The organism is Streptomyces radicis (genome assembly GCF_003626575.1).
In the GTDB taxonomy this organism is placed as follows: Bacteria; Actinomycetota; Actinomycetes; order Streptomycetales; family Streptomycetaceae; genus Streptomyces; species Streptomyces radicis.
Genome location: NZ_RBDY01000046.1, coordinates 1 through 45,366 on the forward strand (window position 1 = coordinate 1; position 45,366 = coordinate 45,366).

A 45,366-nucleotide genomic window follows, 5' to 3' on the forward strand; every position below is an offset into this window, starting at 1 on the left:
CCTGGCGGGAGGGCTCGCCCGGCTTGGCGCCGAGGCCGGTGAGGGTGTCCTTGAGCGGCTGGACGGGGCCGGTGAGCCGGTACTTCTGCTCGACCTCGGTGTACTCCACGGTGTGATCCTCAAGGGGCTCGATGGACTGCGGTGTCGTGTGCGTTCATCCTCTCGCGCGCGGGTGTCATGACCGCGCGCGCGAAGGCGATGTCGTCGTTGTCGAGGGGTTCGTCGACGCGGGCGAGGGTCGCGTTGAGCTGCGATGCGTCGCGGAACCCGACCAGCGCGGCGGCGTGGGGGTGATCGTGCAGCGCGTAGTGGACGGCGACGCGCGCGAGGTCGCCGCGCCGGTCGCCGAATCGGTGGGCGAGCCGGTGCAGGGCGGCCTCGACCGCGTTGAGCAGGTCCGGGTCGACGCTCTTGCGTGAGCGGTGGTCGGCGGGGCTGAAGCCCGCTGCCTGGCGGGCGCGCTGGGTGCCGAGCAGGAGCCCTTGGCCGAGCACCTGCTTCATCAGGACGCCGACGCCCTCGGCGCGGGCGAAGGCGAAGATGTCCGTCTCCCCGGCCGGGTGGAGCGGGGACAGCAGGTTGTACCGCACGGTGATCACGTCGGGCCGTATCGCCCGGAACAGCGTGAGGAAGCGGCGCGCTTGGCGGCCGAGCGGATGCGCGGGGTCGTTCGCCCACTCGGCGGCCAACCGGTGCGGCGCGCGCATGCCGATGGCGCGGACGATCCCCCGCGCGCGGAGGCCGTGCATCGTCGCGATCGCCGGGCCCAGATGGGTGTCCCGTGGTCCGAAGTCGTCGCTGTGCAGGTGGTACAGGTCGAGGTGGTCGGTGCCGAGGTTGTCGAGTGTGGTCGCGAGCTGGCTCTCCATTTGCTGCGGCAGATAGGGGTGTCGCGCGGTGCCGGAGAAGTGGCCGACCTTGCTGGAGATCACCAGCTCCTGGCGGTGTGTCTCGCGCAGCAGGCGGCCGAGGAGGCGTTCGGACCGGCCGAGCCCGTACACGTCGGCGGTGTCGTACAGGGTGACCCCCAACGCGTGGGCCCGGAGCAGCCCCTTGAACGCGGCCCGCTCGCACACGCCGCCCCAGCCGATGGGTCTGCCGTCGTTGATCGCGGGTCCCCCGATGGTCCAGCAGCCCGCGCCGACCGAGGAGACCTCGCGGCCGAGGCCGGGGATCGTGCGGTATTGCATGGCGGGGCTCCTAGGTTCCGCAGGGGTCGGAGGCGTTGATCAGCCGCCAGCCATCGGCGGACTCCCAGCGGCTGTGCTCGCGGCCGAGTGTCGTGGAGTGCGCCGGGTCGAGCTGGCGGGCCAGCGCGGTGACCGTGGTGGCCATGCGGTCGCGTAACCGGTGCACGCGGTGTTCGAGCATGTCGCCGATCCGGCCGGTCAGTTCGCGGTGGATGTCCTGGTCGGCGCCCTTCAGGGGATGGGCCTCGATGGCGCTGATCATGTCGCCGAGCACGTCGTACGCCGCGTCCTTGAGGACGACGCGGGCGTCGCGCACCGCGCCGCGTTGTTCGCCGTCGAGGACCTTCTCCAACGACTTCAACGTGTAGTCCAGGGCGAAGTGGCGGTCGACCCAGCGCTGTGCCCAGCCGCTCGCGACGCCGATGCGCCAGTCCACGAAGCGCGCGTCGACCCGGCCCATGGACGGCAGGGTCCGTCCGGCCAGCCCGGCCGCCTGCACCCTGCGGGTGTAGGCCGCGCCGATCAGGCACTCCATCGAGACGAGCATGTAGGAGATCGCGGTGTGCAGCGGGCGCCCTGTGGTCGTCGCGTCCACGAATGCCTTGTTGCGCACCCCGGCCACGATGTCGGCCGACCGAGCGCCGGGTTGGGGGTGAAGCAGGAGGTCGGTGCGGCCTTGGAAGGCGTGCGTGGCCTTGAGCTCGTCCAGGGTCATCAGGTGGTCGAAGGTGATGTAGGTGAACCGGGTCGGCACGCCGAGCGCGGACAACGTACGGATGGCCAGGGCGTTCTGCTCGCCCGTGGTCTCCTTGTTGAAGCGGGCGAGCACGGAGTCGACGCCGGATTCCACGCCGAACAGCATCCGGCGCAGGCCGTGCCGTTCGACGAGCGCGCGCCACATCTCGGCGCGTTCCCTGTGCCAGTCGGTGTCGCGGCCCGGATGCGCCACCTGGTCGATCCGGCAGCTGGACTCCCAGGCGAATCCGGCCCGGTGGATCATGTCGGCGACCTCGACCGCCCGCCGCGCGGCGTTGTCGAATGCGACGCGCTGATCGAGGACCGCTGGCTATCGCCAGGTGGCCGCCGGGAGGGCGCGGCCCCGGAAGTCGAAGAGGGCCTGGTTCTCCCACGCGTTGCCCGAGGCGGGGTCGTACGGGTCCCAGCCGTTGCCGGGGGTGGCGATCCAGGCGGGCTCCCAGTAGTAGAGGCCGCGGCCCCGCCCGTCGGGCACCTCGGACAGCACCTGGGAGACGGCGCGCACCCAGTCGGCCTGCCCCTCCCAACTGGCACCGAAGTTCGGCACGAGCTGCGAGGGGTCGGCGATGATGTTGGGGTGCCCGTCGGAGTCGGCGAGGACGAACGGGTAGGCGGTCTCGGCGACCACGATGTCCCGCTCGTAACGGGCCGCGCAGTCGATGGCGTTGATCCGCAGATCGTCCAACGTGCCGTGCCAGTACCCGTAGAAGGACAGGGCGATCACGTCGAACGGGACGCCCCGGCTGACCGCGTTGTCGAACCACCAGACGGTCGCGGGGTTGTCGCCGCCCTCGGCGAGGTGGAGGGCGACCTCGATGCCGGGGGTGGCGTCGGTGGCGGCGCGGGAGCCCGCGGTCAGCAGCCGGGCGAGGGCGTCGAAGTCGCCGCTCGCGCCGTCGGGCCAGAGCAGGCCGCCGTTGATCTCGTTGCCGATCTGGGCCATGGTCGCGGGGGTGCCCTGCTGTGCCAGGCCGCCCAGGATCTCGTGGGTGTGGTTGTAGACGGCCTGTTCGAGGTCGGGGAGGGAGAGGCCCGCCCAGGCGGCGGGCTTGTTCTGCTGGCCCGGGTCGGCCCAGCTGTCGGAGTAGTGGAAGTCGATCAGCAGCCGCAGGCCGTGGGCGTGGGCCCGCTGGCCCATCGCGAGGATGTGGGGCAGCCCGTGGTAGCCGTCGGGCGAGTTCACCCAGACCTTCAGGCGCACATGGTTGGCGCCGCCCGCCGCGAGGATCGCCACGGGGTCGCCCGGCGTGCCGTCGGCGTGGCGGAAGACGGCGCCCAGGTCCTCGGCCTTGGGGACCGAGGAAAGGTCGACGCCCTGGACGGGGAGGGGCACGGCCCTGGCGGTGCCACCGGCCAGGGCGGTGAACGCGGCGGGCGCGGCCAGCGCGGCGGTCCCGGCGCGCAGGAGCGTTCGTCTGTGCATCGTGGCGGTCCCTTCATGGCGGGTCAGCGGGTGGGTGGAGCGAGGTGCACGACGCGCACGGCGCCCGCGGGAACGGCCAGGTGGCCGGTGGCGCGGTCGCCGGTGAGGAGCTCGGTACCCGCCGCTGCCAGGGGGACCTTGGCCTCGGCGGCGGTGTGGTTGATCGCGAAGAGATAGGTGTCGCCCTCCGCCCCGGTGCGCGCGACGACCTCGACGTCGCGCGGCAGGTCGTCGCGCGGCGCGAGCCCGGCGTCGGCGGTGGCGGCGGCCAGGACGGCGGCGAGACCATCGTGGCCCAGGCGCGCCGAGACATACCAGGCCGCGCCGTCGCCCAGCGCGTGCCGGGTGACGGCGGGGCCGCCGACGGCGGGCCCGTCGGCGTAGCGCCACACGGCATCGGCGCCCCGGGTGACCACGGTCTCGGCCCAGACGTCGGCGGTCAGCGCGGGCCCGTCGGGCCCGGTGAGGGTGACGGTCTCGCCCGCGCGCAGCGGCTGGAACTCCTCGACGGTCAGGCCGAGTACGTCGCGCAGCGGGCCCGGGTGGGGGCCGGGGTGGACGGCGTCGTGGGCGTCGACGATGCCGGAGAAGCACGAGACGACGAGGGTGCCGCCGCCGCGGACATAGCGCGTGAGGCCCTCGCCCGCGGCCGCGGTGGTGAGGTAGAGGGAGGGGACGACGACCAGGGGGTGGTCCGCGAGCCCCGGGGCCTCCGGCTCGACGAAGTCCACGGTGAGGTGACGGTCGTAGAGGGCGCGGTACCAGGACTCGGCGCGCTCCCTGGTGTCGAGGTCGTCGCTGGGCCGCCACTCCAGGGACTGCGCCCACCAGGACTGCCAGTCCCACACGACGGCGGCGTCCGCGGTGGTGCGGCTGCCCAGGATCGGCGTCAACGCGCCGAGGTCGGCGCCGAGTTGGACGACCTCGCGCCAGATGCGGCTGTCGGTGCCCGCGTGCGGGACCATCGCCGAGTGGAACTTCTCTGCGCCCGCGCGTGAGGCCCGCCACTGGAAGAACATCGCGCCGTCGGAGCCGCGGGCGACATGGGCCAGGCTGTTGCGTGCCATCTCGCCGGGGCGCTTGGCGATGCCGCGGGGTTGCCAGTTGACGGCGCTCGTGGAGTGTTCGAGCAGCAGCCAGGGGCGGCCGCCCGCGACGGAGCGGGTCAGGTCGGCGGCCATGGCGAGGTTGACATGGTTCCGGTCCTCCTCGGCGACCAGGTAGTGGTCGTTGGTGACCACGTCGACCTCGCGGCCCCAGGCCCAGTAGTCGATGGAGTCGCACTGGGTGGGCGACACCATGAAGTTGGTGGTGACCGGGACGCCGGGGGACAGCTCGTGCAGCAGGTCGCGCTCGCGGCGGAAGTTGGCGAGTGCGGCGTCGTTGGCGAAACGGGCGTGGTCGAGGCGCTGGGCCGGGTTGCCCACGGTGGGGGTGAGCCTGGGCGGCTCGACCTCGGCGAAGTCGCCGTAGCGCTGCCCCCAGAACTCGGTGCCCCAGGCGGAGTTGAGCGCGTCGACCGTGCCGTGGCGGTCGGCGAGCCAGCGGCGGAAGTGCTCGGCCGAGGGCGGGCAGTAGCAGGCGAGGACGGGCACGCCGTACTCGTTGTGAACGTGCCACAGGGCGAGCGCGGGGTGGTCGCCGTAGCGCTCGCCCAGGGCACGGGTGATGCGGGCGGCGGCCTCGTGGTAGGCGGGCGAGCTGTGGCAGATCGCGCCGCGTGAGCCGAACTCGTAGCGCCTGCCGTCCCGTTCGACCGGCAGCGCCTCGGGGTGCGCGCGGTAGAACCAGGCGGGCGGCACGACCGTCGGGGTGCCGAGCGCGACGCGGACGCCGCCCTCGTGCAGCAGGTCGATGACGCGGTCGAGCCAGCCGAAGTCGAAGCGGCCCTCGCTCGGTTCGAGCCTGGCCCAGGAGAAGATCCCGACGCTCACCAGGGTGACCCCGGCCTCGCGCATGAGCGCGACATCCTCGGGCCAGATCTCCTCGGGCCACTGCTCGGGGTTGTAGTCCCCGCCGAAGGCGAGCCGGTCGAGCCGGTCCATCCGCATCTGCTGAGCCTTTCTGTGAACGTGCACAGTCCACATAACCGCACAGTCCCAACCATTGACAAGACGAAGACCCCTTTCTCTACTGTGAACGCTCACAGATCCCGCCCTGTCTCCCGGAGGCACCCATGCATCAGCGCACCACCGTCGCGGCGCTCACGGCCGCCCTCACCACCGCCGCCCTCGCGGGCTGCGGCTCGTCCGACGGCGGCGGCTCCGACGGGCCGGTCGACCTGACGTACTGGGCCTGGGCGCCGGGCATGGAGCAGGTGGTCGAGCTGTGGAACGAGGCCAACCCCGACATCCAGGTGACCGTCAAGGAGCAGGCGGCGGGCGACGACCTCGTCACCAGGACGATCACCGCGGCCCAGGCGGGCGAGGCCCCCGACCTGGTGCAGGCGGAGTACCAGGCGCTGCCCACCCTGGTGAGCAACGACGTGCTCGCCGACATCTCCGGCGAACTCGACGGCGCCGAGGAGCAGTTCGCGCCCGGGCTGTGGCAGCAGGTCACCCTGGGCACCGACGCGGTCTACGCGCTGCCGCAGGACTCGGGGCCGATGATGTTCTACTACCGCGAGGACCTGTTCGCCGAGTACGGCCTCGAAGTCCCCACCACCTGGGAGGAGTTCGCCGACACCGCCCGCGCCGTGCGGGACGCGGACCCCGACACGTACCTGACGACGTTCTCCGCCAACGACGCGGGCCTCTTCGCCGGTCTCGCCCAGCAGGCGGGCGCCCGCTGGTGGACCGCGGACGGCGAGACGTGGCGCGTCGCCATCGACGACGAGGCCACCCGCCGCGTCGCGGAGTTCTGGGGCGGCCTCGTCGCCGAGGACGCCGTCCTCAACGAGCCGATGTACACGCCCGCGTGGAACCAGGCCATCAACACCGGCGAGCAGCTCGCCTGGGTCAGCGCCGTGTGGGCCCCCGGCACCCTGTCCACCGCCGCGCCCGACACCGCGGGCTCATGGGCCATGGCGCCGCTGCCGCAGTGGGAGGAGGGCGGCAACGCCACGGGCAGCTGGGGAGGTTCGACCACGGCCGTCACCAACGACGGCCAACACCGCGAGGCCGCCGTGGAGTTCGCGACCTGGCTCAACACCGACCCCGAGGCGCTTGCCGCCCTGGTCACCGAGGGCGGCATCTACCCCGCGGCCACCGCCGCGCAGACGGGCGACGCGCTGGCCGGGCCGCCCGCGTTCTTCGAGAACCAGCCCGATTTCTACGCCCGCGCCGCCGAGATAGCCCAGGGGACCGCGCCCGCCTCCTGGGGACCCAATGTCAATGTCGCGTATGGCGCGTTCAACGACGCCTTCGCCGCCGCCGCCGAGAGCCGGGGCGACTTCGCCGAGGCGCTGGCCACCGTGCACCGCGCCACCGTCGACGACATGGAGTCGCACGGCTTCCAGGTCGCCGAATGACCCCCCGAATGACCCGCCGAATGACCCGCCACACCAAGGACGTTGCCGAGGACGTCCCCCGCCCCACCCGGCGCGGGCCGCGGCGGGGCGCGCCGTACGCGTTCCTGGCCCCCGCGATCGTGCTGTTCCTGCTGTTCTTCGCGCTGCCCATCGGCTACGCGATCCAGCTGAGCCTGCGCACCGTCGAGGTCCAGGGCCTCGGCCTCGGCAGCGGCGCCCGCCGGGAGGTGTGGGCCGGGCTCGCCAACTACACCGACGCCCTCGCCGATCCCGAACTCCTCGACGGCGCCCTGCGGGTGGCGGTCTACGGCCTCATCGTCGTGCCCGTCATGCTGGGCCTCGCGCTCGTGTTCGCGCTGCTGCTCGACGCCGAGCGCGTCCGAGGCCGCCGCGCGGGCCGCCTGCTGATCTTCCTGCCCTACGCCATCCCCGGCGTCATCGCCGCGCTGCTGTGGGGGTTCCTCTATCTGCCGTCGGTCTCCCCGCTGCACCGCACGCTCGACGCGCTCGGCCTGCCCGAGCCCGACCTGCTCGGCGGCAACGCCCTCTATCTCGCGCTCGCCAACATCGCGGTGTGGGGCGGCACCGGATTCAACATGATCGTCATCCACACCTCGCTGCGCGCCATCCCCGCCGAGCTGTACGAGGCCGCGCGCCTCGACGGCTGCTCCCAGCTCCAGATCGCGCTGCGCGTCAAGATCCCCCTGGTGACGCCCTCGCTCGTGCTCACCTTCTTCTTCTCGATCATCGCCACGCTCCAGGTCTTCAGCGAGCCCACCACGCTGCGCCCCCTGACCAACAGCGTCCCGACCACGTGGAGTCCGCTGATGAAGGTCTACCAGGACGCGTTCGGCACCGGCGACATCCACTCCGCCGCCGCCACCGCCGTCATCATCGCCCTGGTCACCCTCGCCCTGTCGTTCGGCTTCCTGCGCGCCGCCGGCGCCCGCGCCCGGCAGGGGGAGGCCCGATGACCACGGCCCGCGTCACCCCACAAGCCCCACAAGCCCCACCAGCCCCGCGCGCCCCGCGGCGCGTCGCGCTCCTGCCCACCGCCGCCCTGCTGCTGGGCGCGCTGTACTGCCTCGTCCCCGTCGTCTGGGTCGTGATGGCCGCGACCAAGGCGGGCGACGAGCTGTTCTCGACGTTCACCCTGGCCCCCGGCACCGGCCTCCTCACGAACATCGCCGACCTCAACGCCTACCGCGACGGCGTCTACTGGCGCTGGATGGCCAACTCCGCGCTCTACGCGGGCGTCGGCGCCGCCCTGTCCTGCGCGGTCTCCGCGCTGGGCGGCTACGCGTTGGCCGTCTACCGCTTCGCCGGGCGCGAGGCGATCTTCGGCGTGCTGCTCACCGGCGTGCTGATGCCGCCCGTCATCCTCGCCGTCCCGCAGTACCTGCTGCTCGCCGAGGTCGACCTCACCGACCACTACCTGTCCGTCCTGCTCCCGGTGCTGCTCTCCCCCTACGGCATCTATCTGGCCCGGATCTACGCGGCGGCGGCCGTGCCGTCCGACGTCGTGGAGGCGGCGCGCATGGACGGGGCGGGCGAGTGGCGGATCTTCAGGGCCGTCGCCCTGCCGATGATGCTGCCGGGCCTGGTGACGATCTTCCTCTTCCAGTTCGTCGCCATCTGGAACAACTTTCTCCTGCCGTTCATCATGCTCAGCGACGACGAGAAGTTCCCGATGACGCTGGGCCTCTACACCCTGCTCAACCAGGGGTCCAACAGCCCCGCCCTCTACACCCTGGTGATCACGGGATCGCTGCTCGCCATCGTTCCGCTGGTCGCCCTGTTCCTGCTCATCCAGCGCTTCTGGAGCCTCGACCTCCTCTCGGGCGCCGTAAAGTCGTGAGCGTGACCTCGAACAACGCGGCCTCGGACAAGGCGGCCTCGGACAAGGCGGCAGGGAAGGGCCCTGGCCGGCGCCGTCGGCCGACCATCCACGACGTGGCACGGGAGGCGGGCGTCTCCCGCGGCACCGTCTCCCGGGTGCTCAACGGCGGCCACTACGTCAGCCCCGCGGCCGCCGACGCCGTCAACGCCGCCATCCGCAAGACCGGTTACGTCCTCAACCGGCACGCCCGCTCGCTCATCACCGGGCGCTCGGGCTCGGCGGCGTTCCTGCTGACCGAGCCGCAGGAGAAGTTCTTCGAGGACCCCAACTTCAACGTCCTGCTGCGCGGTTGCACCCAGGCCCTGGCCGCGCACGACATCCCGCTGCTGCTGATGATCGCCGGGAGCCACGAGGAGCAGCGGCGCCTCGTCCGCTATGTGTCGGCCGGGCACGTGGACGGCGTGCTGCTCGTCTCGAGCCACACCGGGGACCCGGTGGCCGAGCGTCTTGTCACCTCGGGGATCCCCGTGGTGATGTGCGGCAAGCCCATGGGGCACACCACCCGCCTCGCGCATGTGGCGGCCGACGACCGGGACGGGGCACGGCAGATGGTGCGCCACCTGCTGGCCACGGGCCGCCGCCGCGTCGCCACCGTCACCGGGCCGCTGGACACCCCTGGCGGCGTCGAACGCCTCGCCGGATACCGCGAGGTGCTGGCCGAGGCGGGCCTGCCCGCCGACGAGACGCTGATCGCCGCGGGCGACTACAGCCGCGCGGGCGGCGCCGCCGCGACCGCCGAGCTGCTGGCCGGGCGCCCCGACCTGGACGCGCTGTTCGTCGCCTCCGACCTGATGGCACAGGGCGCGCTGGCCGAGCTCGCACGCTCGGGGCGCGGCGTTCCCGCGGACGTGGCCGTCGGCGGCTTCGACGACTCGGCCGCCGCCCTGGACTCGCGCCCGCAGCTCACCACGATCCGCCAGCCCTGGGACCGGATCAGCGCCGAGATGGTGCGCTTGCTGCTCGACCAGGTGGGCGGCGCGGACACGTCGGCGGTCATCCTCCCCACGGATCTGGTGGTCCGCGACTCGGCCTGAACGCCACGGGGTTCCGGGAACGGCCGTCAGGCGGGCCGCTGTTCACGCCGTTGTCGACCGTGCTTCTCCCGCGTCCTGTGGTGCGGCCATCCCCACTTCCTAGGGTCCCGGTGCACACTGATGTACCGACCCCCACAGGAGACGCCGTGCCCCGCGCCAGGTCGACCTCCCTCGCCGCTCTCGTCCTCGCCACCCTCGCGCTCACCACCACCCCCGCCGCCGCGTCGCCCGCCGCCGTCTCCCCCACCTCGGGGCCCGCCGCGCTGCGCGCCGCGGACGCCGCCGCGCCCGAGGCCAGGCCGCGCCATGGCACCGAGCACCGGCTGCCCGCGTACATCCACGGCGGCGCGTGGCCGACCAGCCATGTCCAGGGCGTCACCGTGGACCTGGAGAACGGCTTTGTCTACTGGTCGTTCACCCAGGCCCTGGTCAAGACCGACCTGGCGGGCAACCTGATCGGCACCGTCGAGGGCCTGACCGGCCACCTCGGGGACATCGACCTCGACCTCCGCGACGGGCGCGTCTACGGCTCGCTCGAGTACAAAGCGGAAGAGGCGTTCTACATCGCGGTGTTCGATGTCGAGGAGATCGACCGCGTCGGCATGGACGCCGAGACCGACGGCGTGATGACGGCCGTCCATCTCCAGGAGGTCGTCGACGACTTCACCGCCGACATGGACGGCGACGGCGTCTTCGACGGCGACACGGCCGACACCGCCGACCACCGCTACGGGTGCAGCGGCATCGACGGCGTCTCGTTCGGCCCGTCGTTCGGCTCGCGGCACGGCGCGCCCCGGCTGATGGTCGCCTATGGCGTGTACGCGCACACCGGCCGAGCCGACAACGACCACCAGGTGATCCTGGAGTACGACACGCGGGACTGGCGCCGCCTCGAACGCCCGCTCAGCCAGGCCGACCCGCACCGCAGCGGCCCGCGCCGCCCCGAGGGCACGTACTTCGTCCGCACCGGCAACACCACGTACGGCGTGCAGAACCTGGAGTACGACGCGTACACGGGCCACTGGATGATGGCCGTCTACACCGGCACCAAGGCCGCGTTCCCCAACTACTCCTTCTTCATGGTCGACGGCTCGGTCCGCCCCAGGCGCGGCCCGGTCACCGGGCAGCCGGAGCCCGAGCGCGGCGACCTGCTCACCCTGGTGCGCCGTGGGCTGCGTGACCCGGGAACGGGCATCAGGGGCTGGGAGTTCCACGGCAGCTACGGCTTCGCCGCGCTCGGCGACGGCACCTACTACGTCGCCGATGGCGGGCCCGTCGACGACGGCGGCGCCACCCTCCAGGAGGGTTTCGCCCACCGCTACCGCTGGACCGGCGCCACCCCGGCGCCGTTCGAGCGGGTCAACGCGCCCGAGGAACGCTGACCCTGCCGCCGACCTCGCCGCCGCCCGTGCGCGGCGCCACCCGGACGGCCAGGGCGAGGGTGTCGTCCGGGTGGAGGATCAGCGTGTGCATGTCGGCCGCGACGGCCCCGGGGACCTCGGCCGTGGGCCGCCGCACGTGCCGCAGCGCCGCGCGCACCAGGCGGGCCTCGCCCTCCAGCGGGTCCTTGCGGCTCTCGGTCAGCCCGTCCGTGTAGAGGACCAGCAGGTCGCCGGGGCCGAGCCGGTCGCGCAGCAGCCCGTCGCTGCCCGCCATCGGGAAGCCGATCCCCCGGCCCCTGGCCTCCAGGTACGCGTGCGCGCCACCGGCCCGCACCACCAGGGCGGGCGGGTGGCTGCCGTTGGCCAGCATCAGCTCGCCCGTGCCGGGGATCAGCCGCGCCAGCTGCACGGTCGCCATCAGCTCGCGGTCGAACGGCAGCAGGATCTCGTCCGTGCGCGCGATGATCGACTCGAGGCGGTGTCCCTCGAGGGCCAGGGTCCGGACCGCGTGGGTGACGTTGAGCGCGGAACGCGTGCTGGTCACGCCGTGTCCGAGCGCGTCAACCACCGTGATGTGCACCGAGCCGTCGGGCAGCGTGAACCAGTCGTACAGGTCGCCGCCCGTGGGCGCGTCGGTGCCCGCGGGGGCGTAGTGGACGGCGAGCTCGAGCCCGTCGATCGCGAGGGGCGGCGGGCGCAGCGCGTCCTCGAGCTCGCGCAGCGTCTTGCCGTGCGCGCGCCGCAGCTTCTCGTCGCGCTCCTCGAGCTGCACATAGAGCGCGAGGACGCCGCTGTTGGTCTCGGCCAGCTCGTGCTTGAGCCTGCGGTGGTCGGCGGCCAGCGCGTCGGCGCGGGCCATGGCGTAGCGCAACTCCCGTTCCAGCGCCTCGTCCTCGGGCCCCGGCTCCGCGGCGTCGCTCCCGGGCGTGGGCGGCGGCAGCGGAACGCGCCACATCGCCGCGCCGTCCTCGCCGACCTCGGCGGGCAGCGGCAGCTCCGCGGGCGCGGGCTGCTCGCCCCCGCCGAGCGGGCGGCAGACGACGGCGAGCAGCCCGGGGCGCCCCGGCTCGGCGGCCCGCCGCACGGTGGTCTCCAGGTCGACGGCCCCGCCCGCGTCGAACACGACGCTCGCGACGGCGGTCACCGCGACCACCAGGCGGCCCCTGGCGTCGACGGGCAGGCGGTGGGCGCGGGCCAGTCGGCGCACGGCGGCCCGCAGATCGGCCCCCGTGCTGAACCGGTGTCGGTCGGTCGCGGTCACGGCATCGGCGCGGTCCACGGTCTCGGGGTTCACGGCTTCGGGGTCCACGGCCTCGGGGTTCACAGGGCGCGCACGCGGGCCGCCGTCACGGGAGGCGGTCCGAGCGCGGGCACGGCGCGCGTCACCCGCTGGTCCAGCGCGTGGCGCACACCGTGGTGCCACCGCCGGGGCGGGTGTCGATCCAGAACTCGTGCATCAACCGCCGCGCCCCGCCCAGGCCGTGGCCGAGGCCCGCGCCGGTGCTGTAGCCGTCGGTGAGGGCCACGTCCACGTTGGCGATGCCGGGCCCCGCGTCGGCCACGGTGAGCCGCACGCCCTTGGCCGAGGGGCGGGCGAGGCGTTCGATGGTCAACGTGCCCCCGCCGCCGTGGATGTAGGCGTTGCGCACCAGCTCGCTGGCCGCGGTGACGACGCGTGTCTGGTCAACAAGGCCGAAACCCACCGTGAGGCACACGGCCCGCACGGCGTGCCGGGCTTCGAGGAGGTCCTCCTCGCTGCGCACCGGATACTCGGCGCGCCCGTCCTCGACGCTGGTGGCCACGCCCCCCGCGGGGGGCCGGGCGTGACCGGGCGCCGGTTCATCGGGCGTCATCACGACGAGCAGCCTCCCGTGACGGCGTGGTGCGGAACCAGCCCAGGGCGGCCATGCCCTGCTCCGCGTTCAAGGCCGTTTCCACGCCACGCGGTTTCAAACCGAGCGCCACCGGGGTGATGGCCACCGGGGGGCGCATGCAGGCCACGATGCCGCGGGCGCCCAAGGGGCGGGCGGTGGTGGTCGGTTCACCGAGAGTGCGGGCCACGGCCGACTCGATGGCGCTCACAACCTCACCCTCTCAGCACGGCATCATCGTTGCTGCCCGGCAAATGTTAGCGTTCCTCCGAGCGGGGCAGGAAGGAGCCCGTGACATGCCGTGCGCGGGGTGTGCCGAGCGGGCCGAGCGCTCAGGGCCGCCGGGGTGATGCCATGTCCTCGCCCGAACGACCGTCCGCCACAAGGGCGTTGCCCTCCAACGCCGGAAGCTCGAGCGCCGTCCTGAACCCGGCCAGGCCCTCCACCAGGGCGCCGCGGGCCGCGGGGGACATGGCGGCGATGGCGGCGGTCAACGCCTCCTCCCTGCGCGCGCGCAGCTCGGCCAGGAAGCGGCGGCCGCCCGGGGTGAGGCGCAGCTCCAGCTCGCGGCGGCTGGCCCTGCTGGTCCCGCGCTCGACGAAGCCGACCGCCTGGAGCCGGTCGCACAGCCTGCTCACCGAGGACGGCGCCGCGCCCATGAGGGCGCCGAGGCCCCTGAGGTTGATGCCCTCGTCCCTTTCGATGATGTAGAGGACCCGCAGCTGGGCTGAGGAGACCGGCGCGGGAGAGGCCGCGTCCCTGCCGCGCTCCCACAGGACTTCGAGCAGCTCGACGACCTCGGAGAGCTCGGACGCCGCCCTGGCCGAGGTGGCGGCGCGGCGGCGCGGGGCGGGCGAAGTCACGGATCTCACTGTCGCACTCGCGCACGGCCTTGTCATCCTGGCCGCCCGTGGCGGGGTGGAACGGCTCCGGCCGGGGCGCCGACTGCGCGCCCCGGCCGGTCCTCGCGCCTGATTCGGACAGCGTGCCCGGGTCAGGCGGCGCCGATCACGCCGCCGTCGGTGCGGCGGACGACGACGGTGGCCGAGCGGGGGCGCCCGGTCGGGTCGAAGTCGGGCCAGTTGCTCACCGCGCGGGGGTTCTCCGGGGTGGGGGTGCCCCACGCGCCGGTGGACTCGCCGGGGTGCTGGACGTTGACGAACATCGTCTTGTGGTCAGGGGTGAACGTGATGCCGCTGATCTCGGCGCCGCGCGGCCCGGTCAGGAAGCGGCGGACCTCGCCGGTGCGCGGGTCACCGGCCAGCATCTGGTTGTTGCCGATGTTGTCGTACCCGGCGGAGGGGGAGTTCTGCACGGAGTTGGAGACGTCCGTCTGGATCCACAGGCGGCCCTCGCGGTCGAAGCCGAGGCCGTCGGGGGAGCCGAAGATGTTGGCGCCGAGGTCCACGCGGTCGTCGTACTCCTGGTCACCGGCGAGCAGGAAGATGTCCCACTCGAAGGTGAGCGCGGCGTTGTCGCGGCCCGTCTCGGTCCAGCGGACGATGTGGCCGTAGGGGTTGGGCTTGCGGGGGTTGACGGCGTTGTCCCAGCCCGAGCCGTTGGTCAACGTGCAGTAGACGTCCTGGTTCTTGGGGTTGACCGCGATCCACTCGGGGCGGTCCATCTTGGTGGCGCCCACCGCGTCGGCGGCCTCGCGCGTGCGCAGCAGGACATCGGCCTGGTCGGCCCAGCCGTTGGCGGTGGTCAGCGCGCCGGTGCCGTGGGTCAGCGGCAGCCACGAGCCCGAGCCGTCGTCCTCGAAGCGCGCCACGTAGAGCGTGCCGTGGTCAAGAGGGCTGCGGCCCAGGGCGCGGTGCACGCGCCAGCTGCCCTCGCCGACGAACTTGTAGATGTAGTCGCCGTCCTGGTCGTCGCCGGAGTAGGCGACGACCTTGCCGCGGGACTCGGTGACGGTGCAGCCCTCGTGCTTGAAGCGGCCGAGCGCGGTGCGCTTGACCGGCGCGCCGCGGGGCTTCTCGGGGTCGATCTCGACGATCCAGCCGAAGCGGTTGACCTCGTTGGGGTTGGCCGCGATGTCGAAGCGCGGCTCGGCCTCGTGCCAGCGGTAGCCGCCGCCGGTGGCGGAGACGCCGTAGCGGGCCTGCGAGGGGGTCGGCTCCCAGGACTCGTCCTCGGTGCCGAAGTAGTTGTTCCAGTTCTCCTCGCACGTGAGGTAGGTGCCCCACGGGGTGGCGCCGGACGAGCAGTTGTTGAGCGTGCCCATCGGGTCGTTGTGGGACGCCAGGCTCGGGTGGTCGAGCTGGACCGGGCCTGAGAACTCCACGGGGGTGGTGCCGGTGACGCGGCGGGCGCGGCGGGAGTCCACCACGCGCCACTCGCCGTCGCGGCGCTTCTCGATCTCCACGATGCTCACGCCGTGCGCGGCGAGGGCCTTGCCGACCTTCTCGGCCGTGATCTCGTCGGCGCCGTCGGGGAAGAGCAGCGACTGGTCGACGTACTCGTGGTTGAGGACCAGCAGGCCGCGGCGGCTGGACTCGCGGCCCGCGCCGAGCGGGAAGAAGTGCATGCCGTCGTGGTTCATGCCGATCTGCTCGGCCTGCTCCTCGGCGGAGTTGGAGCCGTCCTCGCGCCAGCGGGGGCCGCCGGGGCGGATCGGGGTGCCCCACGGGATGAGGACCTGGATCCGGTAGCCGTCGGGGACCGTGAAGTCGTCGTCGGTGCTGGTCGGGACGCCGGTGAAGCCGAGCAGCCGGGTGGGCCTGTGGCCGCTCTCCCAGCCGCCGTCGCCGCCGCCGTTGACGGGGGTCCTGGCGGCGGCCGGACTCGCGGCCGAGGCCGCGACGAGGAAGCCCGCCGCCGCGGCGGTGCCACCCTTGAGGGCGGCGCGGCGGGACATCCTCGTCCCGACCACCTCACCGAAGGTCCGGTTCGCCGACGAGTTGGAGCTGACGTCGTCCGGGTCGAACTCGGGGAAAACCGGGCGCTGAGCTGACATCCTGGGTCCTCGCTAGCAGATGTGACGGCAGTGGAGTTCCCGTGAGGCTAGGGAGCGTCAGTGGCGCTCAGTGGCCACCAAGGTGAACACGAAACCACCTGCGCACATACGGACGATTCACCGTAACAGTTCACTTGGCGGCGAGCACGGAACGTCAGCCCCGCGCGTGCCAGCGCCCCAACGCGTCGGCGTCAGACCTCCCTGCGTCCGTCGACGCGTCGCGGCAGGCCGAGGGGGTTGTCGTCGCGCAGCTCGGGCGGGAGCAGCGGGGCGGGCGCGTTCTGGTAGGTGACGGGGCGCAGCCAGCGTTCGATCGCGGTGGTGCCGACCGACGTGGACGTGGACGTGGTGGCGGGGTAGGGGCCGCCGTGGTGCTGGGCGTGGGTGACGGCGACGCCGGTGGGCCAGCCGTTGACGAGAACGCGCCCGGCGAGCGGGGTCAGCTCGGCGAGCAGCGCGGCGCCCTCCCCTTCGCCCTCGGCCTCGGCGGCGCCCAGGTGGACGGTGGCCGTCAGGTTCCCGGGCAGGCGGGAGAGCACGGCGGAGACCTGCTCGGCGGTGGCGTAGCGGACCACGACGGTGAGCGGGCCGAAGCACTCCTCGATCAGCAGGTCGTGGGGGCCTTCGGCGGCGAGCTTGTCGGCGTCCACGGTGAGGAACCCGGCGGCGACCGTGCCGCCTTCGGCGCCCTCGGCGGCGGCGACGGGGCTGCTCACGCCGTCGAGCGCGGCGCGTTCGGCGACACCGGCGAGGAACGCCTCCCGCATGCGCGCGTCCAGCATCACGCCGGGCGCGGCCTGGGCGACCTCGCCCGCGAGCGCGCCGAGCAGCGCGTCGCCGACCTCGCCCGCGGGGGCGAGGACGAAGCCGGGCTTGGTGCAGAACTGCCCGGTGCCCAGCGTCATCGACCCGGCGAGGCCCGCGCCGATCTCCTCCGCGCGCTCGGTCGCGGCGGCCTCGGTGATCACCACGGGGTTGAGGCTGCCCAGCTCGCCGTAGAACGGGATCGGCACGGGCCTGGCCGCCGCCGCGTCGAACAGCGCGCGCCCGCCGCGCACCGAGCCGGTGAACCCGGCGGCGGCCACCAGCGGGTGCTCGACCAGCGCGACCCCGGCCTCGAAGCCGTGCAGCACGGTGACGACGGCCTCGGGCAGCCCGGCCTTGACGGCGGCCCTGCGCAGCGCGGCGCCCGCGAGCTCGGAGGTGGCCGGGTGGTCGGGGTGCGCCTTGACGACGACGGGGCAGCCCGCGGCCAGGGCGCTCGCGGTGTCGCCGCCGGGCACGGAGAAGGCCAGCGGGAAGTTGGACGCGGAGTAGACGGCGGCGACGCCCAGCGGGATCTTGTAACGCCGCAGGTCGGGGCGGGGCGGTGCGGTGGACGGGTCGGCGTGGTCGATGATCACGTCCAGGTGGCCGCCCTCCGCGACCTCGTCGGCGAACGCGCGCAACTGGCCTGTGGTGCGGGCCAGTTCGCCGGTGAGCCGGGCCTGGCCCAGCGCGGTCTCGGCGTCGGCGGTGGCGATGATCCGCTCGCCCTCGGACTCCAACTCGTCGGCCGCGGCGCGCAGCAGGGCGATCCTCGTGTCACGATCGGAGAGCGCCCCACGCGTGGCGTGGGCGGCGCGCACCGCCGCGTCGACGTCCTCGGCCGTCGCCTCAGCGGCCACCGCCTCGCGCTGGTTTCCGGTCCGCGGATCCACGCTCCACACTGGTACTGCCACCGGGATCGCTCCTCCTGCCGAATTCGCTATAGTCGACGTTCGAGATACTGAACATCGTCCCTGTATGTGAATTTTGTGGGACTCTATAGCGGCGCGAACAAGGGGGTCAAGGCGATGTCAGCGGGTGAGACGGGCGCTTCCCAGGTCAAGTCGGCGGTCCGCACGGTGGAGCTGCTCGAGTTCTTCGCCGGACGGCCGGGGATGCACTCGCTCGCGGATGTCCAGACGGCCCTCGGGTACCCCAAGTCCAGCCTCTACATGCTCCTTCGGACCCTGGTCGACCTGGACTGGGTGGAGACGGACGCCACCGGCACCCGGTACGGCATCGGCGTCCGGGCGCTCCTGGTGGGCACGTCCTACATCGACGGCGACGAGGTCGTCGCCGCGGCCAGGCCCACGCTCGACCGGCTCTCGGACGACACCACCGAGACGATCCACCTCGCCAGGCTCGACGGCACCAACGTGGTCTATCTCGCCACCCGCCAGTCCGAGCACTATCTGCGCCCCTTCACCCGCGTCGGGCGCCGCCTCCCCGCGCACTCGACGTCGCTCGGCAAGGCGCTGCTCGCCACCCACAGCGACGAGCGGGTGCGCGCGATGCTGCCCGAGAGGCTGGATCGGCTGACCGAGCACACCATCACCGAACGAGAGCGGCTGATCGAGGAGTTGGCGCTGGTCCGCGAGCGCGGGTACGCCATCGACCGCGAGGAGAACACGCTGGGGCTCAGCTGCTTCGGCATCGCCATCCCCTACCGCACCCCGGCCAGGGACGCCGTCAGCTGCTCGGTGCCCGTGGCCCGGCTGACCCCCGCGCACGAACAGCTCATCAAGGAGGCGCTGTTCGACGCCCGCGACCGCCTCGCCCTGGCGGCCCGCCACCTCTGAACGCCTCGCGGAGCTGCTGGTCGCGGCCGGTGGGTCGGCGCCCCGCGTGATCGTGGTCGAGCGGGGGCGGCTACGGGCTGGACGTCCTCCCGTTCGCCGTCCGCCGGGTGTCGGGTGTGGGGCGGTGCGGGTCAGGGCTGGCACCTACGGGGGAGGGGGCGCCGGGTGTGCGGCCGTCCCGGTAAACGGTCGGTCTCGTCGCTGGCCGGGACCGTTCGCCAAACGGGCGCAGGCGGATACCGGTTTGCGGGTGGCCGACTTCCGCGTGGTCGGCCGGGGTAGCGCGCACCCTTCGGGCCTGCCCTGGCCGCCGCTCTCGTCGTTCACCGCGCGCACGTTGAGCTTATGGAGCGGGCCGGTTCTTTATCCGCCGCTTACCCGGGGGCGGGGTCTCTTCTGAAACAGGGCACGTTCTGTTCAACACAAAGTGTGCGCCGTTTGAAAAGAGCATCCGCCCCGGCATAAGCCGCAGATAAGCACCGGCGCGCTACATCAGCTCGTCGGACATCAAGAATGAAAACGCCACGTGCGGCCAGGGCAGGCCCGAAGGGTGCGCGCCACCTCAGCAGACCACCGGGATAACGGCCGCCAACTACCGTTCGCGGCCGCGCCCGTTCGGCGAACGGTCCCCGCCCACGACGAGACCGACCGTTGACCGAGACGGCCGCACACCTCACGCCCCCTCCCCCGTAGGTGCCAGCCCTGACCCGCACCCACCACGAAAGACGAGGACGGCGGACGGCGAACGGGAGGACGTCCAGCCCGTAGCCGCTCCGCCTTGTCGACGGCCGTCGACCGTCGGCCGACCTGCACGCGCGCGGCCGGTCTCGACGTGCCGCCGATGGTGACGCCGAGAAAGGCGCGCCACTCCACACGAGCTGGCGCCCCAGGCGGCCACAGGACAATCCACCCGGCCCTTCATTGATCGCCGAGAAAGATGTCTTCGATCTTCAAGTCGAACAACCTGGCAAGGCGGAAGGCGAGCGGGAGACTTGGGTCGAACTTCCCCTTCTCGATCGCGTTGACCGTCTGTCGTGACACGCTGACGCGTTGGGCCAGGTCTGCCTGGGTCCAGTTGTGTTCAGCCCGAAGGTCCTTGAGGCGGTTCTTCATCGGTACCTCAGGTTGCCGACGACGATGGCCATCATGTAGATGACTCCCAGGAGCACGGGGAAGACTCCGGTGCTGGCGGCGTAGGCGATGAGGTCGGCGCCGTCAGCGACGACATAGGCGAATCCGCCGACCCACCCCACTCCGAGGGTGACCGCCAACGCATCCTGCATGATCTTTCGCTGCAACTCGTCGATTCCTCGAAGATAGCGGGCGTGCGCGACGATCCATCCGACGCCAACGGCGAGGTTGGCGGCAACCGCGACCCAGCTCGCCACCGGCTGCGATTCCCACAGGACGCTGGGGCCGAAGCGGGCCAGGGCAAGGGTCGCCGCCCACGCGAGCGTCCAGAGGGCGAGGTGAACGGATCTCTTGATCGAGTCCTGATGGCCGCCCCAGGTCGGGTTCTCCGCTTGCATGATCCGTCCTTCCCGCAGCGAGAGGTCAAGCTTCCTTGACACTGCCTGTCGTGTCAAAGCTACTTGACCTCACCGAGATGTCAAGCACCTTTGACAGTGGAAGGCTCCTCCCGTAGCCGCCCCCGCCCAAGTCGCCCGGAGGGCAGCTCAGTTCACGCCGAGCACCTGCTCGATCGGGTCGATCGCGAAGTAGATCGTGAACAGCGCCGCCGTGATCCACAGGAGCCACGGGATCTCGCGGACGCGGCCCGTGACCAGCTTGAGCAGGACGAACATGACGAAGCCCGCGCCGATGCCGTTGGTGATCGAGTAGGTGAACGGCATGACCACGATCGTTGCGAACGCCGGGATCGCCACCGTGGGATCCGTCCAGTCGACGCCCGCCACCTGCGCCATCATCAGGAAGCCGACCGCCACCAGGGCCGGGGCCGCGGCCTGGGCGGGGACGACCGCGGCCAGCGGGGAGAAGAAGAGCGCGAGGGCGAAGAGGCCACCGGTCACAAGGTTCGCGAACCCGGTGCGGGCGCCCTCACCGACGCCCGCGGCCGACTCGATGTAGGACGTGTTGGACGAGGCGGAGGCCGCGCCGCCCGCCGCCGCGGCCAGGCCGTCGACGAACAGCAGCCTGCCCAGACGCGGCACGCGCCCTCGCTCGTCGAGCAGGCCCGCCTCGCTCGTGACCGCGACGGCCGTGCCCATGGTGTCGAAGAAGTCGGTCAGGAACAGCGTGAAGATCAGCAACACCACGGTCAGGAAGCTGAGTTCGGCGAAGGCGCCGAAGAGGCTGAAGTTCCCGAGCAGCCCGAAGTCGGGGGTGGCCACCACCTCGTCGGGCGCCTCGGGCACGGCGTTGCCGCCCCACGCCTCGTCGGCGATGTCGGCCACCGCGTTGACGACGATCGCCAGCACCGTGGTCGCGACGATGGAGATCAGGATCGCGCCCTTGACGCGCCGGGCCAGCAGGGCGAACGTCAGCAGCAGCCCCACGCAGAACACCGCGATCGGCCAGCCGTGCAGCTCACCCGTGCCCGCCATGCTCAGCGGCGGGGACGGGGGCGCGACGCCCACGGTGAAGCCCGCGTTGACGAAGCCGATCAGGGCGATGAAGAGGCCGATGCCCACGCCGATGGCCTGCTTGAGCGCGTTCGGGATGGCGTGCATGACCGCCTCGCGCAGGCCCGTCGCGGACAGCGCGCACAGGATCAGGCCCTCGATGACGACGAGGCCCATCGCGTCGTCCCACGTCATGCGGGGCGCGAACTGGTAGGCCACCATCGCGTTGATGCCGAGCCCGGCGGCAAGGGCGAGGGGGAGGTTGGCGGTGATGCCCATGAGGACGGTCATCACCGCGGCCGTCAGCGCGGTCACCGTGAGCAGCTGGTCGGGGGCGAGGCGGTCGCCGTTGACATCGGTGGCGCCGGAGAGGATGGCCGGATTGAGCACCAGGATGTAGGCCATCGTGAAGAACGTGGCGAGGCCGCCGCGTATCTCGCGGCCCAGCGTGGAGCCACGCTCGGTTATGCGGAAGAAACGGTCGAGCCCTGCGGGGGGTGCGGCGCTGCGGAGCGGCGGCATGGCGGAATCCTTGCTGCATGGGGAGCGGGGACGGGGGGATTCTCCCCGTCGGCGCCGCCGCGCGGGTTTACGGCGTGTAACACGATGCCGCACCGTTACGGCCTCCCCCGGCGCCGCTCCCGCCGCCTACCCCGCCGCCAGCTTCCGCAGCGCGTCCGCGACCGCGGCCAGGTCCTCGTCGGTGGCGAGCCCCGCGTGGTACAGCCGCAGCTCGGTGGCGCCCAGCGACGCGGCGTCCGCGGCGTCGGCGGCGAGCGTCGCGGGACTGCCGCCCATCCCGGCGACCACGGGGAAGTTGGCCGCGAGGGTGGTGCGTTCGGTGGCGTGCGCGGCGAACGGGCCGAGCGCGCCGGCGCGCGCCCCGGCGCCACCCGCGCAGGGCACCACGACGCCGTCGGCGTGGGAGAGGACCGCGGCCGGGTCCATCCCGGCGTTGGCGCCGCAGCGGTGGGGCGCGGGGTCGGCGTGCAGCAGGACGCGGAACCCCTCGGGCGCGGCGGCGCGGACCGCCGCGACCGCGTCGCGCCGCAGCCGGTCGGCCACCGCGTCGCGCCAGCCCGCGACCGCGTCGGCGTGCTCGCCGAGCAGGGCGGCGATCGCGGCCCACTCCCCCGCTCGGTCGGCCGCCGCGGGGGCGGGGCGGCCCGCGAAGGCGGGGGCGAGGGCGTTCCGCACGGTGGCGAGCAGCCGCTCGGGGTCGGCGCCGTGCGCGGCGTAGCCGTCGCGGCACACGTCGCAGAAGCACAGCGACATCAGCGCGGAGCCGACGCCGCCGAGCGCGGCGCCGCCGATCTTGTCGTGCGCGTGCAGGTGGTCGAGGCCGTACCAGCCGCAGGATTCGAGCTCGGTGCCGCGCGCGCCCGGGCGCACCGCGGCCTCGGCGGCGAGCCTGACGACGTAGTCGCGCACCTCGGGCCGCGCCACGCAGGGCGCCCAGGGGTAGCGGTCGCCGTAGGCGTTGCGGACGGTGATGTCGGGGTGCTCCTCGCCGAGGCGGGTGTTGTGGGCGAGGATCACCCACGAGTGGACCTCGACGCCCGCGTCGGTCAGGGCGGCCGCGGCCTCGCCGTACGGGTCGGCGCCCGCGACCCAGCGCTGCGGGTGCGGGGCGAGGGCGGCCCCGGCCCAACGCGCCGGATCCGGCGGGTAGTAGACGGCCGCGTGGCGCGCGGTGACGACGCGGTGGCGCGGGTGGCGCGGGGTGAGGGCGCGCGTGGAGTGGTACGCGGAGGCCAACGTGGCCTGCCGCACGCCGAGATCGGCGACGCGGCGTGCGGCATCAGGGTCGCCGACCACGTCCCAGGGGTAGAGGAACGTCGCGGCGCGCATCAGGCGTTCAGCCCCTTGGCGCCGACCAGCGCGAGGCCCTTGTCGAGCAGCGCGGCCAGTTCCTCGACATGCGCGGGCTCGGGGTCGGCGAGGGGGGCGCGCACGCCGCCGACGTCGAGTCCGCGCAGCCGCACGCCCGCCTTGACGAGGGAGACGGCGTAGCCCGCGCCGCGGTCGCGCAGCTCGACGAGGGGCCGGTAGAAGCCGTCGAGCAGGCGCTCCACGGTCGGGCGGTCGTCGGCGTTCACGGCCGTGTGGAAGGCGAGGGCGATCTCGGGGGCGAAGCAGAAGACGGCCGATGAGTAGAGGTCGACGCCCAGGCCGCGGTAGGCGGGGGCGCTGAGCTCGGCGGTGGGCATGCCGTTGAAGTACCGGAACGGCTCCTCGGGGGCCTCGGCGCGCACGGCGGAGACGGTGCGCTGGAGCAGGGCCAGGTCGCCGAGGCCGTCCTTGAGGCCCACGATGCCGGGGGTCCTGGCCAGCTCGACCACCCCTGAGGGGGTGAACACGGCGTTGTCGCGCTGATAGACGATGATCTCGAGGCGGGTGGCGGCGGCCAGCTCGGTGTAGTGGCGGAGCAGGCCGCGTCCGCCCGCGTTGACCAGGTAGGGCGGCATGGCCAGCAGGCCGTCGGCGCCCACCGACTCGGCGATGGCGGCGAACTCGACGGCCAGCGCGGTGCCGTAGCCGGTGGCGGCGACGACGGGGACGGCGCCCGCGGCCTCCTCGACGGCCACCGCGACGCAACGGCGGAACTCCTCGGGGGTCAGGGCGTGGAACTCGCCGGTGCCGCAGCAGGCGAAGACCGCACGGGCGCCCGCGTCGATCCCCGCCCGCACATGGGCGCGGTAGGCGTCGAGGGCGAGCGAGCCGTCGGGGCCGCAGGCGGTGACGGGGAAGAACAGCAGGCCGTCGAGTCGCGGGGCGAGTGCGGCGTGGGTCATGCGTCCCTCTCTCGGCCGTACACGAGTATGATTGTCGTCCATATAGCTGAACGGATACGCTAGTTCAGCCGCGAAGAACCGGTCAAGTTGTCCCGGACACGGAGAGGTGGCCCCATGGTCACGAGTGAGCCCGCTCGGCCCGCCGGTGAACGGACGGTGCTGCTCACCGGCGCCGCGGGAGGCGTCGGCACGTTGATGCGCGAGCTGCTGCCCGCCCACGGGTACCGGCTGCGGCTGCTTGACATGGTGCCCATCGAGGGCGCCCCCGACGCGGTCACCGCGGACCTCGGCGACCGGGACGCGCTGCGCGCGGCGGTGCGCGGCTGCGACGCCGTCCTGCACCTCGCGGGGATCTCGCTCGAGTCGACGTTCGACAAGATCCTGCGGGCCAACATCGAGGGCACGTACAACCTCTACGAGGCGGCGCGCCTTGAGGGCGTCGGGCGGATCGTGTTCGCGTCGAGCAACCACGCCGTCGGGTACACCGCGTGGCCCGCGGCCGGTGAGCCGCCGGTCCCGGCGGGGACGCGGCACCGGCCCGACACGTTCTACGGTCTCTCCAAGTGCTTCGGCGAGGACCTGGCCCAGCTGTACTGGGACAAGCACGGCATCGAAACGGTCTCGGTCCGCATCGGCTCGTGCTTCCCCGAGCCCAGGAACGTTCGGATGCTGTCGCTGTGGCTGAGCCCCGCCGACGGCGCCCGGCTGTTCGACGCGGCGCTGACGGCCGAGAACGTCGGGCACGCGATCGTCTTCGGCGCCTCCGCCAACACGCGCGGCGTCTTCGACCTCGCCACGGCCAGGGCCATCGGCTACGCGCCGCGGGACGACTCCGAGGCGTTCGCGGACAAGCTGATCGCCGAGGAGGGCGAGCGCGACGCGTCCCTGCCCGAGCACCAACACCTGGGCGGCGCGTTCATCACCGACCCGCCCATCTGGCCGCACTGACGCCGGGGCGTACGCCGGGGCGCGCGCGGGTCAGCGCCCCCGGCGCGCCCGGCGCCCTTGACGCGCCAGCGCGCACGCCCGCGCCACCGTGGCGAGGCGCTCCGCGTCCTGGCCCGCGCCGCCGGGCGAGGGGAAGCGGCGGCGCGCGTAGCCGAACGCCAGCCCGGCGCGCGGATCGGCGAACGCCATGGAGCCGCCCGCCCCGTCGTGCCCGAACGCGCCCGCGCCGAGGAACGGCCAGCCCACCATGAAGCCCAGGCCATGGACGCGGTGCGTGCCGAGCACCAGGTCGTGCCCGGCCGACGACACAAGCGCGCACTCGGCCAGCGTCGCCCCCGTGCACAGCCCGCCGATGACGGCCGCGTAGAGCCCGGCCAGGCCGCGCGCCGAGGCGACGCCGCCGACCGAGGCGGGGCCGCCCGCGCGGATGACGCGGAGGTTCGGCAGCTCGGCCAGCTCGGGCATGCCGGGGTGATGGCGGTTGCCCGCGATGCCCGCGAGGCCGTCGCGCGGCCCCTGCGGCGGCGGGTCGAGCGGGGGCAGCACCGGCAGCACGCGGTGCTCCTCCCCCTCGGGCAGCCCGAGGAAGAAGTCGAGGCCGAACGGGCGGCGCAGGCGCCGCTCGTACTCCTCCTGGAGCGTGTGGCCCGTCACGCGCCGCACGACCTCGCCCGCGAGCGCGCCGACGCTCAGCGCGTGGTAGCCCAACGCCGCGCCCGGGCGCCAGTACGGGCGGTGCCCCGCGATCCGCGCGGCCGCCGCCCGGTCGTCGGCCACCTCATCGAGTGTCAGCCCCTCGTCGGTGCCCAGCGCCCCGACGCGGTGGCCGAGCAGGTCGCGCACGGTCGCCGCGCCCTTGCCCTCGACGGCGAACTCCGGCCAGTAGAACGCCACTTCGCGGTCGAGGTCGAGGGCGCCCTGCTGGACGAGCAGCGCCACCACCGCGAAGGCCGCCCCCTTGGTGGAGGAGAACACGCCCATGAGCGAGTCCCCCTCCACCCCGGGCCCGCGCCACAGGTCGGCCACCGGCTCGCCGTCCACATGGACGGCGAGCTGGGCGCCCTCCTCGTGCCCCACCGCCGCGAACTCCACGCGCAGGGCCTCGAATCCGGGCGCGGTCGTGCCGTGCACGGCGGGCGTCACCGCCACAGCCGCTCCCCCGCACCCGCGTGCGCCCGCACCAGCGCCGGGACCAGCAGGGGGTGGTCGACGCGCGGGCGCAGCTCGGGGGTCCAGCCGACGTCGTCCCCGAGGGCGGCGTCCGGGTTGGCCGCGTTGTAGGCGCCCAGCAGGTCCACGGGGCGGCCGTTGACCCAGTTGCCGCCCTCGGTCACCGAGGTGCCGGGCGTCCAGCGGTGCAGCACGCGGTCGGGGGTCGTGCCCTCGGGGCCCCGGGGCAGGGTGAACGCGTTGTGCTCGGCGACCAGCGCGGACTCGATGCCGATGCCCCAGCTGTAGCCGTAGCGGGCGCCCCGGTCCTGCCTGAAGTGGTTGTTGTAGACGTCCACCTGGCCGTAACGGACGCGGGGCGCACGCTCGTTGACGTTGTGGAACAGGTTGTGGTGGAACGTCGTCCGCAGCCTGCCGCGGTCGTCCGCGGACGCGCCGTCGCTGTTGCCGAGCAGGATCGTCTTGTCGTGCTCGGTGAACTCGTTCCAGCTGACCGTGACGAGGTCCGTGCCGCGCACGATGTCGAGTTGGCCGTCGTGCTGCTGGAACAGCCGCCCGAAGTACTCGGGTTGGTCGGCGTCGGGGCGGCGCCCGTCGGTGAACGTGTTGTGGTCCACCCACACCCGCTCGGCGCCGTACAGCACGAGGCTGTCGTACTCGGAGTTCCAGTTGCCCGTGTCGCCGTCGGTCGGGTCCCACTGCGGGAAGCAGTCGAAGGTGTCCTCGAACGTGAGGTTGCGCACGATGACGTTCTCCACGCCCCGCACGTCGAGCGTGGCGCCCAGCAGGCGGGCGTCGTCGCCCACGCCGATGAGGGTGGTGTGCGAGCCGATCGGCAGCAGGACCCGTTCGGCCTGGCGCGCGGCCGAGGCCACGCGGGCGTCCTCCAGCGGGCCCGAGGGCTCGACGTCGCCCCATACGTCGGGGTCGTAGGCGGCCAGGTAGGCGTCCAGGCTGTAGCCGTCGGTCGCGTAGTCGTCGCACGTCAACGGGGTGCCATCGGGCGCGGTGTTGGCGTCGATCGCCCCGGTGACCCGGATGATCCGGGGCTCGCCCGGGTCGTCGGCCAGCGCCTCGGCCAGCTCGGCGCGCGTGGCGACGGTGTACACGTGGTCGCGGTCGGCGGCCGAGCCTCCGGTGACGCCGCCCGCCGCCGAGCCCCAGCCGTCGCCCTCGGGGAGGACGGCCCGCGCCGGGTCGTGCGCCCCGTGGCGCTCTGCGGCCACGCCGGGCACCGGCGCGGCCAGCGCGCACACCAGCGCGAGTGCGATCCCCGCGCCCCCCGCCGTCGCGGCCCGCCTCACCGCCGCTGCTCCTGCCACTCGGCCTGCGCCTCGTCGAGCCGCTCGGCGAGGTCGTCGGCGAACTCCTGGGCGCTCATCTCACCGAGCAGCAGGCGCTGGAAGTTGGGCTCGGTGTCGGCCTTGGAGATGTTGTTCCAGTCGGGCAGGTGGTAGGGCAGGTCGACGATCGTGGTGTTCTCGTCGCTGAGCGCCTCGACCGCGGCCCGGGTGGGCGGCGCCTCGGCGATCCACGGGTCCTCAAGGGCCTGGAGGTTGCTGGGGATCTGCCCGGCCGACTCGTTCCACCGGCTGTTCATCTCGTGCGACACGGCGAACTCGATGAACCTCCAGGCCGCCTCCTTGTTGTCGCTCGAGCGGAACAGGCCGAGGCCGTCCACCGGGTTGGAGACGAACGTGTGCGGGCCGCCCTCCTCCGATGTCGGCATCGGCAGGCCCGCCACCCCGTCCTCGCCGAAGGCCGCGACATGGTCGGCGTAGGAGCCGAGGTTGTGCTGGAGCATGCCGACCTCGCCGCCGGTGAAGGTGGCGACCATGTTGGTGAAGTCGTTGTTGAGGTCGGCCTCGGGGGTCACGGTGTTGTAGAGGTCGACATAGTTCCGCAACGCCTCGACGTTCGCCGGGTCGTTGACGGTGGTGGTGTCGCCGTCCCAGAAGGAGTCGATGCCGGACTGCGCGTACATCATGTCGAGCGCCTGCGCGATCGAGCCCTCGCCGCCGCGCAGGGTGAAGCCGAAGCGGTTGGCGCCGCGGTCGGTCAGCTCGTCGGCCGCGGCGAAGAACGCGTCCCAGGTGGCGGGCGGTCGGAGCCCGGCCGCGTCGAACAGGTCGGTGCGGTACCAGAGCACGCCCTGGTTCGCCGAGGTCGGCACCTGGTAGACCTCGTCGCCCTCGCCGACGGTGGTGCGGATGCTCTCGAGCATGTTGGGCATCAGGGTCTCCTCGAGGCCGCTCTCGGCGAGCCGGTCGGTGACCGGGTCGAGCGCGCCCTGGGCGACCAGGTTGGAGAGATAGGCGGTGGAGAGGCCGCCGACGTCGGGCAGGCCCTCGCCGCCCTGGATCGCGGCGTCGTACTTGGACTGCACCTCCGAGATCGGGACGCCGACGTACTCGACGTCGATGTCGGGGTTCTCGGCCTCGAACGCCTCGATGATCTCGTTCCAGATGTCGGTGCGCGGACCGCCGTTGTTGTCCCAGAACGTGATGGTGCCCGTGCCGTCGCCCTCGCCGCCCGACGACGTCCCGTCGTCGCCGCACGCGGTGGCGGTGGCGGCCAGGGTCAACGCGGTCAGGACGGCGGCGGCTCCGCGCGCCAGGGTTCTCCGTGGGGTGCGGCGTGGGATGCGACTGCTCATGCTGCGGCTCCTCGATGAGGGTGGGTGGGTCAGGGGGTCAGGTGTCGTGCGGCGGCGGCGCGGGGTAGCGGGCCCAGGGCGCGCCGAGTTCGGAGTAGAGCGCCAGGCGGCGGGCGCCCTCGTCGGTCAGGGCGTCGATGCCGGGGATCACCCGGCGAGGGCCGCGCGGCCCCTCCGCCACCGTCCAGGCGCCGCACGGGAGTTCGGCGGGCTCGGGCGCGGTGCGCACCGTCTCGACGAGCCGCGTGAACGCGCCCGTGCGCTCCAACGGCACCAGCAGCGGCGCGCCCTCGCGGAGGTGGGCGACCAGGTTGGCCAGCAGGTCGGTGCGGCCGTAGCGGCTGGTCAGCGTCGGCAGCCCCGGGCGTTCGAGATCCACGCGGTCGGCCTTGTACCAGAGGGTCAGGCGCCCGGCGTCGCCGTGCACCACCACATAGGGCTCGCCGTCGCGTTCGGCGCACAGGGTCACCGCGGCGGTGATCTCGCCGCCCGCGGTGGTGCGGATGCGGGCGCAGGACGTGTCGTCGGCGGCGATGTCGTTCGCCCGGTACAGCTCGACGTCGACCGACGCGATCTGCTCGGCCCGGTCCGAGCCCTCGATGCGCAGGGCGGTGGCGACGGCGTGCGCCAGGGGGTTGGTCAGCACGCCGTCCACCACGTCGCGCCCGCCCAGGCTGCGGTGCCCGCCCCAGGGCGCGCGCCGCCAGTACGCCTCGTCGCGCACCCACGCGCCCGCGGCGCCGATGCCGCGCACCGCGCCGATCGCGCCCGCGGCGACCTGCTCGCGGATGGCGTCGACGGCGGCGGAGCCGAGCGACTGGAACCCGATCTGGCAGGCGATCCCGGCGGCGGCGACATCCCGCGCCAGCCGGTCGAACGCGGCGGCCGAAGGCGTCGGCGGCTTCTCGAGCAGCAGGTGCGCGCCGCGCGCGGCCACGACCGCGCCGAGCTCGCCATGGGTGTGGATCGGGGTGCAGACGACGACGATCTCGGCCCCGGTGCGGTCGAGCAGCTCCCCGAGGTCGGGTGACTGCTCGGGGACGGTGCCGAGCCCGGCCAGCTCCTCGTCGGTGAGCGGCCCGAGCTCGCAGATCCCGGCGAGCCTGACCAGGCCCTCGTCGGCGAGCCTGCGGATGTTGGCCAGGTGCCAGCGGCCGTGGCCGCGCGCCCCGGCGAGGACCACGGGGACGGCGTGCGCGTTCATCCCTTCACCGCGCCCGCGCTGAAGCCGGTGATCAGCCACTTCTGGATGAAGGCGAAGACAATGACCACGGGCACGGCCGCCACGACGCCGCCCGCCGCGAGGGCGCCGAGGTCGACGCTGTCGGAGCCGATCAGCGTGTTGAGGCCGACGGGGATGGTCTGCTTGTCCTGGGCGTTGAGGAACATCAGGGCGAACAGGAAGTGGTTCCAGCTGTGCACGAACGCAAAGGATCCGACCGCGATCAGTCCTGGTCGCAGCAGTGGCAGCACGATCGCGAGGAACGCCCGCAGCCGTGAGCAGCCGTCCACCCACGCCTGTTCCTCGAGCGAGACGGGGACGTTCCTGATGAACCCGCTGATCAGGATCATCGAGAGCGGCAGCTGGAAGACCGTCTCGGCGATGATCACGCTCCACAGCGAGTTGAGCATCCGCAGCTCGCGGAAGATCTCGAAGAGCGGCACCAGCATGAGCGCGCCAGGGATGAACTGCGAGGTCAGCAGCGCCAGCATGAACGGCATCCGCAGCTTGAACCGGAAGCGGGCCAGCGCGTAGCCGCCGGTGAGCGCGACGAGCATCGTCATGAGCATGGAGGCGATGCCGACGTAGAGGCTGTTGACGAAGTAGGTGTCGAAGCTGCGCTCGGTCCACACCTTCTCGAAGTGCTGGCCCGTGATCGGCCAGGGCACGAGCGAGTCGGAGCCCGGCTCGCGGAAGGCGAAGAGCAGCATCCAGTAGAACGGGATGAGCGTGAACAGCAGGTAGAGGCCGAGCGGCAGGTAGATCTGCCAGCGGGGCGGCTGGTCGTGCGAGCGCCCGGGGCGGGGAGCGCGGCGGGGCAGGGCGAGGGTGGTCACTTGTCGTCGCCTCCGAACTTGCTCAGGCGCAGATAGAGGATCGAGCAGAAGAGGAGGATGACGAAGGCCACCGTGGTCAGCGCGGCGGCATAACCGAACTCGTTTCCTTCGATACCGGTCTGCGCGACATAGAGCGGAAGGGTCGTGGTCACGCCCGCGGGGCCGCCGTTGGTGAGGGTGTAGAGCAGGTCGACGTTGTTGAACTCCCACACCGCGCGCAGCAGCGTGGACAGCACGATCGCGTCCTTCAGGTGGGGCAGCGTGATGTGCCAGAACTGCCGCAGGCGGCCCGCGCCGTCCACCGACGCCGCCTCGTAGAGGTCCTTCGAGACGGACTGGAGGTCGGCGAGGATGAGGATCGCGAAAAACGGGACGCCACGCCAGAGTTCGGCCAGCACCGCCCCCCAGAACACCGTGCCGGTGTCGGCGAGTACCGAGGTGCCGTACTCCCCGATCCCGGCGTCGGCCAGGTAGCGGCTGACGCCGGTCGAGGGGTTGTAGATCAGCAGCCAGATCGTGCTGGTCAGCACCCCTGAGACGGCCCAGGGCGAGAAGACCAGGGCGCGGGCCAGGCCGCGGCCTATGAACGTCTGGTTGATCAGCAGCGCCAGGATCAGGCCGAAGATCAGTTGCAGTCCGACCTCGACCACGACCCAGCGGGCGCTGAACGCCAGCGTGTCCCAGAAGAAGGGGTCATCGGTCAGGATCTGCCGGAAGTTGTCGAGTCCGGCGAACCCGTTCCGCCACGGCTTGGTGACGTTGTAGTCCTGAAGGCTGTAGTAGAGGACGCTGAGCATCGGGTAGGCGATGAAGCCAAGCATCAGCAGCCCGGCGGGCGCGAGCAGCAGGTAGGGAAGGGAGCGTGGGGTGCTCCCGCCTCGGCGGCGCCGCGGGGGCCTGGTCCGTTCCTTCACGGCGTCGGCCATGGACGCTTCTCCGTTCTGGGTCAGCCCGCGTGGGGCTCGGGGACATCTCCCTCGCGGGAGAGGAACGCGAAGTCGCAGCCGGTGTCGGCCTGCGTGATGTGCTCCTCGTACAGGGCGCCGTAGCCGCGCCCGTAACGCCGGGGCGGCGGCTGCCAGGCGGCGCGGCGGCGTGCCAACTCGGCGTCGTCCACGTGGAGATGGAGCGTCCTGGCGGCGACGTCGAGGGTGATCGGGTCGCCGTTCTCGACGAGCGCGAGAGGGCCGCCGATGTGTGACTCGGGCGCGATGTGCAGCACGCACGCGCCATAGCTGGTGCCGCTCATCCGGGCGTCGGAGAGGCGGACCATGTCGCTGACGCCCTGCTTGAGCAGGTGGTCGGGGATGGGCAGCATGCCGTACTCGGGCATGCCGGGCCCGCCGAGCGGCCCCGAGCCGCGCAGCACCAGGACGCTGTCGGCGGTGATGCCGAGGCCCGGGTCGTTGATGGTGGCCTGCATCGTCCGGTAGTCGTCGAAGACGACGGCGGGGCCCGTGTGCCGGTGGAGGTGGGGCTCTGCGGAGATGTGCTTGATGACCGCGCCGTCGGGCGCGAGGTTGCCGCGCAGGACGGCCAGCCCGCCCTGCTCGGCCACCGGGTTGTCCAACGCCCTGATCACCTCAACGTCGTGGACCCCGGCGCCGTCGAGCTGCTCGCGCAGCGTGGCGTGGGCGACGGTGGGGCGCTCGAGGTGCAGCAGCCCGGCCTCGGCGAGGCGGGTCAGCAGCCCGGGCAGGCCACCGGCGTAGTGGAAGTCCTCCATCAGGAACCGGCCGCCCGGCCTGATGTCCGCCAGCACCGGCACGTCGCGCGCGATGCGGTCGAAGTCGTCGAGGGAGAGCGGGATGTGGGAGCGCCCGGCCATCGCGACGAGGTGGATGACGGCGTTGGTCGAGCCGCCGAGCGCGAGCACGGTGGCGATCGCGTCCTGGTACGCCTCGCGCGTGAGGAAGCGGGAGAGCGGCAGGTCGGCCCTGACCAGCTCGACCGCGCGGATCCCCGCGGCGGCGGCCATGCGGCTGTGCCCCGAGTCCACGGCGGGGATGGCGGCGGCGCCCGGCATGGTCACGCCGAGCACCTCGGCGGCCGATGCCATGGTCGAGGCGGTGCCCATGGTCATGCAGGTCCCGGGCGACCGCGCCAGACCGCACTCCAGTTCGGCCAGCTCGCGGTCGCCGATGCGCCCGGCCCGCTTCTCGTCCCAGTACTTCCACATGTCCGTGCCCGAGCCCAGCGTCTCGCCGCGCCAGTGCCCGCGCAGCATCGGCCCGGCCGGGACGAACACCGCGGGAACGTCCACGCTGGCCGCGCCCATCAGCAGCGCGGGCGTCGTCTTGTCGCACCCGCCCATCAGCACCGCGCCGTCCACGGGGTAGGAGCGCAGCACCTCCTCGGTCTCCATCGCCAGGAGGTTGCGGTAGAGCATGGGCGTGGGCTTCTGGAACGTCTCCGACAGCGTCGCCACGGGGAACTCGAGCGGGAACCCGCCCGCCTGCCACACCCCCCGCTTGACCGCCTCGGCGCGCTCGCGCAGGTGCTGGTGGCAGGGGTTGATGTCCGACCAGGTGTTGAGGATCGCGATGACGGGCTTGCCCAGGTGCTCCTCCGGCAGGAACCCGAGCTGCCGCGTCCGCGCCCGATGGCTGAACGACCGCAGCCCCTCGGTCTCGTACCACTGAGCGCTACGGAGGGGGCGTTGCCTCTCACCGGGCCCGGGACCTTCGGCACGACCGATGTCGGCGCGCCCCGCATCGGCAAGGCCCGCATCGGCGCGCGGCTCCCCGGCCTCGGACCCGGCGGCCTCGGACCCCGCGGCCCGTCCGGTGGAGAGCTTTCGCGGCGAAGCCACAGCGGCAGCGTCCCTCATATGGACCACCCCCGGACGATCTCGGCGACCACCGCGCGCCGCTCCTCCGGCAGGACACTGCTCGGGGGACGGACCGCCCGGCCGCACAGGCCGAGGGCGGCCAGGGCCTCCTTGACGACGCTCACGTTGTTGGCCGACCCGTGCTCCGCGCGCAGCTCCTCGAAGACCCGGATGGACTCCCACACCCGCATCGCCGCCGGATGGTCACCGGCGTGGAGCGCGTCGAGCATGTCCGTGGACACCCGGGGCGCCACGTTGACCAGGCCCGACGTGAAACCGGTGGCCCCGCACGCGAAGAACGGCGGCGCGGACAGCTCCGCCAGACCCGCCACCCACACGAAGCGCTCCAGGCCCGCTTGACGCGCAACGGTCGCGAACCGCACCGGATCGGGCACCGCGTATTTCACCCCGATCACATTCGGGCACAACTCGCCCAGGCGCGCGATCGTCGCGCCATCGATCGCGGCACCCCGCACATACGGCACCACGCCGAGCTCGGGAACCGCCTCCGCGATCGCCCGGTGGTACGCCACCCAGCCATCGAGCGACACATACGGGTGCACCGGCTGGTGGACCATCACCATCCCCGCGCCCAGCTCCCGCGCCTGCCTGGCCTCGGCGACCGCCGTGGGCACGTCGAGCCCCACGCCCACGATCACCTCGGCCGCTCCCCCGGCCTCCGCGACGGTCAACTCCACCTCGGCACGCCGCTCTTCGGCGGTGAGGGAGTAGAACTCGCTGGTGTTCCCGTTGGGCGTGATCGCCCGCACGCCCCCGTCGACAAGTCGACGGATCAGCGCCCTGAACGTGTCGTGCTCCAGCCGGTCCGCCTCGTCGAACGGGCTCACCGTGATGGCCACCACCCCGGCGAGCGCGGCACGTCGTCCGGTGAAGTCGGTCATGCCGTCTCCCCGTCCTGGTTCGGGCCGTCCTGGTTCGGGAAGGCCCGTCGCACGAAGCCCTCGATGTGCTCGCGCAGCAGCGCAGCCGCCGCGTCCGCCTCGCCCTCCTCGGCGCGGGCCAGGATCGCCCGGTGCTCGGCCGCCTCCCGCTCCCACGTCGGCCTGGCCTGCCACGCCACCGACGACACAAGCGCCGCCTGGTCACGCAGGTCGTCCAGCATCCGGGCCAGCAGCGGATTGCCGCACGGCAGGTAGAGCGCGCGGTGGAAGTCCCGGTTGGCCAGGGAGCGTTCGGCGCTGTCCCCGGCGGTGGCCGCGCGTTCGAGCGCCTGGTGCGCGGCGGCCAGATCGGCCTCGCCCGCCACCGTGCGGCGCAGCGCCTCCGGCTCGAGCAGCAGCCGGACGTCGTAGACCGAACGCGCCATCGCCGCGTCGACGGTGCGCACCGCGGCGCCCTTGTACTCGCTCATCACCACCAGGCCGCGCCCGGCCAGCGTCTTGAGCGCCTCCCTGACCGGTGTCTTGGACACCCCGAACCGCGCCGCCAGCTCCGTCTCCACCAGGGCGGTGCCGGGCGCGAGTTGGCCGGTGAGGATCACATGGGTCAGGTGCTCGAGGACGAACTGCGTCCTCGACGGGATCGGCACAGGCGCGGCGCCTGCGGACAGGGGTGCGTTCTTCAAAGGGCTGCCCTCGGGTCTCACTTCGCGTATCGCGTATCGCATACCGCGTCTCGTATATGAGATATGGCGTACGAGGCGCGGTGCCGACGAAGCTAGGCGGCGCTCAGCTTCACGTCAACGGTTCGGACAGGATTGGCCGCCAAGACCGTGGGAGCGCGCCCATTCCCCGGCGCGGGTGTGCGCCGGGGAATGGCCGCGGGGTGGCTCAACTACAGGTGTCGCGGCTGGAGTTGTTCAGCGTGAGGTTGCGGTAGACCACGTTGGTGCCACATGGGCTCTCACGGATCGACGAGTTGGTCACCGTGAGGTTCTGGAGCGTGATGTCCCGGTTGTTCGGGAACTCGCTCCGCGCCGCCAGCCTGATCTCGCCGCCGCCGCTGACCGTGCCGCTCTGCGCGGCGAGGTTCACGTTGTAGCAGTTCTCGATGAGGATGGCGTTATTGCCCGTGTTGGACAGGGTGATCCGGTCGATCACCGCGCCGCCGCTCTCCGAGACGCAGAAGATGCCGCGCCCGCCGCCCCTGGCGATGACCTCGCCGACGCGGATGTTGGTGGGGTAGCTGTCGCCGACACGGCCGTTGCGATTCGCCATCCGGAACGCCGCGTAGCCCGTCCCCTCCCCGGTGCCCTCGCCGTCCACGCGCTGGACGGTGGCGTTGATCGTGTCGTTGAGCAGCAGCCCCGAATAGGCGGTGTCGCGGGCCGTGACCGTGCCGATGGTCAGGCCGTCCACGCCATAGGTCTCGACGCCGTGGTTGTCGGTGCCCGAGACATAGACGTTGTCGATGCGAACGTCACGGGTGCGAACGTCGCGATTGGCGTGGTTGTCGATGCGGATGCCGAGGCCGCCCGAGAGCCTGAGGTCGATCTGGCCCAGGCGGACGTCGGTGGCGTTGCGGACGAAGATCCCGAAGTAGGGGGCGCCCGTCATGGTGAGGTTCTGGATCTCGACGGCGGTGGTGTTCTGGGTGCGGATCGGGGCGTGGTTGGCGCCCACCGAGCCCGCGACATCGACCGTGCCGCAGAAGTCGAGAACGGTGTAACTGGGCACGTCCAACGACCTGTTGGCGGGCATCTCGCCGCTGCCTCGCACGACGACGCGGGCCTTGGACGTGCGGCCCGCGGGCAGGCTGTCGACGGCGGCCCGCACGGCGGACAGCATGTCGCTGCCCGAATAGCCGGGCCCGCTCCAGACGTTGCCGTTGCGCACGGCCTCCGCCTGGTACGAGCCGCCGCCGCAGTCCTGCGCGGCGGCGGGCGTGGCACCGGCCGAGCCGGTGAGCGTCGCCGCCGTGACCAAGGCGACGACTCCGGAGAGAAGTGCGGCTCTGCGTCCCATCGTTCGCTCCTGAGGGTGGGGGAATCGAGGACGACGCGCCGCCTTGGTGCGGGGGGCCACCTGCATGAATCGATTCACTCGCCGGGCCGCCCGTTGCCCTCGGCAAAAGGATCCATGGGAGATCGCGCGCTGGACGGAGCGACGGCGCGTCTGCTGAAAGCGCTTGCGATCACCCGGAGTATCGCAATGCCTCCAAGGGGCGTCAAGGGTGCGGACGTTGATCGGTGCGTCGAACGGTGGGGGGCGGGTGGTGGGGCTGTGGCGCGTTCGGGGGTGGGGCGTTCGGTGGTGGGCCGGGGGGCGCGTTCGGTGGCGCGCCGAACGCTCAGAGCGCCGTCGCCCGGCCCGCCGGGTCGCCCGAGCCTGACCGGTGCCCCGTGGCGAGGGCCGCGTCCAGGAGCCTGGCGGCCTCGGTGAGGCCGGGGAACGGGTCCTCCCCGTCGTCCTCGCCCCGCGCGGGTCGCGGGCAACGGTTCGCTCTGAACCACTCCTGCGCGGCCACCTGGTCGCCCGGCGCCTCGTCGAGCCAGCCGCAGTGCGCGGTGCGGCGGAGGGCGCTGTCCGCCACGATCAGCCGACGGGGCGCGCGGCCGAGCGCGGCGCGTGGCAGGTCGCGCAGCCGCTCGGCTCGTTCGGCCAGCTCGGCGCAGCGCCTGAACTGCTCCCTGACCTGCACGGCCGTGCGCACGCTGTCCATGTAGGCGCCGCCCCAGCCGGTCTGCGCGAAGAGGGCGAGGGGGCCGAACACCAAGTGGTACGTGACGGCATAGGAGTTGGCGCCGTGGCCCGCGTGGCAGACGGCCATGTAGTCCTCACCCGGCCCGGCGAGGGCCTCGTCCACGGGATGCCGGTCGAACATGTACATCGCCATCGGGTCGATGCCCCGTGTCGCGAACGCCCAGGGCCGCAACTGCCGTACGTCCCCGCGCAGTTCGTCGGGCACCGGCGGAACCCCGAGCCCCGTCTGCTCGAAGACCCGCATCATCTCCGCTGCCCCATCGCTCATGCCCGGTGCCCCCTGCTCTCTGTCACCATCGACGTCGCGACATCGTGGCACAAGGGAAGCCCTTGCCGTGCGCGGCACGGCGGTGGGTGGGGGTTTGCACGGATGTGGGGTCCTGGGGCGGCTACGGGCTGGACGTCCTCCCGTTCGTCGTCCGCCGAGTGTCGGGTGGGGGGCGGTGCGGGTTACCGAGCGGCACCTACGGGAGGGAGGGTGGTGGGTGGCGGTCGTCCCGGTCACCGGTCGGCTTGTGGATGTCTGGGGCCGTTCGCCGAACGGGCGCGGCCGCGAAGGGTTTGCGGGCGGCCGTTCTCCCGGTGGTCGGTTGCGGTGGCGCGCACCCTTCGGGCCTGCCCTGGCCGCCCGAAGCGTTTTCATTCCTGATGTCCGTTGAGCTTATGGAGCATGCCGTCTCGGCGGTGCGGCGCTTACCTGGGCTTTATGCCGGGGCGGGTGCTCTTTTGAAACGGCGCACACTTTGTGTTGAACAGAACGTGCCGCGTTTCAGGAGAGACCCCGACCCCGGGTAAGAGGCAGATAAGGACCGGCCCGCTACATCAGCTCAACGTGCGCGCGGTGAACGACGAGAGCGGCGGCCAGGGCAGGCCCGAAGGGTGCGCGCCACCTCAGCAGACCACCGGCACAACGGCCGCCAACTACCGTTCGCGGCCGCGCCCGTTCGGCGAACGGTCCCGGCCAGCGACGAGACCGGCCGTTTACCGAGGCGGCCGGTCACCCGACGCCCCCTCCCCCCGTAGGCGCCGAGCTCTGACCCGCACCCACCACGAAAGCGGAGGTCGGCGGACGGCGAACGGGAGGACGTCCAGCCAGTAGCCGCCCCCCCTACCCCCATCCGGCAGCGCAAGCTCAAAGCCTCAACACCCCCAAGTGATAAGCCGCCTGCACCCCCGGCACCGTATCGACGCGTATCCGCTCATCCGTCGCGTGCAGACCGACATGGGCGACGCCGAAGCCCGCCGTGGCGGGGATGCCGAGGCCCGCGAGGTAGTTGCCGATGTTCGACGGGCCCGCGATCTTCGGCTCGGGACGCAGCCCGCACGCCGCCGCAGCGTCGAGCAGCGCCGTGCGGAGGGGCGAGCGTTCGGGCAGGGCGTAGGGCGGCCAACGGGTGTGGGGATCCACGCGAGTGGGCGGGGTGTCGGGCCAGGCGCGGTCGACGCGTCGGGCGGCGTCGGCCAGGAGCCGGGCGGCCGCGGCGTCGTCGAACGTGGGCACGGTGCGTATGTCGACATGCAGCGTGCAGAGATCCGGCGTCACCGAGAACCCCTCGCCGCCGGTGATCGCCGTGACCGTCACCTTGCCGGGCAGGGGGAAGTCGGCTGCGGGCGCGGGGAGTTCGGCGGAGGCGAGGGCCCGGACGAGGTCGGCGGCCTTGACGATGGCGTTGGGCGTGCCCGCGCGCCCGCCGGAGTGCGACGCCACGCCGCGCACCTGGATCCGCGCGCGGTGAACGCCGCGCCCCCCGACGACCAGATGGTCGGGCCCCGGGTAGCCGATCATGACCCCGGCGATGTCCCGTGGCGCGTCGGGCCCCTCGACATAGCGCCTGGCGCCGCCGAAGCCACCCGTGTGCTCGTCGAGGTCGAACAACAGGCTGAGGGTGCCGCGCAGCCGGTCCGGGCGGGCCGCGAGGCGGGCGGCGATGTGGCAGAAGATCGCGACGGCGACCTTGGAGTCGGCGCTGCCGCGCCCCCACAGCCACCCGTTCTCCACGTGCCCCGAGGTGGGCGGGTGTGTCCAGGCCGCCTCGTCGCCGAACGGCGCGGTGTCGAGGCAGGCGTCGAGCACCCGGCGCGGCCCGGGCCGCTCCCCCACGACATCGGCCGTGACGGCGACCGGCGCGCCGGTCGCGTCGCGCAACACGCGTGGCGCGAGCCGCCGTTCGCCCAGCCACGCGGTGAGCGTGGCGATGACGGGCTCGTACGGGTCGACACCCGCGCGGCTCGGGACGCGCACCAGGGCGCGGGTGAGGTCGACGACACCGCCATGGTCCTCGTGCGCCCACCCCATCACCTCCGCCGAGGTGGGAGGGGCGCCACCGCTCACGGCGCCTTCGCCCCGACGCCGTGGACGCACGCGAACACCGGCCCGCCCCCATCGCCGCCGTCGGCTATGGAACCGTCGAGCGACACCACCGCGCCCATGATCGCCTTGCTCATCTCGGCTCCCTCCCCCGCGTCGTCATCTCGTGGGGACCAGCCTAGGAGGGGGGACTGACAACGCGGTCGTCGGCGAACGCGTGGTGGAGCGCGTAGCGCGTGAAGCCGGGACCGGCGGGGGCGACCGCCGCCTCGTGGGACGCGGCGTCGACCCACTCCGTGACAACGATGGCGCGCCGCCCGTCCGTTGTCAGATGGGCGTGCGCGGCGAGCAGGCCGCTCGCCACCGGGATCGCGCTCTCCACGTCGTCGGCCGCCGTTCTGCTCACGACGTAGACGCCGGTGGGGCGCACCGCGTCGTGCACCACGCTGTGGTCGAGGCGGGTCCGTTCGAGACCGGGCCGTTGGATGCCGGGCACCAGCGTGTCCACGCGGCTGACCATCGCCGGGCGGCGGGTGGCGGCCCACGCCCTGTGGTCGTCGTCGCTCGTCCACTGGGCGTAGAAGAGGAGGCCGTTGCCGTCGAGGGAGAGGAAGACGTGCTGGGCGAGGCGCCCGGCGGGCGCTTCATGGACAGCGACTGTGATACTTCAACCACCCTTGAAGTCAAGGGGAGACGTACGCCACACCCGCGCCCTGTCACACCACCCGCAGGCCGCCGGGTCAAGGAGGTGGAAACACCCGCGACGACGACACGGAGCGCACCATGAACGCTCGTCTCAACTTCTTCGACACGACCGCCGCCAAGGGCGTCAAGCACCTGGTCACGGCCAGCAAGGCGGTCGAGGACACGGACCTGCCGTCCGCGACGGCGGAGCTGGTGAAGATCCGCGCCAGCCAGATCAACGGCTGCGGCTTCTGCACCGACATGCACACCAAGGAGGCCGCGCACGCCGGGGAGACCGCGACGCGCCTCAACCTCATCGCCACGTGGCGGGAGGCCACGGTCTTCACCGACGCCGAACGCGCCGCCCTCGAGCTGGCGGAGCAGGGCACGCGCATCGCCGACGCGGCGGGTGGCGTCACGGACGAGGCGTGGGCGAACGCCGCGAAGCACTACGACGAGGAGCAGCTGGCCTCCCTGGCGCTCGTCATCGCGTTGATCAACGCGTTCAACCGCCTCAACGTCATCGGCCAGCATCCCGCAGGCGACTACCGGGTCGGGCAGTACGCGTGACCTGCGGTCCCGGGGGCCGCCTCAACCGACGTCGAGCGCCGCCCTGGCCCGTTCGAGGAAACGCAGGTGCTCCTCGCGGAAGTCCCGGTAGGCGGCGTCGTACCGGGCGCGTTCGTCGCCCTCGGTGCCGAGCCGATCGAGCGCGCGGTTGGCGGTGATCGCCGCGCGGCGCAGCGTTTGCGCGGCCTCGGCGACCGGGGTCGGGCCCTCGAGCAGGACCTCGCGGCTGGCCCGGGTCACGTCGTTGAGCGCGGCCCTGGCGGCGGCGCTCAGGTGCGCGACGACGGCGGCCCGCGCCTCGCCCTCGGGGGCGGCGTCGGCCTCCTCGATGCGCCAGAACACCTCGGAGAGCCCATGAACGGCCGCGCTCATCTCGCGGTACGCGTCGCGCCGCCGCGTGCGCGCCTCGGCGACGTGCGCGGCGCGCGCGGTGACCTCGGCCTGCACCCGCGCGGATCGCGCGGCCCCCCGCCCGGTGACCCAACTCGCGACGACGGCCGTCCCCCCGGTGATGAGCCCGATCCACCAACTGTTGTCCACCACGGGGGAATTATGGGGTGCGCGCACCTGGCGCCGGATGAGGGGCCGATCACGATCCGATCGCCAGGCCGAACGGTGTCGCAACGGATCTCGATCGCCACCAGATCATGCGCGTTCAACGGATCACCACCGCGAGCATCAGAACGATCACCAGCGCACAGCCGACGGCCGTTTGGGCGACGATCTCGGCACGGGTCGGCGGTCGTCGGTGCCGCGTTCCCTCCCAGAACGAACGGGTGCGCAGCCCGGGCGGGTCGGCGCGTAAGACGGTCACGGTGGTGCGGCGGCTCATCGCGAACAGCTCCCCCGAGGCGAACCTCAGCTTGACCCCGCCATGAACGTGATCCATCGACATGACGATGAAGTCCCTTTCCCCGATGGTCAGAACGTCGCCCGTGAGTATGGTCGCGGGCGTGACCTCGACACGGCGGATCAACGCTTCGCCTCCCTGATCACCAGCGGCGGGCACGCGGGCGCGCACGCCCACAGCGGCCCGAGCCTGCGGGCATGGACAACCACGTAACGGCCGCACACCACGCAGTGGGACCCCACCCGTTGCCCGCGCCGCAGGCCCAACCCCCTCACCGCGCCACCTCGCGCAGCTTGGCCACGGCGGCCCGCGCGTCGTCCAGGGCAACGGCCCGTTCGTCCGCCGTCGCCGCCCGATCCCTTGACCGGGCCACCGCGTTCATCAACCGGGACACCAACGGAATGAGGCCCGCCCGCTCCTCCAACGCGGCCAGCCGAGCCACCAGTTCGTTCGGCACGACGTCCGGATACGTCAGGCGCGTCCCGCGCGCGCTGAGCGGATGCAGCGAGAACGGGATCAACCGTTCGGCCACCAGGCAGGCCCGGCACGCGTGCTGACTCCACCCGCCTCCGGACCCCGCGTGCACGATCGCCACCACGGTCAACGGCGGCACCACCGTCCGACACGTTGAACAACGAGGGATCACCACACACCCCCCGCACCGACATGGCACCCGCAGGCGCACGCCTCGGCGCGCACGCCGTACCCGACATCGCGCGCCACGGCCCCATGACGGCAGGCCGCATGGCGCTCGGTGGCACAGTCAGGGGAGCGCCGGGGCCGTTCAACGATGTCGCTCAACGCCACCCGCAGCCGTTCCGGATCCGTCAACGGCCGCCCCGGCACCCCCGCCCACCACAACAACGCCCCCGCCGACGCCCCCAGCGGCGGCACCACCAACTCCCGCCCACGGCCCCACACCTCGACTCCCGGCAGCCGCCAGTCGGAAGCGACGCCGGGCGGGATCAACCACCAGTGCAGCCCGGCCCGTTGGTCCCCCACGACCGGCCCAACTCCCCGCCCCAGCAAGGCGAACACCCCCACACTCTCCGAAACCCCCACCCGCACCGCATCCCACCAGCGTCCGGCAGGGAGAGCGCGCGGGCTGTCCATGTCCGTGGGGATCCACTCGGGGGCGCCGTGATCCGCCGACACCGACTCGCCGCCGCCGGAGGTGTTCGGATGCCAGCGCCGTCTCATGTGTCCCATCTCGGTGCTCCTCATCGCGTTGGCCGCGCCCCGGGCCACGCTTCGGCTACGGGGCATCACATAGCGTGGCGGGCGTACTGCACATTGCGCGGCGACGTTCTAGACGTCATTCCGGTGTCATTTGAGGACGCGTCAGGCTACTGTGAGCCCATGAGTGCCACTCCCAACACCGCCCTCAAAGCCGTGCGTATGGGTCTCCTCATGAGCCAGGACGACCTGGCCCGGGCTCTGCGCGCCGAAGGCGTGGCCAGCGCCTCCAAGCGCTTGGTCCAACGCTGGGAGGCGGGCGAAACCGCCTGTCCGCGCCCGCTGCACGCCCGGGCTCTGGAGCGAGTCACCCGCACGCCCATCGAGCTTCTGGGCTTCACCACCGTGCTCGCCCAGGTTCACGAGGACGGGCGCGGCGGCCACGACGTGGAGCCGGACTCTCCCGCTCCGGTGCCAGCTCAGCCGTTGCCCACACCCGCGCCCGGGCGCGGCGCCTACTCCGGTATCTGGCTCTCGCGTTACGAGTACTACAGCTCCGGGAGATCGGGGACCTACGAGGGCCTGCACCACGTGGTGATCCTCCAGCACGGGAGCCAGCTGACCGTCCGTAGTGTCCCCGGATCGTCCGACTCCCTGCTCACCATCGACCTCCAGGTCGACGGGCACATCGTCACCGGCACTTGGGCCGAGCAGACCGCGCAGGACGGCTACTACCGAGGCGCGCGCTACCACGGCGCGATCCAGATGCTCCTCGACCCGACCGGCCGCCGCATGACCGGCAAGTGGGTCGGCTTCGGCAAGGAGTTCGACATCAACTCCGGCCCGTGGGAGCTGGTGTTCCAGGAAGCGTCCACCTCGAAAGCCACGACGGCGAAATACGGTCACCGCCCCGACTCCGTGAAGGGGGAGGCAAATTGAACGGGCGGTTGAACTGGTCGAGGTTCTGAGGGAGTACGACTGATCCGGCCGACCGGGGCAGAACGAGAACGAGGGTATGACGACGATCGCCGTGACCGGGCACATGGACCTCACCGAAGAGAGCGTGCCACTCGTCAAGAACGCGTTGCACGAGCTGCTGGCCGTCTACCCACCCACCGAGCTCGTCTGCGTTTCGTGCATCGCGGCGGGCGCGGACGCGCTGTTCGCCGAGGCGGTGTTGCAGCGCGGCGGGCGGCTGGTCGTGGTCGTCCCGTCGAGGGATTACCGGTGGAAGAAGGTGAAGCCGGAGCACGGCGCGACGTTCGACCGCCTCGTCGAGGCGGCCACGGAAGTGCACACGGTGCCGCGCGAGACGGCTGACCGCGAGGCGTACGAGGCCGCGAACAAGGTGTTGCTCGAACGCGCCGATCGCCTCGTCGCCGTGTGGAACGGCGCCCCGCCGAGCGGAAAGGGCGGCGGCACGGCGGATGTTGTGGTCGAGGCACGGGAGGCCGGGCTGCCGGTGGATGTGGTGTGGCCGAAGGGCGCGGCACGGCGGGAGCCAACCCACAACGGCGGCACGCCCCCGGCGTCCGTCGGCAACGATCACGGAATGGCAAAGCCTGGCTAACGCCCCAGCTCACGAGGTGTTCTCCCCGCGCGAGCGGGGGTGTTCCGTGGGTCGCTCCAGAGAAGAGCCGCATCACGCTGTTCTCCCCGCGCGAGCGGGGGTGTTCCGACGCTGACCTGGCGGGGAACTCCTACTGGGCCGTTCTCCCCGCGCGAGCGGGGGTGTTCCGATCGACACCTCGGCCTGCCCGTCACCCGGGGCGTTCTCCCCGCGCGAGCGGGGGTGTTCCGATCGACACCTCGGCCTGCCCGTCACCCGGGGCGTTCTCCCCGCGCGAGCGGGGGTGTTCCGATCGACACCTCGGCCTGCCCGTCACCCGGGGCGTTCTTCCCCGCGCGAGCGGGGGTGTTCCGACGTGCCCGCCGCCTGTCATCCAGATGCTGGGGTTTTCCCCGCGCGAGCGGGGGTGTTCCGCCGTTCCCGCCACCGATCCCCGGAGACTACTGGTTCTCCCCGCGCGAGCGGAGGTGTTCCGCGGTTCATGAACCCGTCGAAGCCCCGCGAGTCGTTCTCCCCGCGCGAGCGGGGGTGTTCCGTCGACGTCAAAACCGCAGCCGCGACCGACCTCGTGCGCGTTCTCCCCGCGCGAGCGGGGGTGTTCCGGCCATCTGCGGCACGTGCCCCGCCGCCGCAGCGTTTTCCCCGCGCGAGCGGGGGTGCTCCGGGCGGGCGGCTCAGTATCCCCCAGCCCCGCGCGTTTTCCCCGCGCGAGCGGGGGTGCTCCGTGCTTCATCGAGGCGGCGTCCTGGGCGCTGGAGTTTTCCCCGCGCGAGCGGGGGTGCTCCGCCCGAGACGGCTAGGGAGCGTATCGAGTCGTGATCAATCTGCGGGATTCTCCCTCACGGTGGGGCCTGGACCGGTAGATCTTCTTGCGTGACGCGAGTGCAACTGACGGACGACGAGTGGGAGTTCATCGGGCC

At 72.5% G+C, this 45,366-nt stretch carries 41 protein-coding genes, 1 pseudogene and 1 CRISPR repeat array; of the genes and pseudogenes, 10 read left to right on the top strand and 32 right to left on the bottom strand.

Translation table 11 applies throughout. From position 1 onward, the window contains the following. Positions 1 to 119 precede the first annotated feature (119 nt). The 4 genes from D7318_RS30935 to D7318_RS30950 all read right to left on the bottom strand — a co-directional run bounded on the left by D7318_RS30935 (position 120) and on the right by D7318_RS30950 (position 5,420). Entirely contained in the window at positions 120 to 1,190 is a 1,071-nt protein-coding gene (locus tag D7318_RS30935; protein ID WP_120700571.1) for an aldo/keto reductase, read from the bottom strand. Between the two features lie 10 nt (positions 1,191 to 1,200). Beyond that, the gene (locus tag D7318_RS30940; RefSeq protein WP_120700572.1) at positions 1,201 to 2,190 is read right to left on the bottom strand and encodes a hypothetical protein; all 990 of its coding nucleotides are present in this window, start codon (positions 2,188 to 2,190) and stop codon (positions 1,201 to 1,203) included. Between the two features lie 66 nt (positions 2,191 to 2,256). Further along, on the bottom strand, positions 2,257 to 3,369 hold the full coding sequence (locus D7318_RS30945) for a glycoside hydrolase family 53 protein (RefSeq protein ID WP_120700573.1): 1,113 nt from the start codon (positions 3,367 to 3,369) through the stop codon (positions 2,257 to 2,259). A gap of 23 nt (positions 3,370 to 3,392) precedes the next feature. Then, the gene (locus D7318_RS30950) at positions 3,393 to 5,420 is read right to left on the bottom strand and encodes a beta-galactosidase (protein WP_120700574.1); all 2,028 of its coding nucleotides are present in this window, start codon (positions 5,418 to 5,420) and stop codon (positions 3,393 to 3,395) included. Positions 5,421 to 5,545: 125 nt separating this feature from the next. Here D7318_RS30950 and D7318_RS30955 point away from each other — a divergent pair, with 125 nt between their 5' ends. The 5 genes from D7318_RS30955 (at position 5,546) to D7318_RS30975 (ending at position 11,154) form a co-directional block, all read left to right on the top strand. After that, positions 5,546 to 6,838 carry an extracellular solute-binding protein gene (locus D7318_RS30955; protein WP_120700575.1) on the top strand — a complete coding sequence of 431 codons (1,293 nt, stop codon included), beginning with the start codon at positions 5,546 to 5,548 and terminating at the stop codon, positions 6,836 to 6,838. A 20-nt stretch (positions 6,839 to 6,858) separates the two neighbouring features. After that, a complete protein-coding gene (locus tag D7318_RS30960) occupies positions 6,859 to 7,812 on the top strand; it encodes a carbohydrate ABC transporter permease (RefSeq protein WP_120700576.1) in 954 nt (317 codons plus the stop codon). After that, on the top strand, positions 7,809 to 8,696 hold the full coding sequence (locus D7318_RS30965; RefSeq protein WP_120700577.1) for a carbohydrate ABC transporter permease: 888 nt from the start codon (positions 7,809 to 7,811) through the stop codon (positions 8,694 to 8,696). Before D7318_RS30960 ends, D7318_RS30965 begins: the two co-directional genes overlap by 4 nt. 86 nt (positions 8,697 to 8,782) lie before the next feature. Continuing rightward, complete coding sequence (locus D7318_RS30970; RefSeq protein ID WP_230424287.1) at positions 8,783 to 9,772, top strand: LacI family DNA-binding transcriptional regulator; 990 nt, start codon at positions 8,783 to 8,785, stop codon at positions 9,770 to 9,772. A 146-nt stretch (positions 9,773 to 9,918) separates the two neighbouring features. Then, complete coding sequence (locus D7318_RS30975; protein WP_120700578.1) at positions 9,919 to 11,154, top strand: hypothetical protein; 1,236 nt, start codon at positions 9,919 to 9,921, stop codon at positions 11,152 to 11,154. Here D7318_RS30975 and D7318_RS30980 read toward each other — a convergent pair. From D7318_RS30980 to D7318_RS31005, 6 genes and pseudogenes are all read right to left on the bottom strand, one after another. Beyond that, positions 11,132 to 12,415: a PP2C family protein-serine/threonine phosphatase gene (locus tag D7318_RS30980; RefSeq protein WP_120700607.1), complete on the bottom strand. Its 1,284-nt coding sequence runs from the start codon at positions 12,413 to 12,415 to the stop codon at positions 11,132 to 11,134. The genes D7318_RS30975 and D7318_RS30980 overlap by 23 nt on opposite strands. Before the next feature lie 121 nt (positions 12,416 to 12,536). Continuing rightward, positions 12,537 to 12,956, bottom strand: a complete 420-nt coding sequence (locus D7318_RS30985) for an ATP-binding protein (RefSeq protein WP_329604660.1) — start codon at positions 12,954 to 12,956, stop codon at positions 12,537 to 12,539. A gap of 37 nt (positions 12,957 to 12,993) precedes the next feature. Further along, positions 12,994 to 13,227: pseudogene (locus tag D7318_RS30990) on the bottom strand (STAS domain-containing protein); the annotation flags it as partial. A 130-nt stretch (positions 13,228 to 13,357) separates the two neighbouring features. Next, positions 13,358 to 13,924: a MarR family transcriptional regulator gene (locus D7318_RS30995; protein WP_120700580.1), complete on the bottom strand. Its 567-nt coding sequence runs from the start codon at positions 13,922 to 13,924 to the stop codon at positions 13,358 to 13,360. 95 nt (positions 13,925 to 14,019) lie between these two features. Beyond that, complete coding sequence (locus D7318_RS31000) at positions 14,020 to 15,981, bottom strand: PhoX family protein (RefSeq protein WP_120700581.1); 1,962 nt, start codon at positions 15,979 to 15,981, stop codon at positions 14,020 to 14,022. A 191-nt stretch (positions 15,982 to 16,172) separates the two neighbouring features. Beyond that, positions 16,173 to 17,702 (bottom strand): aldehyde dehydrogenase (NADP(+)), encoded by a 1,530-nt coding sequence (locus D7318_RS31005; RefSeq protein WP_230424277.1) that lies wholly within the window; start codon positions 17,700 to 17,702, stop codon positions 16,173 to 16,175. 114 nt (positions 17,703 to 17,816) lie between these two features. Between D7318_RS31005 and D7318_RS31010 the strand changes: the two genes are divergently transcribed. After that, positions 17,817 to 18,587, top strand: a complete 771-nt coding sequence (locus tag D7318_RS31010; protein WP_120700583.1) for an IclR family transcriptional regulator — start codon at positions 17,817 to 17,819, stop codon at positions 18,585 to 18,587. Positions 18,588 to 19,505: 918 nt separating this feature from the next. On the opposite strand, the gene D7318_RS31015 is transcribed toward D7318_RS31010, so the two are convergent. The 5 genes from D7318_RS31015 to D7318_RS31035 all read right to left on the bottom strand — a co-directional run bounded on the left by D7318_RS31015 (position 19,506) and on the right by D7318_RS31035 (position 23,964). Next, positions 19,506 to 19,700, bottom strand: a complete 195-nt coding sequence (locus D7318_RS31015; RefSeq protein WP_120700584.1) for a helix-turn-helix transcriptional regulator — start codon at positions 19,698 to 19,700, stop codon at positions 19,506 to 19,508. Then, positions 19,697 to 20,116 carry a hypothetical protein gene (locus tag D7318_RS31020; protein WP_120700585.1) on the bottom strand — a complete coding sequence of 140 codons (420 nt, stop codon included), beginning with the start codon at positions 20,114 to 20,116 and terminating at the stop codon, positions 19,697 to 19,699. The genes D7318_RS31015 and D7318_RS31020 overlap by 4 nt, the downstream gene beginning before the upstream one ends. Before the next feature lie 147 nt (positions 20,117 to 20,263). Beyond that, positions 20,264 to 21,691 (bottom strand): NCS2 family permease, encoded by a 1,428-nt coding sequence (locus tag D7318_RS31025; protein ID WP_120700586.1) that lies wholly within the window; start codon positions 21,689 to 21,691, stop codon positions 20,264 to 20,266. Between the two features lie 126 nt (positions 21,692 to 21,817). After that, positions 21,818 to 23,020, bottom strand: a complete 1,203-nt coding sequence (locus D7318_RS31030) for a hypothetical protein (protein WP_120700587.1) — start codon at positions 23,018 to 23,020, stop codon at positions 21,818 to 21,820. Beyond that, positions 23,020 to 23,964: a 5-dehydro-4-deoxyglucarate dehydratase gene (locus D7318_RS31035; RefSeq protein WP_120700588.1), complete on the bottom strand. Its 945-nt coding sequence runs from the start codon at positions 23,962 to 23,964 to the stop codon at positions 23,020 to 23,022. Before D7318_RS31035 ends, D7318_RS31030 begins: the two co-directional genes overlap by 1 nt. 114 nt (positions 23,965 to 24,078) lie before the next feature. On the opposite strand from D7318_RS31035, the gene D7318_RS31040 reads away from it, so the two are divergent. Beyond that, positions 24,079 to 24,912 carry an NAD-dependent epimerase/dehydratase family protein gene (locus D7318_RS31040; RefSeq protein WP_120700589.1) on the top strand — a complete coding sequence of 278 codons (834 nt, stop codon included), beginning with the start codon at positions 24,079 to 24,081 and terminating at the stop codon, positions 24,910 to 24,912. A gap of 30 nt (positions 24,913 to 24,942) precedes the next feature. Here D7318_RS31040 and D7318_RS31045 read toward each other — a convergent pair whose 3' ends face one another. From D7318_RS31045 to D7318_RS31105, 13 genes are all read right to left on the bottom strand, one after another. Next, positions 24,943 to 26,061: a serine hydrolase domain-containing protein gene (locus tag D7318_RS31045; RefSeq protein ID WP_408055563.1), complete on the bottom strand. Its 1,119-nt coding sequence runs from the start codon at positions 26,059 to 26,061 to the stop codon at positions 24,943 to 24,945. Then, entirely contained in the window at positions 26,052 to 27,386 is a 1,335-nt protein-coding gene (locus D7318_RS31050) for a pectate lyase family protein (protein ID WP_120700590.1), read from the bottom strand. Before D7318_RS31050 ends, D7318_RS31045 begins: the two co-directional genes overlap by 10 nt. Next, positions 27,383 to 28,738 (bottom strand): ABC transporter substrate-binding protein, encoded by a 1,356-nt coding sequence (locus D7318_RS31055; protein WP_120700591.1) that lies wholly within the window; start codon positions 28,736 to 28,738, stop codon positions 27,383 to 27,385. The genes D7318_RS31050 and D7318_RS31055 overlap by 4 nt, the downstream gene beginning before the upstream one ends. 37 nt (positions 28,739 to 28,775) lie before the next feature. Next, positions 28,776 to 29,942: a Gfo/Idh/MocA family protein gene (locus tag D7318_RS31060; RefSeq protein ID WP_120700592.1), complete on the bottom strand. Its 1,167-nt coding sequence runs from the start codon at positions 29,940 to 29,942 to the stop codon at positions 28,776 to 28,778. After that, the gene (locus D7318_RS31065; RefSeq protein ID WP_230424279.1) at positions 29,939 to 30,796 is read right to left on the bottom strand and encodes a carbohydrate ABC transporter permease; all 858 of its coding nucleotides are present in this window, start codon (positions 30,794 to 30,796) and stop codon (positions 29,939 to 29,941) included. The genes D7318_RS31060 and D7318_RS31065 overlap by 4 nt, the downstream gene beginning before the upstream one ends. Continuing rightward, entirely contained in the window at positions 30,793 to 31,722 is a 930-nt protein-coding gene (locus D7318_RS31070) for a carbohydrate ABC transporter permease (protein ID WP_120700593.1), read from the bottom strand. The genes D7318_RS31065 and D7318_RS31070 overlap by 4 nt, the downstream gene beginning before the upstream one ends. Positions 31,723 to 31,742: 20 nt before the next feature. Further along, positions 31,743 to 33,626 carry an L-arabinonate dehydratase gene (gene araD, locus D7318_RS31075; protein ID WP_120700594.1) on the bottom strand — a complete coding sequence of 628 codons (1,884 nt, stop codon included), beginning with the start codon at positions 33,624 to 33,626 and terminating at the stop codon, positions 31,743 to 31,745. Beyond that, entirely contained in the window at positions 33,623 to 34,528 is a 906-nt protein-coding gene (locus D7318_RS31080; protein WP_120700595.1) for a dihydrodipicolinate synthase family protein, read from the bottom strand. Before D7318_RS31080 ends, araD begins: the two co-directional genes overlap by 4 nt. Further along, positions 34,525 to 35,211, bottom strand: coding sequence for a GntR family transcriptional regulator (locus D7318_RS31085; RefSeq protein WP_230424281.1), 687 nt, complete (start codon positions 35,209 to 35,211; stop codon positions 34,525 to 34,527). The genes D7318_RS31080 and D7318_RS31085 overlap by 4 nt, the downstream gene beginning before the upstream one ends. Before the next feature lie 205 nt (positions 35,212 to 35,416). Further along, complete coding sequence (locus D7318_RS31090; protein WP_120700597.1) at positions 35,417 to 36,550, bottom strand: right-handed parallel beta-helix repeat-containing protein; 1,134 nt, start codon at positions 36,548 to 36,550, stop codon at positions 35,417 to 35,419. A 325-nt stretch (positions 36,551 to 36,875) separates the two neighbouring features. Next, positions 36,876 to 37,556 carry a hypothetical protein gene (locus D7318_RS31095; RefSeq protein WP_147437890.1) on the bottom strand — a complete coding sequence of 227 codons (681 nt, stop codon included), beginning with the start codon at positions 37,554 to 37,556 and terminating at the stop codon, positions 36,876 to 36,878. A gap of 864 nt (positions 37,557 to 38,420) precedes the next feature. Then, on the bottom strand, positions 38,421 to 39,620 hold the full coding sequence (locus D7318_RS31100; RefSeq protein ID WP_230424284.1) for a M20 family metallopeptidase: 1,200 nt from the start codon (positions 39,618 to 39,620) through the stop codon (positions 38,421 to 38,423). 154 nt (positions 39,621 to 39,774) lie between these two features. Further along, positions 39,775 to 40,104 (bottom strand): hypothetical protein, encoded by a 330-nt coding sequence (locus tag D7318_RS31105; RefSeq protein ID WP_147437892.1) that lies wholly within the window; start codon positions 40,102 to 40,104, stop codon positions 39,775 to 39,777. A gap of 275 nt (positions 40,105 to 40,379) precedes the next feature. Here D7318_RS31105 and D7318_RS31110 point away from each other — a divergent pair, with 275 nt between their 5' ends. Then, the gene (locus D7318_RS31110) at positions 40,380 to 40,850 is read left to right on the top strand and encodes a carboxymuconolactone decarboxylase family protein (protein ID WP_120700601.1); all 471 of its coding nucleotides are present in this window, start codon (positions 40,380 to 40,382) and stop codon (positions 40,848 to 40,850) included. A gap of 21 nt (positions 40,851 to 40,871) precedes the next feature. Here D7318_RS31110 and D7318_RS31115 read toward each other — a convergent pair whose 3' ends face one another. The 4 genes from D7318_RS31115 to D7318_RS31130 form a co-directional block, all read right to left on the bottom strand. Next, the gene (locus D7318_RS31115; RefSeq protein WP_120700602.1) at positions 40,872 to 41,393 is read right to left on the bottom strand and encodes a hypothetical protein; all 522 of its coding nucleotides are present in this window, start codon (positions 41,391 to 41,393) and stop codon (positions 40,872 to 40,874) included. A gap of 112 nt (positions 41,394 to 41,505) precedes the next feature. Beyond that, positions 41,506 to 41,871, bottom strand: a complete 366-nt coding sequence (locus tag D7318_RS31120; RefSeq protein ID WP_183091678.1) for a hypothetical protein — start codon at positions 41,869 to 41,871, stop codon at positions 41,506 to 41,508. 100 nt (positions 41,872 to 41,971) lie between these two features. Then, positions 41,972 to 42,316: a hypothetical protein gene (locus D7318_RS31125; RefSeq protein ID WP_120700604.1), complete on the bottom strand. Its 345-nt coding sequence runs from the start codon at positions 42,314 to 42,316 to the stop codon at positions 41,972 to 41,974. Between the two features lie 26 nt (positions 42,317 to 42,342). Further along, complete coding sequence (locus D7318_RS31130) at positions 42,343 to 42,702, bottom strand: hypothetical protein (protein ID WP_183091679.1); 360 nt, start codon at positions 42,700 to 42,702, stop codon at positions 42,343 to 42,345. A gap of 357 nt (positions 42,703 to 43,059) precedes the next feature. Here D7318_RS31130 and D7318_RS31135 point away from each other — a divergent pair, with 357 nt between their 5' ends. Continuing rightward, positions 43,060 to 43,815, top strand: a complete 756-nt coding sequence (locus tag D7318_RS31135) for a helix-turn-helix domain-containing protein (protein WP_120700605.1) — start codon at positions 43,060 to 43,062, stop codon at positions 43,813 to 43,815. Between the two features lie 76 nt (positions 43,816 to 43,891). Continuing rightward, a complete protein-coding gene (locus tag D7318_RS31140) occupies positions 43,892 to 44,446 on the top strand; it encodes a hypothetical protein (RefSeq protein WP_230424285.1) in 555 nt (184 codons plus the stop codon). Positions 44,447 to 44,468: 22 nt separating this feature from the next. Further along, positions 44,469 to 45,233: direct repeats of the CRISPR family, unit length 26 nt; unit sequence TCCCCGCGCGAGCGGGGGTGTTCCGA. Positions 45,234 to 45,366 lie beyond the last annotated feature (133 nt).

Excerpts from the sequence above, each read along its gene's own strand:
- D7318_RS30935 (WP_120700571.1), bottom strand. The coding sequence starts at position 1,190 with ATGCAATACCGCACGATCCCCGGCCTCGGCCGCGAGGTCTCCTCGGTC.
- D7318_RS30940 (WP_120700572.1), bottom strand. The coding sequence starts at position 2,190 with ATGATCCACCGGGCCGGATTCGCCTGGGAGTCCAGCTGCCGGATCGAC.
- D7318_RS30945 (WP_120700573.1), bottom strand. The coding sequence starts at position 3,369 with ATGCACAGACGAACGCTCCTGCGCGCCGGGACCGCCGCGCTGGCCGCG.
- D7318_RS30950 (WP_120700574.1), bottom strand. The coding sequence starts at position 5,420 with ATGCGGATGGACCGGCTCGACCGGCTCGCCTTCGGCGGGGACTACAAC.
- D7318_RS30955 (WP_120700575.1), top strand. The coding sequence starts at position 5,546 with ATGCATCAGCGCACCACCGTCGCGGCGCTCACGGCCGCCCTCACCACC.
- D7318_RS30960 (WP_120700576.1), top strand. The coding sequence starts at position 6,859 with ATGACCCGCCACACCAAGGACGTTGCCGAGGACGTCCCCCGCCCCACC.
- D7318_RS30965 (WP_120700577.1), top strand. The coding sequence starts at position 7,809 with ATGACCACGGCCCGCGTCACCCCACAAGCCCCACAAGCCCCACCAGCC.
- D7318_RS30995 (WP_120700580.1), bottom strand. The coding sequence starts at position 13,924 with ATGACAAGGCCGTGCGCGAGTGCGACAGTGAGATCCGTGACTTCGCCC.
- D7318_RS31000 (WP_120700581.1), bottom strand. The coding sequence starts at position 15,981 with ATGTCAGCTCAGCGCCCGGTTTTCCCCGAGTTCGACCCGGACGACGTC.
- D7318_RS31010 (WP_120700583.1), top strand. The coding sequence starts at position 17,817 with ATGTCAGCGGGTGAGACGGGCGCTTCCCAGGTCAAGTCGGCGGTCCGC.
- D7318_RS31015 (WP_120700584.1), bottom strand. The coding sequence starts at position 19,700 with ATGAAGAACCGCCTCAAGGACCTTCGGGCTGAACACAACTGGACCCAG.
- D7318_RS31020 (WP_120700585.1), bottom strand. The coding sequence starts at position 20,116 with ATGCAAGCGGAGAACCCGACCTGGGGCGGCCATCAGGACTCGATCAAG.
- D7318_RS31025 (WP_120700586.1), bottom strand. The coding sequence starts at position 21,691 with ATGCCGCCGCTCCGCAGCGCCGCACCCCCCGCAGGGCTCGACCGTTTC.
- D7318_RS31030 (WP_120700587.1), bottom strand. The coding sequence starts at position 23,020 with ATGCGCGCCGCGACGTTCCTCTACCCCTGGGACGTGGTCGGCGACCCT.
- D7318_RS31035 (WP_120700588.1), bottom strand. The coding sequence starts at position 23,964 with ATGACCCACGCCGCACTCGCCCCGCGACTCGACGGCCTGCTGTTCTTC.
- D7318_RS31040 (WP_120700589.1), top strand. The coding sequence starts at position 24,079 with ATGGTCACGAGTGAGCCCGCTCGGCCCGCCGGTGAACGGACGGTGCTG.
- D7318_RS31055 (WP_120700591.1), bottom strand. The coding sequence starts at position 28,738 with ATGAGCAGTCGCATCCCACGCCGCACCCCACGGAGAACCCTGGCGCGC.
- D7318_RS31060 (WP_120700592.1), bottom strand. The coding sequence starts at position 29,942 with ATGAACGCGCACGCCGTCCCCGTGGTCCTCGCCGGGGCGCGCGGCCAC.
- D7318_RS31070 (WP_120700593.1), bottom strand. The coding sequence starts at position 31,722 with ATGGCCGACGCCGTGAAGGAACGGACCAGGCCCCCGCGGCGCCGCCGA.
- araD (WP_120700594.1), bottom strand. The coding sequence starts at position 33,626 with ATGAGGGACGCTGCCGCTGTGGCTTCGCCGCGAAAGCTCTCCACCGGA.
- D7318_RS31080 (WP_120700595.1), bottom strand. The coding sequence starts at position 34,528 with ATGACCGACTTCACCGGACGACGTGCCGCGCTCGCCGGGGTGGTGGCC.
- D7318_RS31090 (WP_120700597.1), bottom strand. The coding sequence starts at position 36,550 with ATGGGACGCAGAGCCGCACTTCTCTCCGGAGTCGTCGCCTTGGTCACG.
- D7318_RS31095 (WP_147437890.1), bottom strand. The coding sequence starts at position 37,556 with ATGAGCGATGGGGCAGCGGAGATGATGCGGGTCTTCGAGCAGACGGGG.
- D7318_RS31110 (WP_120700601.1), top strand. The coding sequence starts at position 40,380 with ATGAACGCTCGTCTCAACTTCTTCGACACGACCGCCGCCAAGGGCGTC.
- D7318_RS31135 (WP_120700605.1), top strand. The coding sequence starts at position 43,060 with ATGAGTGCCACTCCCAACACCGCCCTCAAAGCCGTGCGTATGGGTCTC.
- D7318_RS31140 (WP_230424285.1), top strand. The coding sequence starts at position 43,892 with ATGACGACGATCGCCGTGACCGGGCACATGGACCTCACCGAAGAGAGC.